Origin of the sequence: Aeromonas sp. CU5 (assembly GCF_002586745.1) — a bacterium.
GTDB lineage: Bacteria > Pseudomonadota > Gammaproteobacteria > Enterobacterales > Aeromonadaceae > Aeromonas > Aeromonas sobria.
The window spans coordinates 4,087,501-4,145,171 of record NZ_CP023817.1 but is presented as its reverse complement, the minus strand read 5'-3'; the positions used below and the strand labels follow the sequence as shown (position 1 = coordinate 4,145,171).

The 57,671-nt window shown below is 60.4% G+C and carries 46 protein-coding genes and 2 rRNA genes (2 of these 48 only partly in view); 17 read left to right on the top strand and 31 right to left on the bottom strand.

Going from position 1 to position 57,671, the window contains the following annotated elements:
• Positions 1-232, bottom strand: the start of a protein-coding gene (locus tag CK911_RS18725) for a GyrI-like domain-containing protein (protein WP_098971840.1). Its footprint begins 623 nt before the window's first position; only the first 232 of its 855 coding nucleotides appear in the window; its start codon is at positions 230-232; the stop codon falls past the left edge of the window.
• Positions 233-236: 4 nt separating this feature from the next.
• Positions 237-734, bottom strand: a complete 498-nt coding sequence (locus tag CK911_RS18720; protein WP_098971837.1) for a GNAT family N-acetyltransferase — start codon at positions 732-734, stop codon at positions 237-239.
• Positions 735-895: 161 nt separating this feature from the next.
• Here CK911_RS18720 and CK911_RS18715 point away from each other — a divergent pair, with 161 nt between their 5' ends.
• The gene (locus CK911_RS18715) at positions 896-2,344 is read left to right on the top strand and encodes a catalase (RefSeq protein ID WP_098971835.1); all 1,449 of its coding nucleotides are present in this window, start codon (positions 896-898) and stop codon (positions 2,342-2,344) included.
• A 479-nt stretch (positions 2,345-2,823) separates the two neighbouring features.
• On the opposite strand, the gene CK911_RS18710 is transcribed toward CK911_RS18715, so the two are convergent.
• The gene (locus CK911_RS18710; RefSeq protein ID WP_098971833.1) at positions 2,824-3,141 is read right to left on the bottom strand and encodes a DUF1496 domain-containing protein; all 318 of its coding nucleotides are present in this window, start codon (positions 3,139-3,141) and stop codon (positions 2,824-2,826) included.
• A gap of 223 nt (positions 3,142-3,364) precedes the next feature.
• Here CK911_RS18710 and CK911_RS18705 point away from each other — a divergent pair, with 223 nt between their 5' ends.
• On the top strand, positions 3,365-4,708 hold the full coding sequence (locus tag CK911_RS18705; protein ID WP_098971831.1) for a hypothetical protein: 1,344 nt from the start codon (positions 3,365-3,367) through the stop codon (positions 4,706-4,708).
• 109 nt (positions 4,709-4,817) lie between these two features.
• Positions 4,818-5,594, top strand: a complete 777-nt coding sequence (locus tag CK911_RS18700; protein WP_098971829.1) for an ABC transporter substrate-binding protein — start codon at positions 4,818-4,820, stop codon at positions 5,592-5,594.
• Between the two features lie 12 nt (positions 5,595-5,606).
• Here CK911_RS18700 and CK911_RS18695 read toward each other — a convergent pair whose 3' ends face one another.
• Positions 5,607-6,455, bottom strand: coding sequence for a helix-turn-helix transcriptional regulator (locus tag CK911_RS18695; RefSeq protein WP_098971827.1), 849 nt, complete (start codon positions 6,453-6,455; stop codon positions 5,607-5,609).
• A gap of 146 nt (positions 6,456-6,601) precedes the next feature.
• Between CK911_RS18695 and tyrS the strand changes: the two genes are divergently transcribed.
• The 3 genes from tyrS to CK911_RS18680 all read left to right on the top strand — a co-directional run bounded on the left by tyrS (position 6,602) and on the right by CK911_RS18680 (position 9,707).
• Complete coding sequence (tyrS, locus tag CK911_RS18690) at positions 6,602-7,867, top strand: tyrosine--tRNA ligase (RefSeq protein WP_098971825.1); 1,266 nt, start codon at positions 6,602-6,604, stop codon at positions 7,865-7,867.
• Between the two features lie 182 nt (positions 7,868-8,049).
• Positions 8,050-8,961, top strand: a complete 912-nt coding sequence (locus tag CK911_RS18685) for a triacylglycerol lipase (protein ID WP_098971823.1) — start codon at positions 8,050-8,052, stop codon at positions 8,959-8,961.
• Positions 8,958-9,707 carry a lipase secretion chaperone gene (locus CK911_RS18680; RefSeq protein WP_098971821.1) on the top strand — a complete coding sequence of 250 codons (750 nt, stop codon included), beginning with the start codon at positions 8,958-8,960 and terminating at the stop codon, positions 9,705-9,707. The genes CK911_RS18685 and CK911_RS18680 overlap by 4 nt, the downstream gene beginning before the upstream one ends.
• 36 nt (positions 9,708-9,743) lie before the next feature.
• On the opposite strand, the gene CK911_RS18675 is transcribed toward CK911_RS18680, so the two are convergent.
• From CK911_RS18675 to sgrR, 4 genes are all read right to left on the bottom strand, one after another.
• The gene (locus CK911_RS18675; RefSeq protein WP_098972795.1) at positions 9,744-10,445 is read right to left on the bottom strand and encodes a hypothetical protein; all 702 of its coding nucleotides are present in this window, start codon (positions 10,443-10,445) and stop codon (positions 9,744-9,746) included.
• 44 nt (positions 10,446-10,489) lie between these two features.
• Positions 10,490-10,885 carry a thioesterase family protein gene (locus CK911_RS18670; RefSeq protein WP_042019823.1) on the bottom strand — a complete coding sequence of 132 codons (396 nt, stop codon included), beginning with the start codon at positions 10,883-10,885 and terminating at the stop codon, positions 10,490-10,492.
• A gap of 265 nt (positions 10,886-11,150) precedes the next feature.
• On the bottom strand, positions 11,151-13,328 hold the full coding sequence (gene katG / locus CK911_RS18665; protein WP_098971819.1) for a catalase/peroxidase HPI: 2,178 nt from the start codon (positions 13,326-13,328) through the stop codon (positions 11,151-11,153).
• 145 nt (positions 13,329-13,473) lie between these two features.
• Positions 13,474-15,177: an HTH-type transcriptional regulator SgrR gene (sgrR, locus tag CK911_RS18660; RefSeq protein ID WP_172954058.1), complete on the bottom strand. Its 1,704-nt coding sequence runs from the start codon at positions 15,175-15,177 to the stop codon at positions 13,474-13,476.
• Positions 15,178-15,277: 100 nt separating this feature from the next.
• Here sgrR and CK911_RS18655 point away from each other — a divergent pair, with 100 nt between their 5' ends.
• The 3 genes from CK911_RS18655 to CK911_RS18645 all read left to right on the top strand — a co-directional run bounded on the left by CK911_RS18655 (position 15,278) and on the right by CK911_RS18645 (position 17,620).
• Positions 15,278-15,454: a hypothetical protein gene (locus tag CK911_RS18655; protein ID WP_098971815.1), complete on the top strand. Its 177-nt coding sequence runs from the start codon at positions 15,278-15,280 to the stop codon at positions 15,452-15,454.
• A gap of 164 nt (positions 15,455-15,618) precedes the next feature.
• Positions 15,619-16,887, top strand: a complete 1,269-nt coding sequence (locus CK911_RS18650) for an O-acetylhomoserine aminocarboxypropyltransferase/cysteine synthase family protein (protein ID WP_098971813.1) — start codon at positions 15,619-15,621, stop codon at positions 16,885-16,887.
• A 106-nt stretch (positions 16,888-16,993) separates the two neighbouring features.
• On the top strand, positions 16,994-17,620 hold the full coding sequence (locus tag CK911_RS18645) for a glutathione S-transferase family protein (protein ID WP_098971811.1): 627 nt from the start codon (positions 16,994-16,996) through the stop codon (positions 17,618-17,620).
• A gap of 67 nt (positions 17,621-17,687) precedes the next feature.
• Here CK911_RS18645 and CK911_RS18640 read toward each other — a convergent pair whose 3' ends face one another.
• Together CK911_RS18640 and CK911_RS18635 are read right to left on the bottom strand one after the other, a co-directional pair.
• Complete coding sequence (locus CK911_RS18640) at positions 17,688-18,587, bottom strand: DMT family transporter (RefSeq protein WP_098971809.1); 900 nt, start codon at positions 18,585-18,587, stop codon at positions 17,688-17,690.
• Positions 18,588-18,706: 119 nt separating this feature from the next.
• Positions 18,707-19,147: a DUF2214 family protein gene (locus CK911_RS18635; RefSeq protein WP_098971807.1), complete on the bottom strand. Its 441-nt coding sequence runs from the start codon at positions 19,145-19,147 to the stop codon at positions 18,707-18,709.
• Positions 19,148-19,230: 83 nt separating this feature from the next.
• Between CK911_RS18635 and CK911_RS18630 the strand changes: the two genes are divergently transcribed.
• The gene (locus CK911_RS18630) at positions 19,231-20,859 is read left to right on the top strand and encodes a sensor domain-containing diguanylate cyclase (protein ID WP_098971805.1); all 1,629 of its coding nucleotides are present in this window, start codon (positions 19,231-19,233) and stop codon (positions 20,857-20,859) included.
• Between the two features lie 110 nt (positions 20,860-20,969).
• On the opposite strand, the gene CK911_RS18625 is transcribed toward CK911_RS18630, so the two are convergent.
• From CK911_RS18625 to CK911_RS18600, 6 genes are read right to left on the bottom strand one after another with little or no spacing between them, the layout of a single operon-like run.
• Positions 20,970-21,623 carry an HAD family phosphatase gene (locus CK911_RS18625; protein WP_098971803.1) on the bottom strand — a complete coding sequence of 218 codons (654 nt, stop codon included), beginning with the start codon at positions 21,621-21,623 and terminating at the stop codon, positions 20,970-20,972.
• Between the two features lie 39 nt (positions 21,624-21,662).
• On the bottom strand, positions 21,663-22,670 hold the full coding sequence (locus CK911_RS18620; protein ID WP_098971801.1) for an ABC transporter ATP-binding protein: 1,008 nt from the start codon (positions 22,668-22,670) through the stop codon (positions 21,663-21,665).
• A 6-nt stretch (positions 22,671-22,676) separates the two neighbouring features.
• On the bottom strand, positions 22,677-23,453 hold the full coding sequence (locus CK911_RS18615; protein WP_042655595.1) for an ABC transporter permease: 777 nt from the start codon (positions 23,451-23,453) through the stop codon (positions 22,677-22,679).
• On the bottom strand, positions 23,446-24,345 hold the full coding sequence (locus tag CK911_RS18610) for an ABC transporter permease subunit (RefSeq protein ID WP_098971799.1): 900 nt from the start codon (positions 24,343-24,345) through the stop codon (positions 23,446-23,448). The genes CK911_RS18615 and CK911_RS18610 overlap by 8 nt, the downstream gene beginning before the upstream one ends.
• On the bottom strand, positions 24,345-25,178 hold the full coding sequence (locus CK911_RS18605) for an alkaline phosphatase family protein (RefSeq protein WP_098971797.1): 834 nt from the start codon (positions 25,176-25,178) through the stop codon (positions 24,345-24,347). The genes CK911_RS18610 and CK911_RS18605 overlap by 1 nt, the downstream gene beginning before the upstream one ends.
• Positions 25,179-25,187: 9 nt before the next feature.
• Entirely contained in the window at positions 25,188-26,234 is a 1,047-nt protein-coding gene (locus CK911_RS18600) for an ABC transporter substrate-binding protein (protein ID WP_098971795.1), read from the bottom strand.
• 219 nt (positions 26,235-26,453) lie between these two features.
• Here CK911_RS18600 and CK911_RS18595 point away from each other — a divergent pair, with 219 nt between their 5' ends.
• Positions 26,454-27,263: a UTRA domain-containing protein gene (locus CK911_RS18595; protein ID WP_172954057.1), complete on the top strand. Its 810-nt coding sequence runs from the start codon at positions 26,454-26,456 to the stop codon at positions 27,261-27,263.
• Between the two features lie 34 nt (positions 27,264-27,297).
• Here CK911_RS18595 and CK911_RS18590 read toward each other — a convergent pair whose 3' ends face one another.
• Positions 27,298-28,062, bottom strand: coding sequence for a helix-turn-helix transcriptional regulator (locus tag CK911_RS18590; protein ID WP_098971793.1), 765 nt, complete (start codon positions 28,060-28,062; stop codon positions 27,298-27,300).
• 1,265 nt (positions 28,063-29,327) lie between these two features.
• Between CK911_RS18590 and CK911_RS18585 the strand changes: the two genes are divergently transcribed.
• Entirely contained in the window at positions 29,328-29,954 is a 627-nt protein-coding gene (locus CK911_RS18585) for a porin family protein (RefSeq protein ID WP_098971791.1), read from the top strand.
• 87 nt (positions 29,955-30,041) lie between these two features.
• Here CK911_RS18585 and CK911_RS18580 read toward each other — a convergent pair whose 3' ends face one another.
• From CK911_RS18580 to CK911_RS18540, 9 genes are all read right to left on the bottom strand, one after another.
• On the bottom strand, positions 30,042-31,040 hold the full coding sequence (locus CK911_RS18580) for a sensor domain-containing diguanylate cyclase (protein ID WP_098971789.1): 999 nt from the start codon (positions 31,038-31,040) through the stop codon (positions 30,042-30,044).
• A 266-nt stretch (positions 31,041-31,306) separates the two neighbouring features.
• Positions 31,307-31,786, bottom strand: a complete 480-nt coding sequence (locus CK911_RS18575; RefSeq protein ID WP_098971787.1) for a GNAT family N-acetyltransferase — start codon at positions 31,784-31,786, stop codon at positions 31,307-31,309.
• 356 nt (positions 31,787-32,142) lie between these two features.
• Positions 32,143-33,258: a DUF4238 domain-containing protein gene (locus CK911_RS18570; protein WP_098971785.1), complete on the bottom strand. Its 1,116-nt coding sequence runs from the start codon at positions 33,256-33,258 to the stop codon at positions 32,143-32,145.
• A 105-nt stretch (positions 33,259-33,363) separates the two neighbouring features.
• Positions 33,364-35,442, bottom strand: coding sequence for an exodeoxyribonuclease V subunit alpha (gene recD / locus CK911_RS18565; protein WP_098971783.1), 2,079 nt, complete (start codon positions 35,440-35,442; stop codon positions 33,364-33,366).
• Positions 35,439-39,047, bottom strand: a complete 3,609-nt coding sequence (gene recB / locus CK911_RS18560) for an exodeoxyribonuclease V subunit beta (RefSeq protein WP_098971781.1) — start codon at positions 39,045-39,047, stop codon at positions 35,439-35,441. The genes recD and recB overlap by 4 nt, the downstream gene beginning before the upstream one ends.
• Positions 39,047-42,424 (bottom strand): exodeoxyribonuclease V subunit gamma, encoded by a 3,378-nt coding sequence (gene recC, locus CK911_RS18555; protein WP_098971779.1) that lies wholly within the window; start codon positions 42,422-42,424, stop codon positions 39,047-39,049. Before recC ends, recB begins: the two co-directional genes overlap by 1 nt.
• A 248-nt stretch (positions 42,425-42,672) precedes the next feature.
• Positions 42,673-43,065: a DoxX family protein gene (locus tag CK911_RS18550; protein WP_042019867.1), complete on the bottom strand. Its 393-nt coding sequence runs from the start codon at positions 43,063-43,065 to the stop codon at positions 42,673-42,675.
• 39 nt (positions 43,066-43,104) lie between these two features.
• Entirely contained in the window at positions 43,105-43,791 is a 687-nt protein-coding gene (locus tag CK911_RS18545; RefSeq protein ID WP_098971777.1) for a pirin family protein, read from the bottom strand.
• A 30-nt stretch (positions 43,792-43,821) separates the two neighbouring features.
• Complete coding sequence (locus CK911_RS18540; RefSeq protein WP_098971775.1) at positions 43,822-44,154, bottom strand: hypothetical protein; 333 nt, start codon at positions 44,152-44,154, stop codon at positions 43,822-43,824.
• A 258-nt stretch (positions 44,155-44,412) separates the two neighbouring features.
• Here CK911_RS18540 and CK911_RS18535 point away from each other — a divergent pair, with 258 nt between their 5' ends.
• Positions 44,413-45,327 carry a LysR family transcriptional regulator gene (locus CK911_RS18535; RefSeq protein ID WP_098971773.1) on the top strand — a complete coding sequence of 305 codons (915 nt, stop codon included), beginning with the start codon at positions 44,413-44,415 and terminating at the stop codon, positions 45,325-45,327.
• 100 nt (positions 45,328-45,427) lie between these two features.
• Positions 45,428-45,847, top strand: a complete 420-nt coding sequence (locus CK911_RS18530; RefSeq protein WP_098971771.1) for a hypothetical protein — start codon at positions 45,428-45,430, stop codon at positions 45,845-45,847.
• 94 nt (positions 45,848-45,941) lie between these two features.
• On the opposite strand, the gene CK911_RS18525 is transcribed toward CK911_RS18530, so the two are convergent.
• Both CK911_RS18525 and CK911_RS18520 read right to left on the bottom strand, forming a co-directional pair.
• Positions 45,942-47,936, bottom strand: a complete 1,995-nt coding sequence (locus CK911_RS18525; RefSeq protein WP_098971769.1) for a methyl-accepting chemotaxis protein — start codon at positions 47,934-47,936, stop codon at positions 45,942-45,944.
• Positions 47,937-48,128: 192 nt separating this feature from the next.
• Positions 48,129-48,479 (bottom strand): hypothetical protein, encoded by a 351-nt coding sequence (locus tag CK911_RS18520; RefSeq protein ID WP_098971767.1) that lies wholly within the window; start codon positions 48,477-48,479, stop codon positions 48,129-48,131.
• Positions 48,480-48,678: 199 nt separating this feature from the next.
• On the opposite strand from CK911_RS18520, the gene CK911_RS18515 reads away from it, so the two are divergent.
• The 3 genes from CK911_RS18515 (at position 48,679) to CK911_RS18505 (ending at position 52,325) form a co-directional block, all read left to right on the top strand.
• Positions 48,679-49,401, top strand: coding sequence for a response regulator (locus tag CK911_RS18515; protein WP_042019874.1), 723 nt, complete (start codon positions 48,679-48,681; stop codon positions 49,399-49,401).
• 33 nt (positions 49,402-49,434) lie between these two features.
• Positions 49,435-50,796, top strand: a complete 1,362-nt coding sequence (locus CK911_RS18510; RefSeq protein WP_172954112.1) for an ATP-binding protein — start codon at positions 49,435-49,437, stop codon at positions 50,794-50,796.
• A 140-nt stretch (positions 50,797-50,936) separates the two neighbouring features.
• Positions 50,937-52,325: a transporter substrate-binding domain-containing protein gene (locus CK911_RS18505; RefSeq protein ID WP_098971763.1), complete on the top strand. Its 1,389-nt coding sequence runs from the start codon at positions 50,937-50,939 to the stop codon at positions 52,323-52,325.
• 67 nt (positions 52,326-52,392) lie between these two features.
• Here CK911_RS18505 and CK911_RS18500 read toward each other — a convergent pair whose 3' ends face one another.
• The 3 genes from CK911_RS18500 to CK911_RS18490 all read right to left on the bottom strand — a co-directional run.
• Positions 52,393-54,345, bottom strand: a complete 1,953-nt coding sequence (locus CK911_RS18500; RefSeq protein WP_172954056.1) for a ligand-gated channel protein — start codon at positions 54,343-54,345, stop codon at positions 52,393-52,395.
• A gap of 423 nt (positions 54,346-54,768) precedes the next feature.
• Positions 54,769-54,883 (bottom strand): 5S ribosomal RNA (gene rrf / locus CK911_RS18495).
• A 122-nt stretch (positions 54,884-55,005) separates the two neighbouring features.
• A 23S ribosomal RNA gene (locus CK911_RS18490) occupies positions 55,006-57,671 on the bottom strand (it continues 224 nt past the right edge of the window).

The following is a 57,671-nucleotide window of genomic DNA, read 5'->3' as shown; positions in this document are numbered from 1 at the left end:
AGAAGGCTATCTCGGTCACCGGATCCCGGCTGTAGCAGAGCGCGCGGGCCGCCCGCTCCAGCCGCAGACGGCGCTGCATCTCGGCCGGGGTTTCGCCGGTGACGGCGGTAAAGACCCGATGAAAGTGATAGCTGGAGAGCGACGCGAGACTGGCCGCCTCGCGAAGGCAGAGCTCGGGGTTCTGCTCCAGCGCCCGGATCACCGGGCGCAATCTGGCCTGATAATCGACCATGCCGTTAGCGACTGGCGCCCCCCGCAACTCTGGCCATGTAGAACACATCCACATAGCGCCCCTGGCGGAAGGCATAGTCACGGGCCCGCCCCTCTGCCACAAAGCCGAACTTGCGATAGAGCGCCTGCGCCGCTTCGTTATCGACGAAAACCGTCAGTTCAATCCGGTGCAGGTTGAGCCAGTTATCGGCCAGCTCCAACGCCGCGGCCATCAGGGCAGAGCCCACCCCTTTGCCAGCCCAGTCATCCCGTACCCCCATGCCAATACCTGCCACATGCTTGCGTCTGGGATTGGGCTCCACATGCAATGAGATCTGGCCCACCAGCAGCCCATCTGCCTCCGCCACCAAGGCGACCACATCACCGCTATCCAACCGCTTCTGCCAGACGCTCAGGGTCGGATACGGCAGTTGCAAGGTGCCCGCCTGGGCATTGGGCAGGGCGTAGAGATCCCGCAAGGCGGGGGCATCGGCGGGTTCGGCATGACGGATAGTAATCTGCATATGAGGCTCCTTCTCGAAGCCTCCATCATGCAATATCCGGCGCGGTTACACATCCCCCACCCGCACCCATTTGTCTTGCCTATCAAAGGGCGAGGAAAGGCCCATTGGCCGATCATTGCGCAGATCCGTAGGCTGGCCCCATATCAACAAGGAGAGAAGCCATGACTGACAAAACCCTGCACAGCGCCAACGGCGCACCCGTCGTCGACAACAACAACAGCCTCACCGCCGGCCCGCGCGGCCCCGTATTGATGCAAGATATCTGGTTGATGGAGAAACTCGCCCACTTCGACCGCGAGCGCATTCCCGAGCGGGTGGTTCACGCTAAGGGCTCCGGCGCCTACGGCACCTTTACCGTGACCCACGACATCAGCCAGTTCAGCAAGGCCGGCCTGTTCAACGCCATCGGCAAGCAGACCCCGGTCTTCCTGCGCTTCTCCACCGTGGCCGGTGAGAAGGGTGCCGCCGATGCCGAACGCGACGTGCGTGGCTTCGCCCTCAAGTTCTATACCGAGCAGGGCAACTGGGATCTGGTGGGCAACAACACCCCGGTCTTTTTCATCCGCGATCCACTGAAATTCCCCGACTTCATCCACACCCAGAAGCGGGATCCGCGCACCAACCTGCGCAGCGCCACCGCCGCCTGGGACTTCTGGTCCCGCCATCCGGAATCCCTGCATCAGGTCACCATACTGTTCAGCGATCGCGGCATTCCCAAGAGCCTGCGGGAGATGAACGGCTACGGCAGCCACACCTTCAGCTTTATCAACGACGCCAACGAACGCTTCTGGGTCAAGTTCCACTTCAAGACCGAGCAGGGCCACAGCTTCTACACCGATGAAGAGGCGGCCAATGTCGTCGGGCAGGATCGGGAGACCAGCCAGGCGGATCTGTTCAATGCCATCGAGCAGGGCGACTTCCCGCGCTGGAAGGTTTATGTGCAGGTGATGCCGGAGGCCGATGCCCAGACTTACAACATCCACCCGTTCGACCTCACCAAGGTGTGGCCGCACAGCGACTACCCGCTGATCCCGGTCGGCGTGCTGGAGCTTAACCAGAACCCGGACAACTACTTCGCCCACGTGGAGCAGGCCGCCTTCACCCCGGCCAACGTGGTGCCCGGTATCGGCTTCTCGCCGGATCGTATGTTGCAAGGGCGGCTCTTCTCCTACGGTGACACCCAGCGCTATCGCCTCGGCGTCAACCACGGTCTGCTGCCGGTCAACGCCCCGCGCTGCCCGTTCCATCACGGCGCCCATCGTGATGGCGCCATGCGAGCGGACAGCAATGGCGGCGCCAGCCCCAACTATCAGCCGAACCGTTTCGGTACCCAGCAACCGAGCGAGCAGCACGAGCCGGCGCTGAGTCTGGAAGGGGCCGCCCTGCATTACGACTTCCGTGACTACGACAGCGATTACTACAGCCAGCCCGGCAACCTGTTCCGCATCATGGACGAGGGACAGCGTTCACGGCTCGCCGCCAACCTGGCGCGCTCCCTCATCAATGTGGAGGATGACGCCATCGTCGCTGCCCAGCTCAAGCACTTCGAGCAGGCCGACCCCGAGTACGCCAAGCGGATCGAACTGGCACTGGCCGCGCTGCAACGCTAGGCCATGATCTGACAGGTAAAAGACAGCAAAACAAAACGGGGGCCTTTCGGCCCCCGTTGTTATGCAGCTAAGGGTAATAAACGCAAAAACGGAGCGCGAGGCTCCGTTTTTCAATGCAGTATCAATCCCTGACGGAACGCGATTCGCGCTCTTCCCGCTCCCTTGCCAACAAGCGTTTGTACCACCCGTTACGGCAACCAAGCTGTGCATTGGAAGAGCACCACCGAGTTCCATCTGCGGTGATAAATACAAAACGGAGCACGAGGCTCCGTTTTTCAATGCAGTATCAATCCCTGACGGAACGCGATTCACGCTCTTCCCGCTCCCTTGCCAACAAGCGTTTGTACCACCAGCTACTGCGACGACGTTGTGCATTGGAAGAGCGACGAGCCATTTCTTAGGTTCCAGCCAAGAGAAGAAAGGAGCTGCATTATGCGACAGGGATCACGTCCATGTCTTTAGCTGGATCAAGAAAAGCCTCACTGCCCCACGGAAATCGTCTTCTGATCTTTCGCCCCTCTGGTGGCAGGCAGCACCATTGCAGGGGATCGCCAGGCCAGCGGGCCATTACTCTCGAGATCATTCAGCGGGCCGCACTCCAGCCAGATATCCCCCTGCAGTATCCGCCCCCCTTCAGAATATTTCTGATCGGCAAACCAGCAGACCCGCTCTGGCAAAGCGCCCAATGGCAGGACCAGCTCGGGGCTGGCAGACTCGCCCGCAACCGTGGTTTTGGGGGTAGCCGATGCAGGCGCCAGCCAGAAGGCGGCCAGCAGGCAGAACAATATATTTCTCATGGGGTAGATCCTGTTTCGTTGCGGGGTGCCCTCGATGGAGCGACCAGTCCCGGGGTTTACTTGACTGACAATCATACTGCCTGCTGGCATTGTGGAACCAATATGGTAGCCTGCCTGCGCCTGCGGGCAGGCTCTCGTTGCCACCCGCAAACTTCCGGTAAATTTGTCACTTCCTGACAAAATATAACCTTATTTATCAAATCGTTATTTGGATATTATCCCAATGCGTATCATGCCGTTGCTTCAGGCGGCCTGCCTGAGCCTGATGTTGTCCGCCTGCGTTGCCCCATTGCTGATGATGAGCCCCACCAGCCAGCTGATGTGGGCCCTGCTCAAGCCGCTGGTCGGCTTTGACCCGAACGAGGTCAATCTGTTCGAACAACCCCTGATCAAGGATCGGATGACCGCCATCCTTGGCCCCAACTACGACAGCACCATGCAGTTGCTCAAGACCGCCGACAAGTTACAGCAGGAGGGGCCGCTTTTCTATGTGCTCTCCGAGTATGCGCCGGTGCCGGATATCGCCAAGCAGGCGGGCATGGTGTGGAACTCGCAAACCAACCAGATGTCGGTGTTGCTGCAAAAAGGGGATGGTACCACCCAGACCTTTGGCGAGAATCTGGCGGGCACGGCACCGACCTGGCCAACCACCATGCAGGGATGGCAGACCCCCGCCAGCCAGCTCACCCCGGCGGCCAATGCCCTGACCGGAACTGCAACTGCAACCGCAACCGCAACCAGTCAGAGCGGCGCCTCCCCCTTCTCCCTTGGTAGCGCCTTGGGCACAGTGACCAGCAGCGTCACCGGCTCGCTGGCCGACAGCGCCAGCCAGGTCATCAGCGGCGCAGCCGCCAACGCCACAGGACAGGCCACCAGACAAGCCACCGGACAGGCCGTCCAAGCGGTGAGCCAGAGCGCGACCAACCTGACCCGCAGTGCAACCACCGCAGTCACTGCGCCTGCCAAACAAGCAGCCAGCAGCGCAGCTGCCACCGTGACGCAGGAAGCTACCAAGGCTGTTGTCACTCCGGCCAAACAGGCAGTCAGCAGCGCCACCTCCACCGTGACACAGGATGCCACCAAGGCTGTTGCCGCTCCCGCCAAACAGGTCGTCAGCAGCACTGCCGCCACCGTGACACAGGAAGCCACCAAGGCCGTTACTGCTCCGGCCAAACAGGCAGTCAGCAGCGCCGCCGCAACCGTAACGCAGGAAGCCACCAAAGCTGTTGCCGTTCCTGCCAAACAGGCGGTAAGCAGCGCCGCCGCAACCGTGACGCAAGAGGCCACCAAAGCCGTTGCCGCTCCAGCCCAACAAGCCGTCAGCAGTGTTGCTGCAACCGTGACGCAAGAAGCGACCAAGGCTGTTGCCGCTCCTGCCCAACAAGCCGTCAGCAGCACTGCCGCCACCGTGACGCAAGAAGCGACCAAGGCCTTGGCAGCACCCGCCAAACAGGCTGTCAGTGCCGCCTCTCATACGGCCGGAGAGAGCATCGCCGATGCCGCCAGAGCGGCGGAAGCCAAGGCCCGCGCCAAGGCAGAGGCGGAGATGGAAGCCCTGCTCAAATAAACCGACAGGCCACCGCGAGGTGGCCTGTTTTTTATCCCGCCACCGGATCATGAAGTTATGGCAAAGGCCACATAGACTGTTAGGTAACTACTCGCACAAGGAGTGCATCATGCGTCATCTGCTCTCTGCTTTCGCCTCTCTCGCTCTGTTTATCGCGCTCCCGGCTCCGGCACTTATCTACTATTCGGAGCAGAACATGCCGCTCAATGGCCAGGATAAAAATGGTCAGCCTGTGGGGCTGGCGGTCGAGTTGCTGCGCCTGATGTGGCGCGAAATGGGGGAGCCGGAGCAACCGATCCACTTTCTGCCCTGGGCCCGCGGTTGGTATCTGCTGACCCAACAGCAAGAGGCCGTGCTCTTTACCACCGCCCATACCAAAGAGCGGGATCCCCACTTCCTCTGGGTCTGCCCCATCAGCCACTCGCGGGTCGCGCTGGTCGGCCGCAAGCAGGATGCCCCCAAAGTGGCTAGCAAAGCGGATCTCGCCAAGCTGCAGATCGGCGTGATGCAGGCGGATGTGGGGGAGCAGTTGTTGCTCAACCGCGGGATCAGCCCGGGCAATATGATGGCGGTGGAGCGGATGGATCAGGTGGTGCGCCAGCTGATCATGGCGCGCACCGATCTGGTGGCGGGCAACGAGGTGATGTTACGCCATCAGGCCAAGGAGCTGGGTTTCCCCAGCGAGGATTTTGTCACCGTCGCGATTCTTGAAGAGCAGGATAACTGCTTCGCCTTCAACCTGAGGGCAGACAAGCAGCAGGTTGCCCGTCTGCAACAGGCGCTGGACAAGGTCAAGCAGGGGGATGAATACAAAAAGCTGATAGCGCGCTACCAGCTGCTCAGCATCCTGCCCGAAACCAGTCCCCCCATCCCGCGCCTCGAGTAACCCCGGCCCGCCCTATGGCGGGCTCGCTTTATCTGCCTCCGATGAGACGGGGGATGCCTCCACCGGCGCTGTAATGAGGTGGTTCAGAAAGAGATTGAACAGCTCGGCCCGCGAGCCGAGCCGCAGCTTGCCATAGAGGTGCTTGCGGTGATTCTTCACCGTGCCGCTGCCAATCCCCAGCGCAGCGGCAATGGCCTCGGTATCCAGCCCCTGCAGCAGCAACTCCGCCACCTGCCGCTCGCGCCGGGTGAGCCTATCGCCCCCCACGCTCGCCATCGCCTGCTCCACCGCACTCTTGAGGCTGGCGCTGTCCGGCTGCGCAGTGCTCTGGGCCAGCAGCGGCGGGCTCTGCTGCCACTGTTGGCGACACAGCGAATGTACCAGCGGGAACAGCTGCTCCAGCCTCGCCAGCTCGCTTTGGCTCAAAGTGCTGCGCTTGTCGAGGCGGCCGAGAAACAGCATCAACGTCAGCCCGTCCCGCACCGGCAGGATCAGCCCCACCTCCTCCTGCCAGCCGGTGGCCTGATAGAAGTGGTGGCGATATTCAGGATCGAGCCGCCCTTGGGAGACCTGTGCCAGCGTCCAGACGCCAGCAGGCAAGCCCTGTTCCAGCGCCTGCATAAAGGGATCCTGACTGAAGTGGCTGGTGAGGTAGCGATCAAACAGCAGGGCCCGCTGATGGTTGAGGTTGTCGTAGAGATAGACGGGCCGCTGCCCCACCCCGAGCAGCAGGGCGCAATCAAACGCCACCTGTTGCTGGATCAGCCGCACCAGCGCCGCCGCAAAGGCGCTGCTGTGCAGGGCATCGACCACCTCGGTCATGCTGCGGGTCAGGGCATCTGTGGTCAATGGCTGGGTCATGGCGGCTCGTTTCCGGTGGCGGGGAGCGATTCCCCGCTATGGCTGGATGCTAGCACGAGAGTGGCAAAACTGTCCCTCAGGGGACATATCCGCCACCGGCCAGAACGGCGAGGATGACGGCTTTTCCCACTGCTATTGGAGCACCCATGATCAACCCCCACCTGCTCGATGAGCTGACCGAGCGCGGCCTTGTGGCCCAGAATTCCGACCCGGCGGCCCTGGCCGACCACCTCGCCACCCCGCGCACCGTCTACTGCGGGTTCGATCCCACCGCTGGCAGCCTGCATATCGGTCATCTGGTGCCACTGTTGATGCTGCGCCGCTTCCAGCTGGCGGGCCACACCCCGGTGGCGCTGGTGGGCGGGGCGACCGGCCTTATCGGCGATCCCAGCTTCAAGGCAACCGAACGCAGTCTCAACAGTGCCGACACCGTGCTGGGCTGGGTCGCCAGCCTGTCGGCCCAGATCAAGGCGCAGCTGCCCGCCGACGACGGCCTGTCAGCCCCGCAACTGGTCAACAATGGCGACTGGATGGGGCAGATGTCCGCCCTCGATTTTCTGCGGGATATCGGCAAGCACTTCTCGGTCAACGCCATGCTGGCGCGGGAGTCGGTGCGCCAGCGGCTGGCCCGTCCGGATCAGGGCATCTCGTTCACCGAGTTCTCCTACGCCCTGCTGCAATCCTACGACTTTGCGGTGCTGCACCAGCGACTCGGCTGCACCCTGCAGATTGGCGGCAACGACCAGTGGGGCAATATCACCAGCGGCATGGATCTCACCCGTCGCCTCCATCAGGCGCAGGTACACGGCATGACCCTGCCCCTTATCACCAAGGCGGACGGCACCAAGTTCGGCAAGACCGAGGGTGGAGCCGTCTGGCTCGATCCGGCGCTCACCTCCCCTTACGCCTTCTACCAGTTCTGGCTCGGCACCGCGGATGAGGATGTCTACCGCTTCCTGCGCTACTACAGCTTTATGTCGCTGACCGAGATTAATGCACTGGAGACGGAAGATGCCCAGAGGCAGGGGCGCAAGCAGGCCCAGCAGGTGTTGGCGAACGAGCTGACCGAGCTGGTGCACGGCAAGGCGGCGCTGGCAGCGGTGCAGCGCATCAGCGAGCTGCTGTTTAGCGGCGACGTGGCCCGCCTCGGCGAGAGCGATCTGGCCCAGCTGGCGCAGGATGGCATGCCGAGCAGCACCATCAGCGGCGAGACCGATCTGGTCACCCTGCTGGTCAGCTGCGGTCTGGCGAACTCCAGGCGCATCGCCCGCGAATTGCTGGCAGCGGGCGCCATCAGCCTCAATGGCACCATCAAGCAGGATGAGCAGCTGAATGCTGCGGATCGACTGTTTGGCCGCTACCTGCTGCTGCGCCGGGGCAAGAAGCAGTATCAACTGGTGGAGTGGCAATAAGCCGCAGGGCGGGGAGGTCAGCCTCCCGGCCCGCGCTGCACACAGGCCGATAACAATCCCTTTTGAATCCTGAGTTGCGATCCCCCTCACAGCCTCTCCCGTCAGCAGCCACCATACTGGCACCGGCGAACATGGAGTACGCCACACAATCTGTTCCTCACGAATCAACAAGGATGCTGATGATGAAGAGATGGCTTCTGGTGCTGCTCTGCACCCTGCCCATGCTGGCACACGCCAGCGGATATACCCAGACCCGCTACCCCATAGTGCTGGTGCACGGCCTGTTCGGCTTCGACAAGCTGCTCGGGGTCGATTACTTCTACGGCATTCCCCAGGCCCTGAGCCGGGATGGTGCCAAAGTCTACGTGGCTCAGGTGTCGGCCACCGCCAGCTCGGAGCAACGGGGCGAACAGCTGCTCGCCCAGGTTGAACTGCTGCTGGCTGCCACCGGCGCCGAGAAGGTCAACCTGATCGGCCACTCCCACGGCGGCCCCACCATCCGCTATGTCGCCTCGGTGGCGCCCGATCTGGTTGCCTCCGCCACCAGCGTCGGCGGGGTCAACTACGGCTCCGAGATTGCCGATCTGGTGCGGGCCAACGCCGCCCCCGGCAGCGCCGCCGAGAAACTGACCGCCGCCGCTGCCCACGCGCTATCTGGCATGATTTCACTGCTCTCGGGCGGGAGCCAGCTACCGCAAGATCCGGTCGCCGCACTCGATGCCCTCACCAGCAAAGGAGCCAGCCAGTTCAACCAGCGCTACCCGGAGGGGCTGCCCAGCCGCTATTGCGGCGAGGGGCCGATGCAGGCAGCCAACGGCGTCTACTACTTCTCCTGGAGCGGACGCGGCAACCTGACCAATCTGCTGGATCCGGTGGATCCTGCGCTGGCGCTGACCGGGGCTTTTTTCAAAGAGCCCAATGACGGGCTGGTCGGAGTCTGCAGCAGCCACCTCGGCAAGGTGATCGGCACCGGCTACCGGATGAACCATCTGGATGAGGTGAACCAGTCTTTCGGTATCCACCATCTGCTCGAGACCGATCCGATCACCCTCTATCGCCAGCACGCCAACCGCCTCAAGGAGCTGGGGTTATGAAGCGCGGCATACTGCTCGCCGTGCCCTGTACCATCACCCTGCTGATCGGCGGGGTGCTACTCTGGCCCACCGCACCGACGGCAGGCTCATCACCCGCTCAAGCCAACCAGCACGCCCAGAGCCAACCACACGATCCCGAGCAGGAGGCCGCCGATGCGCTGCAGGCCCGCTACCGCACCTTTGTCTCCGCCCAGAGCAGCCTGACGGTGCCCACCGAGATCACCCTCGCCAGCCTGCAGATCCTGTTTGACGAGCGGGAGCAGCTGCGCCAGCAGAGCTTTACCCCGGCCGAGCAAGCCCAGCTGTTTGCCGAAGATCGGCTGATGGAGCAGCTGACCCTGCGCCGCAGGGCACTGGCAGAGGCAAGGGATAGCGACAAGTCACAGCTGGCCAGCGAGCTGGATCTCTGGCTGGCGGAGCAGCCGGGCTGGTTTCGCGAGGCGGAGGCCAACAGCCGCCTGCTTAAGGAGTTGCAGGGGCTGGCGCAGATGGACCCGGCCAAACGGGATGCTCTGCTGCTGGAGACGGGAGGGCCGGAGGCGGTGGATCGGATGCGCCAGCTGGAGCAGAACCGGCAAGGGTTCAACGAGCAGCTCACCGGTTATCTGGCAGAGCGAAAACAACTGCCGAACGAGGCCCGGACCGAACAGCAGCAGGAGCTGCTGGCCCGCTGGTTTGAGCCCGGACAGTGGCGCCGGGTCGAGGCGCTCACCCGGCTCAAGCTGGGGGAACCACAGGCCGAATGAGAAGGGGGCCCGCGATGGGCCCCCTTGCTGCTGCGCTTATTGCGGCTTGTTGGCACCCGGCAGCGGCTGCCAGGTGAGGCGGGTTACCTGAGTGCCCTGCACCTCGCACTTGAGGCTCAGCTCCTGCCACCCTTTATCCTGGCGCAGGGAGACCTCCCCCTCGATCCCCTGCTCGCCAATCTTCAGCTTCTCCTGCTCGAATATCACCTTGTCGCCGTGGGCGAGCTCCATCAGTTTGCCGTTGCAGAGCCAGTGAGCGAGCTCCGCCCCCTTCAGCTTGACGCCCCCCTTGGCAGCCTTCTGTTCGGCCGCGCTCACCACAAACAGCTTGCTCAGCTCGGCGGCCCGCTTGGTGAGCCACGCCTGACGCTGCTGCATGCTCATCTTGCTGACGAACTCGGCAGGCTGGCCCTTCTCGTCCAGCCACTGGGTCAGCTTGCCGCTGTCGTCAAAGGCGAACTGGGCGGCGGGCTCTTTGACCCCGAACAGCTTGCCGCCCTTGAAGTAGTAGCGGCTCTCCCCTTCCAGCTTGCCCAGCTCGTTCATGATGGGCACGGCAATGATGACGGGGACGCCATCGATCCAGGCCTTGATATCGACGCCGTCATGGCTGAATTGACGGGTATCGAGGGCGTTCTCCGCCCCCTTATCAATCAGGGTAAACTGCTCGGCAAGAGAAGCGGCCAGAGAAGGGAGGGAGCAGAATCCCAGGGTCAGCGCGATCGCTGTGTTGCGCATTGAGTTGTACATAGCACTCCTGTGATGGGCCATCCGGCCCGTGGTTAACTCTCTGTCAGCCAGGCTCGTAACCCTTCCCGATGAGCATCGCTCAGGGGCAGGGATTGGCGGGCCCGGTAGTCAAAATGGATCAGGGTCGTTTCGGCGGTGACGGCCAGTTCGCCGCCCTGCCAGGCCTCCTGCCAGGCCGTGAAGGAGCTGGTGCCGATGCGGCGCACGCCAGTCTTGATGGTGACCGGCTGGCCGTAGAACAGCTCCCGTTTGAACTGCACCGTGTAGCCCGCAATGATCAGATGCCAGTTATGCACATCCAGCTCGGGGGAGAAGATCCGGAACAGGGGATCCCGCGCCGATTCGAACCAGACCGCCGGCACCGTATTGTTGATATGGCCGAGGGCATCTGTCTCTTGAAAGCGGGGTTGGATCTGCATTTCCAGCATGAGTTGACTCCTTGTCTCTTTGTTTCTGTCCTTGTCCTGTTCATGGGACATAAGTGGCCAATAGGTGGCCGCCAGGCATCATCAGCGGATCAGCATGTTACATGATACTGCTGGCCCAAGCACAGGGATGCCAGCAGCCCTGCGCGACCGGCCAGCGGATGTCGCAGCGCGGCGGATTGTAGGGCTGCACAGAAAAGCGGGCAGTAAAAAGCCCCGCACATCTTGGGTGTGCGGGGCTGGTGCAGATAACCAAACGGCTTGGGGACTAGCCGAGCAGATCGAAGCGATCCGCATTCATCACCTTGTTCCAGGCGGTGATGAAGTCACAGACAAACTTCTCCTTGTTGTCATCCTGGGCATAGACCTCGGCATAAGCGCGCAGCACCGAGTTGGAGCCGAACACCAGATCCACCCGGGTGGCCGTCCACTTCAGGGCGCCGCTGCGGCGATCGCGGATCTCGTAGAGATTGTTCGCTTTCGGCAGCCACTGGTAGCCCATGTCGGTCAGGTTGACGAAGAAGTCGTTGCTGAGTACCCCGACCCGATCGGTAAAGACCCCGTGCCCGGTACCGCCATGGTTGGTGCCGAGCACCCGCATCCCGCCGACCAGCGCCGTCATCTCGCAGGCGGTGAGCCCCATCAGCTGGGCGCGATCCAGCAGCAGCTCCTCCGCCGTCACCACATAGTCCTGCTTGAGCCAGTTGCGGAAGCCGTCGGCCAACGGCTCCAGCACCTCGAACGAGGCCACATCGGTCTGAGCCTGAGTGGCGTCCCCCCGGCCCGACGCAAACGGCACGCTCACCGTCACCCCGGCGGCCTGCGCAGCCTGCTCAATGGCGAGGTTGCCCCCCAGCACGATGAGATCCGCGACGCTGACGCCACACTCGGCCGCCAGCTTGTCATAGACCGCCAGCACCTTCGCCAACTTCGCCGGTTCGTTGCCCGGCCAATCCTTCTGCGGCGCCAGCCGGATGCGGGCGCCGTTGGCACCGCCCCGCTTGTCGGAGCCTCGGAAGGTGCGGGCGCTATCCCAGGCAATACTCACCCGCTCGCTGATGGAGAGGCCGCAGGCGGCAATCCTGGCCTTCACCGCCGCCACGTCATAATCGGCACGTCCGGCAGGCACCGGATCCTGCCAGATCAGATCTTCTGTCGGCACATAAGGGCCGACATAGCAGCTCTTCGGCCCCATATCCCTGTGGGTCAACTTGAACCAGGCGCGGGCGAAGGCGTCGGAGAAGGCCGCCGGATCATCGCGAAAGCGCTCGGCAATCTTGCGGTACTCGGGGTCGAATTTGAGCGCCATGTCGGCATCCGTCATCATCGGCTTGCAGCGAAGCGACGGATCTTCCACATCCACCGGCATATCCTCTTCGGCGATATTGATCGGTTGCCACTGATGGGCCCCTGCCGGAGATTTTTGCAGCCACCAGTCGTACTTGAACAGCAGATCGAAGTAGCCGTTGTCCCATTGGGTCGGGTGGGTGGTCCAGGCCCCCTCGATGCCGCTGGTCACTGTATTGCGGCCGATGCCACGGCTGTGGTGATTGATCCAGCCGAGCCCCTGCTCTTCGAGAGTGGCCCCTTCCGGCTCGGGGCCGAGCTGTTTGGCGTCGCCGTTGCCGTGGGCCTTGCCGACGGTGTGGCCACCGGCGGTCAGCGCTACCGTCTCTTCATCATCCATCGCCATGCGGGCGAAGGTGACCCGCATATCTTGCGCGGTTTTCAGCGGATCGGGCTGGCCATCCACCCCTTCCGGGTTGACGTAGATAAGCCCCATCATCACCGCCGCCAGCGGGTTTTCCAGATCCCGCTCGCCGGAGTAGCGACCACCCGGCTTGCTGCTGGGCGCCAGCCACTCTTGTTCCGAGCCCCAGTAGATATCCTTCTCCGGGTGCCAGATATCCTCGCGGCCAAAAGCGAAGCCGAAGGTCTTGAGCCCCATGGACTCATAGGCCACGGTGCCCGCTAGAATGATCAGGTCGGCCCAGCTGATCTTGTTGCCGTATTTCTTCTTGATGGGCCACAGCAGGCGACGGGCCTTGTCGAGGTTGGCGTTATCCGGCCAGGAGTTGAGCGGGGCGAAACGCTGGTTGCCGCTGCCGCCACCGCCGCGACCATCGGCGATGCGGTAAGTACCGGCCGAGTGCCAGGCCATACGGATCATCAGGCCGCCGTAGTGGCCCCAGTCGGCGGGCCACCAATCCTGACTGTCGGTCATCAGGGCGGTCACATCCTGCTTGAGGGCCGCCATATCGAGCCCCTTCAAGGCTTGCCGATAGTTGAAACCGGCCCCCAGCGGATTGGTCTTGGTATCGTGTTGGTGAAGAATGTCGAGGTTGAGGCTCTTCGGCCACCACGCCATTCTGGACGTCTCGACGGAGGTGGTTCCCCCGTGCATCACCGGGCATTTTCCTGCGGAACTGTCTGAATTGTTGCTCATCGTTTTCCTCATTTGCTCTGCTGTCCATAACCTGAAACAGCATGGCACAGAGGCATGACACAAACTGTGCAGCGGCGGCCGCTTTACGGATCTTTCACGAAAGCGGCCCCGGAATGCACATCAGCCGCGACAGGAATTGGACGAACTATGGCGCCTCTGCGGGCTGATGGGTCGGCTCGGGCCGCAGCCAGGCGCTGCGAAAATCGAACCAGCCGAGCGCGGTCATGCGAACCCCGTGCACGCCGACCCGGCTCTCCAGCTCCAGCCAGTGGTGAAACAGCGGCACAAACCAGCTCTGCTGCTGCACAGTTGCCAACAGGGCGCGAGGGCCGGGCTCCTCTCCGCTGGCGCGCCACTGCATCAACCCCTGCCACAGCTCGTGCTGACTGCCCCACACCTTGCGCAGCAACGGGGTGCCCTGCAACCAGGCGTAAGGGGCAAAGGGGCCGGCATGTTCGAGGTTGAGGGTGCCGAGCCAGAGATCCACATCCTCATCCTCGCCGCTCACCCAGCGACCGTAATCAAGGGTGCGCACCTCAAGCTCAATTCCCTGCGACCCTAGCAGGCTGCTCATGGCGTTGGCGCACTCGTTGAACTCCAGATGCTGATTGAAGCAGGCGAGCACCAGTCTCCTCGGCAGTTGCGCCGGTGTGGGCAACGGCGCGGGCAGCGCTTCGCGCCAGTGGGGCAGCAGGCCGAGGGCACTGGTCCAGCCCCGCTGCAACTCGGGGGCGACCCGCCCCATCAGGGCGACCGGATTAAGCAGCTGGCCGAGCCACTGCCGCAGGGCGGGATCCTGCAAGGATCCGGAACGATCATCCTGCAGCAGGAAGTAGCAGCCCGATTCGAGCTCCGACTCGCCGCGCATGGTGCCGAGCTCCGGGCTGTCGCGCCCCAGCTGCAGGTGGGTCTCCAGCCGCTCCGCCAATTCCGGCAGCATCCAGATGTCGATCTCGTCGAGCAGGGCCCGCAAACCGAAAAAATCGTCGAACGCGGCAAGGCAAAGATGCAGGGGATCGTTGGCGGCGACCCGGTAGGGGCCGGTGCCCACCGGTTGTAGGGCAAAGCCCGCCTCCCCCTTGAGCTCCCGCGGCAAGATGGTCGCCACCGGCTCCGCCAGCAGGTGGGGCAGCCAGGGATCCGGGCTGTCGAGATAGAGATCCAGAGTGCGCGGCCAGGGGCTCTCCAGCCGGTCCAGATGGGCGAACAGCGGGCGATCCCGCAGGGCCAGCAGGCTCTCCATCACATCCTCCACCACCAGCTCGCGACCGTGGTGAAAACGGACCGCCGGACGCAGGTAGAAGCGCCAGTGGCAGGGGCCCAGACACTCCCAGTGGTGGGCGAGATCCCCTTCGATTTCCCCATTTTCCTCATTTCGCCGGGTGAGGCCGTTGAAGATCTGGCGGCTCAGGTGGATTTCGGAGCGGCGCATCGGGCCGGTGGGCAGCAACTGCGGCAGCGGCCGGTAGTAGGGCACTCGCAGGATCTGGCGCCCCTCGCGGGTGGCCTGACCGAGCTGTTCGATCAGCAGCGGAGTGAGCAGATCGAGGCGATCTTCGGCCAACCGCACCGCCTGCGCCAGCTGGCCTTGACTGAGCAGATCCCGCAGCCGGCGCCGGGTCAGGCTCTCCTGACTGTCGAGCAGGGTGAGTCGGGAGCGCCGCCCCCGCCCCGCTTCCGCTGTCCAGCTGAGCCAGCCTTGATCCTGCATCCGCCGCAGCAACAGACGGGCGTTGCGCGGGGTGCAGCAGAGCAGCTCCGCCACCTCAGCGAGGCTGATCTCCCGCTCATCGCTGCCAAGCTGCTGGGCGAGACGTTGAAATTGCTGGTAGAGGCGACCGGTCGGCATAAAAGAGGAAATCCTGTTTCTGTAAGTCATCAGCTTTTACTTCCGCATTTTAGCTCAATACTGCTGATGAACGTGAGAACCAAAGCAGAGGAGCACCATCATGAGCCACGCCAACCCCCTCAAACCGAACCGGATCCAGCAGACCTTGCGCCGTTACTTCAAGCGGATCCTGCCGCGCCCGCTGTCGCTCGTCGAGGATCCCATGCAGCAGCTCAACCGCCTGATGCAGTGGGATATGCTGCATATCGACGACAAGGAGTATCGCCGCCGCCTCTGAGTACGGCAGGCCTACCCGCCATCGGAGCGCCATCCCCTTCGGGCGACATTGCTTTGCCGGATCTTGCTGTTTACATCGGCCACGAGCCTGATAGATTGGACGTCTATCCATCTATAACGGCTCAGTTATAACTGTGCCAAGCAACATCCAACAAGGAGTGTGTGATGAAAGATGCGACCCTGGCCCTGCACCACGGCTTTTCCAGCGACCCCACCACCAAGGCGGTCGCCGTGCCCATCTACCAGACGGTGGCCTACGAGTTCGAGAGCGCCCAGCACGGGGCGGACCTGTTCAATCTGGCGGTGCCGGGCAACATCTACACCCGCATCATGAACCCCACCAACGATGTGCTGGAGCAGCGGATGGCCGCGCTGGAAGGAGGGATCGCCGCGCTGGTGGTCTCGGCAGGTTCCGCCGCCATCACCTACGCCATTCAGGCGCTGACCGCCGCCGGTGACAACATCGTCTCCACCCCCCAGCTCTATGGCGGCACCTACACCTTGTTTGCCCACATGCTGCCGAGCTTCGGGGTCGAGGTGCGCTTCGCCAAGGATGACAGCGCCGAGGCCATCGCCGCCCTTATCGACGACAAGACCAAGGCGGTCTACTGCGAGAGCATCGGCAACCCGGCGGGCAACATCGTCGATCTGGCCGCACTGGCCAAGGCGGCCCACGCCCGTGGCGTGCCGCTCATCGTCGACAACACAGTCGCCACCCCGGTGCTGTGCAAACCCATCGAACACGGCGCCGACATAGTCGTGCACAGCCTGACCAAATATGTCGGCGGCCACGGCAACTCGCTGGGCGGCGTGGTGGTCGACTCGGGCAAGTTCCCCTGGGCGGATCACGCCGAGCGCTTCCCCCAACTGACCAAACCCGAGCCCTCCTACCACGGGGTGGTCTATACCGAGGCCTTTGGCCCGGCCGCCTTTATCGGGCGAGTACGCACAGTGCCGCTGCGCAATACCGGCGCGGCGCTGGCACCGATGAACGCCTTCCTGCTGCTGCAAGGGCTGGAGACCCTGAGCCTGCGCATGGAGCGCCACGTGGATAACGCCCTGCGGGTCGCCAACCACCTCAAGCATCACCCCAAGGTGGCCTGGGTCAGCTATGCCGGTCTGCCGGGTCATCCCCACTATCTGCTGGCGGAGAAGTACATGGCCGGTCGCCCCTCGGCCATCCTCTCGTTCGGTCTGAAGGATGGTTACGAGGCGGGCGTACGCTTCTACGATGCGCTGAAGATCTTCAAGCGGCTGGTCAATATCGGCGATGCCAAGTCGCTGGCCTGCCACCCCGCCTCCACCACCCATCGCCAGTTGAGCGAGGCCGAGCAGGCCAGGGCTGGCGTGAAACCGGAGATGATCCGGCTGTCGGTGGGGATCGAGGCGATCGAAGACATACTGGCGGATCTGGATCAGGCGCTGGAGGCATAAATCAGGCGTTGAGCGAGCGGGCATCAGCCCGCTCTTTTTTAGCTGCCGGTGAACCGCCATCCTCGCCCGTTCGTATACCCCATCCTGCCACCGAATCGAGGTCGTTATGATAGTCCTGCACCACCTGAACAAATCCCGCTCCCAACGCATCATCTGGCTGCTCGAAGAGCTGGGCCAACCCTATGAGATCAAGGCGTATCAGCGCGATGCCACCACCTTTCTGGCACCGCCCGAGCTCAAGGCCATCCACCCTCTCGGCAAGTCGCCTGTCATCGAGCTCAACGGCCGGGTGCTGGCGGAATCCGGCGCCATCACAGAGTACCTGATTGTCCGCCACGCCCCCGAGCGGCTGGCGCCAGCTCAGGATAGCCCCGACTACCCCGAATACCTGCAGTGGATCCACTTTGCTGAGAGCTCCGGTATCCTGCCGCTGCTGCTCGACATGTTCGTGCGCAAGGATGGCAGCCCGATGCGCTTCCTGCCGGACTACGCCAAGGCGGAGTGTGCCAAGGTGCTGGGCTACCTCAACGAGGTGCTGGCGACCCGTCACTATCTGGTGGGGGATCGCCTCTCCGGCGCCGACATCATGAACTCCTTCCTGGTAGATCTGCTGGCGCAAAGCGGCCAGCTGGCCCACTTCCCGCACCTGCAAGCTTACTGGCAGCGCCTCAATACCCATCCGGCCCGCCAGAAGGCAGTGGAGCTGGAGCGCGAGCTGGATCAACGCCCCTGATCCAAACCGCCACCATGCAAAACGCCCCGACAGTCGGGGCGTTTTTGTTATGCAGGCAAAGCGCGGTTTACTTGGTCAGCGGCACCTTGTCCCGACGCGACTTCCACCACCATCTCAAGCGGATCTGGGAGATCAGCATCCCTGCCAGCATCAGGGCGCAACCGGCGATGGCGCGCTCGTCCAGCGTCTCCCCCAGCAGTAACACGCCACCCACGGCGGCAAACACGGTCTCCAGACTGAGGATGATGGCGGCGTGGGCCGGATGGGCACCCCGCTGCCCCACCACCTGCAGGGTATAGCCGACCCCGACCGACACCAGCCCGGCATAGAGCAGCGCCTGCCAACCGGCCACGGCGCCAGCCACAGTCGGGGTTTCGATGACAAAGGCGGTAGCGAGGCTGAGCAGGCCGCAGACCACGAACTGCACCCCGGCCAGCTTGATGGGGGCGACCCGGTTGGAGTAGTGATCCACCAGCAGCAGATGAATGGCCCAGAACAGGGCACCGGCCACCTGCAGCAGATCGCCGTAGCCGATGGTGAACTCGTCGGTGACGCTCAGCACATAGAGGCCACTCAGCGCGATCAGGGCACCAATCCAGGTATTGAGCCCGCTCTTGTGGCGCAGCAGCAGCCCCAGCACGGGCACCAGAATGATGTAGAGCCCAGTGATGAAACCGGCCTTGGCGGCAGTGGTATAGAGCAGTCCCACCTGCTGCAAGGACGCGGCACAAAACAGCACCAGCCCGGCCAGCACGCCACCGATCAGCAGTTGGCGATGGTCGCCCACGACGGCAACAGGTTGTCGGGATTTGAGCCACCAGAGCAGCGGCAGCAGGGAGAGGGCACCGAGCAGAAAGCGCAGGCCATTGAAGGTATAGGGCCCCATGTGATCCATCCCGAGGCGCTGGGCGACAAAGCCCATACCCCAGATGGTGGCAGCCATCAGCAACATCAGATTGGAGCGCATGGCGATTCTTCCTTAAATCGGCGCGTAACGGGTTATCCGATCCAAGATACCCGCCTCCCTATCCTCTTGTCTCCACTCTCTTGCTTCTACTCTCTTCGCTGCAACCCTCTCACCACAGGTCACAGTAGTGGCGGCTTGGTGAGCACGGCCAGCAGGGCGACCAGCACCAGATTGCCCCGCAGGATCCAGACCACCCGGAAGTGCTGCTGGATGGAGATCATCGGCGCCTTGCCCAGACGCAGGGCGCGACGCCAGCGATAGAAGAGTCGGCTGGGGTAGTCGAGGGAGCAGACAATCAGCAGAAAAAGCCCCATTTTTAGGCCGTGAGCAGGATGGGCAAAGATCTCTGCCACCGAGCTGGCATGCTCATGGGCCAGCAGACAACCGGTGGCAAAGATGGAGAAGAGTGCCAGCGCCGCCACCCCATCTGCCAGCAGTAGACGGCGCACCCGCACCATATTTAGACCGCGACGAAAGATCCGATATTCGACACAGAGGGCCAGGATCAGCACAGCTATGCAGCCGTAGTGGGCCATGGAGAGCAGAGTGTGGTTCAGCATCGGAAAAATCTCATTTTCTGCCTTTAGACGAGCAGCACAGCATCATATATGCTGGTGTCACCCGAGCTGAAAAGGATCTGTTCATGTCCCCCGGCAAGCCCAAGAACACTTGGTCTTTAATCACCCGCATGCGGCTTGGCCTCCTCTTGCTCTTTATCCCCGTATTGCTGCTCGGCAGCATCTACTACCTGCATATGGAGCGCACCCTGCGCCACGAGCAGCAACAGAACCTGATTGCTCGCAACACCCAGTATTTCCATACCCTGATCGAACCCTATCTGGCGACCCTCAAACGCCAGTTTACGCTCATTTATCAGCAGGTAAATTATCAGGATTTCAGCGGCCCGGAGATCCGCAACGGCGAGCGCTACCTGCAACAGTGGCAGGCCTATCACAAGGTGATGGAGCTCGATTACGTCTATGTGGGCACCGAGCATCGCAAGATGCTGATCCACCCATCCTGGCAGGCCGACGAGAAGTTCGATCCCAGAACCCGCCCCTGGTATCTACTGGCTGCCAGCCACCCGAACCAGATTGTCTGGACCGATCCTTACTACGACTACACCCTTGGCACCCTCACCATGGCGCTGGCCAAGGTGATTGAAGATCCTGACGGCAAGCGGGTTGGCGTACTCTCGCTGGATACCCAGCTCACCCCACTCGCCAGCTGGCTCAACAGTCGGCACGAGCAGAGCCATTATCTGGGCAATGGCTATCAGATCCTGCTCAATCATGACGGGCTGGTGCTGGCCCATCCGGATCGCGAACGGGTATTCAAACCCCTCGCCCACCCCGACTGGCTGGCTCGGATGCAACAGCAGCAAGGGTTCTTCCTCGATGATGCCAGCGGCATGATGGTCTCCTACGACCGCATCCCGGAGCAGCGCTGGATCCTGCTCAGCGTGATCCCAACCGCAGGCCTCAATCAGATAATCGACAACGTATCCCTCAACGTGCTCGCCATGATAGCGCTCGCCTCCATCCTCTATCTGGTGCTGGCGCTGCGCTGGTCACGTTACTTCCGCCGCATGCTGCAGGAGATAAGTGGCATGATCCGGGCCAGTTTTAATGGTGACCAACGTGTACCTGAACGCCAGATGAGTGAGCTATCGGCTATTTACGCCGAGATGGATGCCGCCAGCAAAGAGGTCGCGGATGTGCGCCTGCAAGCCAATCAGGACAAACTCACCGGCCTCTACAACCGCCGCTTCTTCGACGAGTGCCTGCAAAAGCAGAGCGGCAGTGGCGCACCTTTCGGGGTGGTGATGTTCGATCTGGATGATTTCAAACGGGTCAACGATACCCACGGCCATCAGGCGGGGGACGTGGTGCTCAAACGGGTGAGCAAGCTGGGCATGAATCTGTTCCACGACTGGGGCTGGTTCTGCCGCTACGGCGGTGAAGAGCTGGTGCTGATCTTCCGGCTGGAGATGAAAATGAACGAGGTCGCCTCCCTGCTGGAGACCTTCAGGCTCGCGGTCGAGCAGCTGGAATGGCGCGAACCCGACCTCAGCATCACCATCAGCGGCGGGGCAGCCTTTAGCCACTCGGGCCTCTCGGCCAAAGAGCTGGTGGAGCTGGCCGACAAGGGGGTTTATCAGGCCAAGCGGGAGGGGAAAAACCGCATCTGCTTCCCCCAGAGTCGTGTCCATGACCCGATGGAAGAGGATCCCCCTCCTCACTTTAATCAGACTCGACGGCATGCCCATTAAGTGAAAGGGTGATCACCAGCGGGACACAAAAACCAAGAGAGAGGCAACTGCCTCTCTCTTGGTTTTTATCGCTGTTCTTGCCGCGTTTTAAGCCTGTGTGAGGGCGCGACTCAGCGCTGCCACTCCCACACCGGCCAACCCAGCTCCCCGGCCTGCTGGCGCAGCGCGGGGGCCGGATTGACCGCATGGGGATGGCTCACCGCCCGCAGCATCGGCAGATCGTTGTGGGAGTCGCTGTAGCCGAAACTCCCCTGCCATAGGTTGTCCCTGCCGGCAAACAGCTGGTTGATGCGGGCCACCTTGCCTTCGCGAAAACTGAGGGTGCCGCGGGTCTGGCCGGTCAGCATCCCCTCCTCCTCATCAAGCAGGATGGCGACGCAGTGATCCATCCCCAGCATCTTCGCCATGGGGGCCACCAGATGCTCGCCGGAAGCGGAGATCAGCACCAGATCGTCGCCCCGCTCCCGATGCCATTCGATACGCGCCAGCCCCTCGGGGTAGAGCCGCTCGCGCAGCACCTGCTCGGCAAAGTGGTGGCACTGCTGGCTGAGCCACTGGCGTGACTTGCCCGCCAGCGGCTGCAGGGTGAAAGCCATGTACTGGTGCATATCCATCTTGCCCTGATGGTAGAGGGACATCATCCCCTGCTCCTCAGCGATCATGCCCGCCGGAGCCAGCGATTCGGCCACCATGTACTCCAGCCAAAGGCTGGCGGAATCCCCGGCTATCAGGGTCTCGTCCAGATCAAACAGTGCCAGTGCCATGGGCGCTCCTCGCAGTGAAAATGGAAATGAAATGCGGTGTCATGCTACCTCACAGAGTTGATCCCGGGCCACCGCCAGGGTCACGGCACTGCCGGTGGCCAGCAGATCGCCAGCCGAACGGTTGAGGCAATCCACCGTCAACAGCCCTGCCTCGCACTCCACCTGATAACGGATCACGTTGCCAAGCAGCTGTTGCTGGCGAATGATGCCGGGCAGGCTGGGATCGCTGCTGGTCGCCCCTGCGGGCAGCAGGGTGATGGATTCTGGCCGCAGCGCCAGCTTGCCCTGAAAACGGGGGCCGAACAGCGACTTGCCCTGCTCTGCGCCAAGCAGGTTGTAGTTGCCGATAAAGCTCGCCACAAACTCGCTGGCGGGGCGGGTGTAGATCTGCTCCGGCGTACCGCTCTGGACGATGGATCCCTTGTTCATCAGGAAGATCCGATCCGACATGGTGAGCGCCTCCTCCTGATCGTGGGTCACGAAGATAGTGGTAAGTTCGAGCCGCTGCTGGATCTCGCGGATCTGCTGGCGCAGGCTGCGGCGGATGCGGGCATCCAGCGCCGAGAGCGGCTCGTCCAGCAACAGGATCCTTGGCCGTACCACCAGGGCGCGCGCCAGTGCCACCCGCTGGCGCTGACCGCCGGAGAGCTCACCCGGATAGCGGCGCTCGAAGCCGGTCAGCTCCACCAGCTCCAGCGCCTCTTTCACACTGGCTGCCAGCTCGCGCCCCGGCTGGGGTTTCATCTTGAGGCCGAAGGCGACGTTGTCCCACACCGTCATATTGGGGAACAGCGCATAGCTCTGGAACACCATGCCGATGCCCCGCTTCTGGGGCGCCTGCCAGGTGATGTCCTCACCGGCCACCCGCACCTGACCGCCATCCACCGGGGTAAGCCCGGCCAGCGCCCGCAGCAGGGTCGATTTGCCGCAGCCGGAGGGGCCGAGCAGGGTCACCAACTCCCCCTTGCGGATGCCGAATTCGATCCCCTCGAACACCGGGGTCTCGCCATAGGATTTGTGCAACTGATTGACTTCTAAATGAAACATCTTGGATCACCGATGAAATCTGTTGGCTGCCCAGGTGAGCAGCAGGGTCAGCAGGAAGTAGCTCATCACCAGCGCACTGGTGAAGTGGCCCGAGGTGGCGCGCATGTTGTAGAGGTAGACCTGCAGGGTCTCGTAGCGGGTGCCCACCAGCATGTTGGCAAACACGAACTCACCGAGCAGGAAGGAGAGGGAGAGAAACAGCGCCGCCAGCAGCCCCTTGCGCAGGCAAGGGATCACCACCAGCAGAAAGGCGCGCCGACTACTTGCCCCCAGCAGATGGGCGGCATCCATCAGATCCTTGAGCGGCACCCCTTGCAGGCTGTTGGCCAGCGCCCGGTACATAAAGGGGAGCACCACGGTGAACCAGGTGCCGATCAGGATCCACGGCGTGCCGATAATCGGCAGCGGGCCGTCGGCGTAGATCTGCAGCAGCCCCACCGAGGAGACCACCGGCGGCACCGCAAAGGGGAGCAGGATCAGCAGGTTCATCCAGGGATCCAGCTTGGGGAAGTAGTAGGCCACCACCAGCACGGTCGGCACCAGCACCAGGGTCCCCAGCAGCAGGGTGGCGAAGCAGACCAAGAGGCTTCGGCCAAACGCCGCCAGAAAGCGCGGGTCGCCCCACAGCTTGAGATACCAGTCAAGGGTGAAGCCATCCGGCAGCAGGGTCGCCCCCCAGCGGGTGGATATGGAGTAGAGAAACGTGGCCAGCAGCGGCAGCAACAGGGTGGCGACCAGCCCACCCAACACCCACTTGGGCCAGCGCGGCGTCAAATCATGCATGGGATTGCCCCCTGTTCACATAGCTCTTTTTCAGCAGCCACTGGTTGGCGGCCGTCACCACCCCCAGCAGCACCATCAGGATCACCGCCAGCGCCGCCGCCATATTGGGCTCGAGGAAGATGTCGCCGGAGACCAGACTGGCCACCCGGATGGTCACCAGATTGAAGTTGCCGGTAGTGAGGGCGTAGGCGGAGGCATAGGCCCCCACAGCATTGGCAAACAGGATGATCAGGGTGCCGAGCAGGGCAGGTGTGAGCACCGGCAGCGCCACGTGCCACACATACTGACGCTTGCTCGCGCCCAGCAGCGCCGCAGCCTGCGGCCACTCATCCTGCAAGGCATCGAACGCCGGATAGAGCAGCAGCAGGGCGAGCGGGATCTGGAAATAGGTGTAGATAAGGATCAGGCCCGACCCCGAGTAGAGGTTGAAGCCGTCGATCAATCCCCAGGATTTCAGCAGCAGGGTCACTGCGCCGTTGATACCGAGAATGATGATGAAAGCGAACGCCAGCGGCACCCCGCTGAAGTTGCCGGTCATGGTGACAAAGGCCAGCAGCAGCCGCTTGACCCGCTCGCCGCTGTGACGCAGCGCCGCCGCACCAAGGGTGCCGATGGCAAGCCCCGCCAGACTGGCGATACCGGCGATGCGCAACGAGTTGGCGAACGATTGCAGATAGAAGGGGGAGCTCAAAATCTCCCGGTAGTAGTCGAGGCCCCAGCCATCGGGGGTCTGAAAGCTGCCCACCAGCACCCACACCATGGGGGCGAGCTGGAACAGGATCATCAACAGGACAAACGGCAGCAGCACCAGCGCGGGCAGCCAGTGGCGGCTAGCCTTGCGCCGGGTGGCCACGGGTTGATCCAGCAGGATCTCGGTGGTTGCAGGCATCATCAGTGCACCTCGCGCATAAAGGCCGCCTTGAGCAGCGGGGGGGCTGCCGGCTTGTCGTGGGGGATGCCCAGCAGATCCGCCATCAGGGCGCAGAGCTGGGTCTGGGCGATCACCACCCCATCCGGCCAGTGCTCGATAAAGGCATCGCCAAACAACCAGAGCGGCACAGTGCGCTCTTCGGGCAGAGTGCCGCCGTGGCTCAAGTCGTTGTTCATGCCGTGATCCGAGGTGATCACCACCTGATACCCCTCCGCCAGCCACTGGGGCAGCAGATCGGCCAGCAGGCTGTCCATCCGGCGCGCCTGATTGCGGTACTGGCGCGAATCGAGGCCAAACTTGTGGCCGGCGTCATCCACCCCCATCGGGTGGATCAGCAGAAAATCGGGATCGTACTGGCTGCGCAGCCACTCGCCATCCATCAGCAGATGGCTGTCGGGGTAGTTGTCATCCCAGTAGAAGCAGCCGTGCTGGATAGGCAGTTGCTCGTCGTGAGTAAAGCGATCACGGGCAGCCAGCCAGGGGCTGCGGTTGTAGAGTTCGCTCACCCAGTAATAGGCCGCCGCTGCGGTGCGTTTGCCCGCGGCGCGGGCCAGATGGAAGATGGCTTCGTGCTGGCTCAAGCGGCTCACCCCGTTGTGGGTGATGCCGCTCGCCACCGGCGGCACGCCGGTCAGGATGCACTCGTAGAGGGGTCGGGAGAGAGACGGTAGGGCACAGCTCAGGGTCGTATGCAGGCCGCGCCCCGCCTCCACCATGCCACCGAGGTAGCCCATGGTGTGGGCTACCTCGGCTGCCAGACCATCCACAAGTACCACTATCACCTTGTGTTGCACTGGATTTCCTTACTGCATGTTGATCATGACGGTTTCTTGCCACTGACGCGGCAGGGCTTTGGAGCTCTGCTCCCAGGCGGCATGGTCGCTGACCGGCTTGGCATTGGCATACTGCTCGGCCGGCAGCAGCTTGGCCTTGACGTCATCCGGCAGGGTCACGTTGCTGCGGATGGGGCGGGCGTAGCCACGGGCCAGGTTGATTTGACCGGCATCGGAGAGGATGTATTCCCGCGCCAGCTTGGCGGCGTTGGGGTTCTTGGCCCACTTGTTGATGATGGTGGTGTAACCGGCGATGACGGAGCCGTCGCTCGGGATCACCACCTCAAACTTCTTGGGGTCGATCTGGTCGCGGTAGTTCAGCGCGTTGAAGTCCCACAGCACCCCCACTTCCACCTCGCCCTTCTCGATGTTGGCGATGGTCGGGTCATTCAGCGACAGACGACCCTGCTTGGCCAGCTGGCCGAACAGATCCAGTGCAGGCTTGAGGTTCTTCTCGCTGCCGCCGGTGGCATAAGCTGCCGCCAGCACGCCGTTGTTGGCCTGAGAAGCTACGCCCACATCACCCAGGGTCACCTTGTAGTCGCCACCCAGCAGGGATTGCCAGCTGGTGGGGGCGGCCTTGACCAGATCTTTGTTTATCAGGAAGGCGATGGTGCCGGTATAGGCCAGCATCCAGTGACCGTCGGCATCCTTGGCCCAGTTTGGAATGTCGGCCCAGCTGGAAGGTTTGTATGGCTGGGTAACCCCCTGCTTGACCGCCACCGGACCGAAGGCGCCACCCACGTCACCGATATCGGCGGTGGCATTGGCCTTCTCGGCGGCGAACTTGGCGATCTCCTGCGCCGAGCTCATGTCGGTATCCTGATGCTTGATGCCGTAGATGCTGCCCAGCTGCTGCCAGGTATCCTTCCAGTTGGCCCAGCTGTCGGGCATGCCGATACTGCTGAGTTGCCCTTCGCCACGGGCGGCCTTCTCAAGATCCGCAATATTCTCGGCGGCAAAAAGTGGTTGGCTGATGGCCACCAGGGCCAGTGCACTTGCGATCACGCTTTTCATCATCCCATCCCTCTGGACTAGGTCAGTTAAGGTTCGAGAGGGATGCTAGAGGGGAAATATGACGGTGGCGGGGCGCTTTGATGGCAGTTTGATGACAATCACCCTGTCACGCCGCTGTCATCCAGCGCGGTTACAACTCTGAACCCGAGTGAGGCTGGACTACTCCAACGAGGGATTGGCCAGCCATCCGCCTTCTGAATAAGCAACAGGGATAAGAGTGTGACCGAGCCGAGATTGAGCGAGCAGATACTGAACGAACCGAGCATGGCCGATGGCCGCTCCTCCTCCAAGTGCGAACAGATTTGCCAGACCCTGCGCCGCTATATCGGCAGCGGCCAATTGGGGGCCGGGCAGCAGTTGCCCGCCGAACGGGCCCTGAGCGAGCGCTTCGCCACCACCCGCATCACCATCAAGGAGGCACTCTCCAGCCTCGAAGCGGATGGCCTTATCTACCGGGCCGAGCGGCGCGGCTGGTTCGTGGCGCCGCCCCGGCTCACCTACGATCCCGCCATCCACACCCACTTTCACCAGTGGATCGGCGAACAGCAACGCACCGCCGAAACCCGGGTGCTGGCCCACGGCAGCGAACTTGCCAGCAGCGAACTGTGCCGCTGGATGGGACTGGATCCTTTTACACCGCTCTACGAGATCCGCCGCCAGCGGCTGATCGATGGCCGCCCGGTGCTGCACGTCAGCCATCACCTGCTGGCCAGCCGCTTTCCCGATATCGCCAGTGCACCGCTGGCGAGCTCCCTCACCGAGCTCTATCAGCAGCGCTATGGCATAGGCCAGGGTGGTGCCAGCCTCGAGATCACCCCCTCGGCGGCGCGAGGCGCCATCGCCCGCGCCCTCAATCTGGCGGAGGGGAGCGCCGTGCTGCGGCTGGTGCGGGTCAACTACGATGAGCGGGGCGGTCTGGTGGATTGCGATATTGAACACTGGCGACCGGATGCCATCCGTATCTGTCTCGATACACGGGCGCTGCAACCGATGGCAGCAAGATGGTCTGACTTGCCGATATCGAGCTAACCAAGGCAGGCGGATCCCGCAGGATCCGCCGGGATCAGTTGTCGATATTAGGGATCATGTCGTCGAAGCTCTGGTAGCCGCAGTCGGCCAGTTGCAGCGACATGGTGTAGGTCTTGGCATGCTCCCGCTGGCCGATGGCGGGGCGGTTGAGCTTGAGCTCCTGATGCCAGTACTCCTTCATCCGGTCGATCAGCGCCATTGCCTCCCCCTCGTTGAGGTGCAGCTGACAGAGCGCCATATAGTTGTTCGACTTGTGCATGTTCTCCACCAGATACTCCCCCAGCACCGACATCGCTTGGCGCGCCTGCTGGCGGGCGAAACGGCTGTGCTGCTCGAAGCTGATCCGCTCGCTGATCAGGAAGTGGTAACTGTTGTCGATACCGAGCTGCAAAATGCCGAGCTTCTCCAGCTTGCGCAGATAGAGGTAGCAGGAGGCATCGGTCAGGCCGTACTCCCGCTTGAGATCGATCAGCGTCTTGTCGCGCCAGAAGATATTGGCGAGAAAGGCGTAGAGCCCCGGCTCGTTGTGAAACGCCTCGTCCTGCTCCTGAGTGAAGACGGCGCGGCGGCTCTGGGCGTCCTGAGTGCGATCCAGCAACTCCTCGAACGAGAGCCCCACCAGATGGCAGATCTCCAGCAGAGTATCGAACGGCAGCGAGGGCTTGTTCATCATCCGTTTCACGGTCGCGATGGAGACGCCCATCGCCTCCGCCAGCGTCTGATAGCGGATCCCCTTGTCGGTCAGGGTCTTCTTCAGGGTGTCGAGAATATTGTTGGCCAGGGTCTGGCTGTAAGTCATGCCACTATTCCTTGTTATCGCACTTTCATTGCATGGTTATGCCGAGTCAGCTTCTGACCTGTTTTTACCTTCAAGGCTCAGATATTGACACCGAAAAAATACCCCAGAGAAAAAACCGCTTAGAACGCACATCAGGACAGACCAGTTAAGCAGCGAGGTCGCAAAATCTGACACCAGACAGTGCATATCTTTCAACCCGCAAACATTTTGCTAGTGCTGCATAGAACATCGCGCATAATCGAAACGTATCGAATTCAAGACCCTTCCTAGTTGAGAAATCGATTGTTTGCTTCCAAATTTTTGTTTTTAAACCGCAAGGTTTTTTCTCTTTCCTGGCATTGGGCGGCGCTGATAGCACCGCCTTTTTCTTTTCCCTGAATTCGCGGGTCAGGTCAAGAGCCCCGGCAAGGGAAGTGTCACCGGCCACACGCAGCCCACCGATGAACCAGCCACAACGACCTCTCTGGCAAGGTATCCTAAACGGCCATCAATACCCTTTTATTGGCATCCAATATATTTAAAGCGGGGCATAACAAATCTTTATTTAATATAAAAACCAATATCAACCCTTCTTTTAAAATACCAAAAAATCATTTTTAAATAGTTGATATAAATATTCCAATAAAATTAATCACCCAGCTCTACCAATATCTGCTCATCACACCCCGCACCCACCCCAACAAGTGCAGCCAGGTGAAGAGAAAAGAAACCCATAAGAGCGCATCTGATGGCAACATCAACACCTGCCAAAACAGCCTCAAAAGACCACCAAAAATCACAATGGGAACAATCCCAAACCACGAAAAGAGCAAAAAACAGGCAAAAAGATAGATTTTTTTCTCACCGTTTCATCTTGTGGCGTGCTCAAAAAACAACCGCAAAGAGACTCGCGCCTATGAATGGCATCTGAGATGCCCATCTTTGGTCTCCTAGACATACCTCCGCTCTAAGATAAAACTATACCGATAAAAATCAATCACATAGACTCTAAATTGAACACGCCGACAGCCATTCAACTCGCCACTTAATTATTTCAAGCTCAATAAAGCTAAAACTCTAATAACGCCATTTATTAAACAAAATAGCCCTGCTTGCAGCCAGCGTTATTTAGATTCATGGAGAGATCACACTCTTGTTATTCAGAAATTCGCTGACTATACTGCGGCCCCTCTGTGGAAACAGAGATGTGACGGAAATATAAAAAGCTTCATGGATTGAGCAATATAAATCACACACAGTTCACGCAACATAAGGTTTATTTATCCATGAACAAGTTTAATAAAATTGCCGCTTTCTCTCTGCTTGCCCTGACCATGAATGGCGGCGCCCATGCCGAAGGCTGGTACGCAGGTCTGGATCTGACCACCTCCAAGATGGATCTCGACGGTGCTGCCCAGCGCGTCTATGACGCCAAAGTGATCGACGACCAGCTAGACGGCGGCAGCCTGATCGTCGGCTACGATCTCAACCACTGGTTGGCCATCGAAGGGGGCCTGCACGCCCAACAGATGGATCAGCTGACCTGGGTTACCTCCCAGGGTGCGACCGGCTTTGCCGACACCACCATCGAAACTCGCAGCATCAGCCTAGCCGCCAAGCTGAGCCAGCCGCTGGCTTGGGGCTTCAGCGCCTATGCCAAACCGGGTATCGCCTACACTCGCACCGAAGTGGAATTTGTCGGCAACGCCACCATCCTCGGTATCAGCGGTCAGTTAACTGGCAACGAAACCAAGAGCAAGGTACACCCCAATCTGGAAGTAGGTCTGGACTACGCCTTCAACGACCACTTCTCTGCCGGTATCGGTTACGAGCGCCAGTTCAACGCCCTGAGCCTGGGTGACGAGCACTACTCTCTGGATACCTTCAAGCTGGGCCTGCGCTACCACTTCTAAGTCGCACCGCGTCAGTAACAATGCAAAAGGGCCGCAGGATCTTATCCTGCGGCCCTTTTTACTGGCGAGTTACTGGCGAGAGCGCCGTTAGCAGATCTGATTCTTGCCCAGCTGCTTGGCCTGATAGAGCGCCCGATCGGCACGCACCATCAAACTCTCCTTCTGCTCATCCCGCTGATACTCCGCCAGCCCGAAGCTCATGGTAGTGAGACCGTAGGGGCAGATGGGCTCGCTCACCATCCATGCTTGAAGCTTGCTCGCCACCACCAGCGCATCCTCACGGCCGGTGTTGGGCAACAGCACCATAAACTCGTCGCCGCCCCAGCGGGCCAGCAGATCGATCTCGCGGATATGGCTACGCACCCGCGCCACTGCATTGATCAGGGTCTGATCCCCGATGTGATGCCCATAGCTGTCATTGATCTGCTTGAAGTTGTCCACATCCATAGCGATCACCGTAAAGGGCTGATGAAAACGGCGGGCCCGTTCGCACTCCAGCTGCAACGCCCGCTCCAGCCGATAGCGGCTGGCGGCGCCGGTCAGAGCATCGGTCTCCGCCAGCTGGCGATTCTCCTCCGCCTTCTGTTGCAGCGCCTCATTCAGCCGCACCAGCTCGGCGGTACGCTCAGCCACCAGCTGCGCCAGCGAATGATTGCGCAGCTCCAGCTGATCCAGCAGCAACTTGCTGGCGTGGATATTGTGATGAGCGCCGATCATGCGCGCCACAGAACCATCGGGGTTGCGCTCTATGATCCGACCGCAATCTTCAATCCAGATATAACTGCCATCCCGGCAGCGGCAACGATACTCGGCGCGATATTCAGGAATATTGCCGCTCAGACAGAGATCAAAATTCGCCATCACAGCGGCCAGATCATCGGGGTGGATCACCTGCTCCCAGGTAAAGACGGTATTGCCAAGGGTGTGAGCCTCATAGCCCAGCATCCGATACCAGCCGGAATTGCGATAGACGAAACCGGTATTGGCATTCCAGTCCCAGATGCCATCGCTGATCACCTCCAGAATGCCGTGCACCACGGCCTCGCTGACATCAGAGATCCTGACCCTGTCACTGTCCTGCACCATAGCGGTTACCCTTATTCTTCTGCCCCGCGCCACCACGGGGAATCGCTGTTTTGTCGTGAGGCGCTACCTTGGCATATCGCCATAAATCTGTCAGCCAGAACCCCACCGCACCACCGTTTCCCCGGTTATCGGCCACTCACGACACAGGCTGAACCAAGGGAGCCATAAGTGTGGTTCAAGTGCGCCCCATTTACCGGATTTAACTCACAATTCAGTCATTTGGGGGATGGGATAGATGAGGGGATCCCCAGAGGCACCCACAGAGGTCAATCGGCCAGAGTCAGCCGATAAAAATCCGTCTCCTGATGTTTCGGATTGGGGCGCAGAAATACCCAGCCAGATCGCCGGTAATGGTTCAACGCCCGCACATTGGTACGACTCACGGAGAGAATCGCCCATTTACAGCCCGCCCCCAGCAACTGCTGGCGGATATAGGCCTGCAACCCGGCGGCCAGACCGCGGCCACGATATTCGGGGAACAGATAGATCAGCTGCACATAGCCGGTCTCGGGTTCATCGGAAAAGCTGCGAAATTCCAGCTGCCCCACCAGTTGTTCACCCGCCCAGACATGGAGGTAGTGCCATTGCGCCTTCCCCAGCCTTTCGCGGATCCGCTCCCGATAGCCGTCGATAAAGTCGGCAAAACCGTCATGGGTATGAAAGCTGCAAAAATAGGCATCCCTGCGCGCCTGCACACAGAGCTCGTAATCCCGATCCAGATCGATGGTGTTAAATTCAAGTCTCAAGCAATGACATCCTGTCGTGTGTGGATTGGATGTAGGGTGTAATAAGCGCAGCGCATTACACCTTGTGGCAGATAAATAGCAGCGGTGCAATTCACTTCGTTCTTTGCACCCTACCCACCCTCACCCGGCCCTCTCCCAAAGGGAGAGGGGATAAAGCAGCACCGGTAATATGATCGTCAGCCGTGTAGGTTCGATTAGCGAAGCGTAATCGGACTGCGGTAACGGTATTACCCCTTCCCCCCTTACGGGAGAAGGGCTGGTGATGAGGGGAAAGAGATTACGCGGTGAGTGTTTGGTTTCGCGACAAGAAATATTCAGGTAGTGCAAAAATTAATATAAAGCAGCAAGCATTGTTATTAATACTTCACGAGTACAAGCTCAGGATGCTCTGGTGTATAGTGACTATCATAATTATCACTTTGCAGCTTCAAATAACGTTCAATATCTTTTAACTCATAGGGTGTATACATTGTATTTGTTTGACATACACCTATCATGCTAACCCATCCAGTTATCCCATCGATATAATCATGAGAAACTTTAAATATGCGAATGTTTTCACTACTCTTGCATTTTAATTTCTTTGGTTCAACGCTAAATATATCAAGATATGAGTTGTAGTAACTATGCTGATGTAGAGAAAAGCCAATCGCTAAATTGTGAGCCAAAGGTAATAAATTGAAGTCGTTATCTGGATTGAGAATGATTACATTGGGGCTAATTGTGAAAACAGGTCTAGTTTCAGTACTATCAAAATCATAACCTGTATGATAAACCCCTGTGATATTTATTTTTGAAAAAATAGTCTTCCTGAAACTGTCCAGATGACCAAATAAAGTAGGCACATTATTGACCTCAGCCAACATAAACAAGAAAAACAATGCCTTACACTTATCAAAAGTTTCAGAGGCGGAATTAACAACTCTCAATGCCTTCCTGAAAATATCGTGAGTGAAATATGGCTTTACTTCGGGCGGCGGATTAAGTAGCTGTTCCTTTATTTCTTGAAAACCATTCGTCATCCTTTCCAATACTTGGTTCAAAACTTCGTCCTTGCCCTCCATTCTATTTTGTGGATTTAGAAGACCTAAGAACATCTGTATAATCATAAAGTTAACCATTTTTTCCAAATGGTTTCCTTCCTTGTTAACATTTAATAGTTTACTGAACTCATGCTCGTGGACAAGTTCATTAAAGATAATCGATGTGTCCTTTTCATAGTTTGAAAGTTCTTTTTCTATATCAAACTTTTCCCCAGTCTCACCGTCAATCAACATGAAGCAATCTTTTCTTATCGCAACTGAAGATATTGGCAATGGTATTTCCTTGATATCATTTTCATTATTCTCATTAGGATATACTGTATGGCACCAAACCCTTTGCTTATCTTTAGGCTGTAACGCTGTATCATCGCTGCGAAAATTTCTCAATACCCATTGGGATAGCATATGCTGATTCTTTGTGTATTTCATAATTCATAATCCAATATTTATAAAAGAAGAAACCTGTTAAATATTTACAATTTGGTTTGGTAAAAAATAAAACGGCGGCAACTCCCTTTACCGCCGTCCAATCAATCACTCCCCCAACCTCTCCGCCAATCCGGAATAACGCTCGGTCTTTTTCCGTACGGCTTGGGCCAGCAGGGCGCGATCGCCGTAGAGATCGAGCCGGGCCTTGGCGCGGGTGATGCCGGTATAGACCAGCTCGCGGGTCAACAGCGGGCTGGAGCTATCGGGCAGCACCAGCACGGTATGGGCGAACTCCGAACCCTGGGATTTGTGGATGGTCATGGCGTAGACCGTCTCATGGGGCGGCAAGCGGCTTGGCAGAAGGGCGCGCAGGGTGCCATCCGGCTGCTCAAACCAGACCTTGAGGCGGCCAGTTTCATCGGGCAGGCAGAGCCCCATATCGCCGTTGTAGAGGCCGACGCCGTGATCGTTGCGCACCACCATCACCGGGCGACCGGCATACCAGTCGCCATCGTGGGCAATCAGGCCAGCCCGTGACAGGGCCAGTTCGAGCCGCTCGTTTAGCCCCAGCACCCCGAACGGGCCGTCGCGCAAAGCGCAGAGGATCTGGAAGCTGTTAAATGCCTTGAACACGGCGGCGGGATCTTCCCCCGCGCGGGCTGCCTTCAGATAGCTGCCGTAACCGGCGACCCCCTGGGCAATCAGGGCATCGTAGGCCTCCCCGGCCCAGGGGTGCAGGCTGATATCGGCGAATCCTGCGCCCCAGACTGATTCCACCGCCGTGACATCGCCGCTGTTGCAGGCGCGCGCCAGCTGGCCGATGCCCGAATGCTGATCAAAGCGCCAGCTCTTGGCCAGCAAACAGAGGCTGTCGCGCACCGGGGCACCGGCGGGCGAGCCCTGCAAGCGGTAGCCGGTCTGGCGGGAGAGCCAATCCGCCTGCGCCGAGCTGATGCCCTGTTCGATAAAGCTGCAGATATCGCCGAGCACGGCCCCCGCCTCCACCGAGGCGAGCTGATCCTTGTCGCCGAGCAGGATCAGGCGGGCGTGGCTGGGCAGCGCATCAAGCAGGCGCGCCATCATCGGCAAATCGACCATGGAGGCCTCATCCACCACCAGCAAGTCGAGGTGCAGCGGGTTGCCCGCGTGGTGGCGGAACTGGCTGCGCCCCGGAATCACCCCGAGCAGCCGGTGCAAGGTGCCCGCTTCGGTGGGGATCGCCTCGACCCACTCGGGGGGCAGATCGAGGGCCTGCAGTGCGGAGCCGATACTCTCGGTCAGGCGCGCCGCCGCCTTGCCGGTGGGGGCCACCAGCCGGATCGCCGGGGCCTTGCCCGCTTGCAGGCCAGTCTCCACCAGAATGGCGAGCAGTTTGGCGACCGTGGTGGTCTTGCCGGTGCCGGGGCCACCGGAGATCACCGCGAAGGGGCGCGCCGCCGCCGTGGCCGCCGCCAGCTTCTGGCCGTTGCAGCAGAGCGCGTCGGGCACCAGCGCATCCAGCTTGCCAAGATCACTTGCCGCCTGGACGCTGGTCAGCAGCCCTTCGATGGCGGGCCAATCCACTTCGTTCGGGAACACCAGATCCAGATACTTCTCGATAAAGTGGCGGGCCGAGAAGTCGGGGGCTAGACGGGCTTTCAGCAGCGCCCCGAACACCAGCCCGTAGTCGCGGGCAAACAGCCGCGACAGGGCCGGGGCAATCTCCGGCCATTCGGCGCGCTCGCTCAGGGCGCGCAGATGGCGGGCTACTCCCTGCTCATGATCGTGGTAGCGAGTGAGGTAGAGCCGCCCGTGCCACAGCCGCAGCGGCCAGCGCGGGGCGTTGCCTTCATCCTGTTCCGTACCAACGAGCGGGCTGGCCGCAAACAGGGCGGGCCAGCGGGCAGGATCCGCCAGATCAGCCAACAGATCCCGGCTCTGCTGGGGATCCAGCCCGAACGGGCGCAGAGATGGCTTTTCGTTACCAGAATGCGCGAGCATCTCCAGCGGCAGGCAGACATGGCCGCGCCCCAGCTCGAAGCAGGTGAGCGCCGCCCCCAGCACCAGCTCGGGGCTGCCTCCCAGATCAGCCACCAGCTTGGCAAATTGCAGATCCAGCTGGCGGATACGGCCGGCCAGCGCCAGTGTTTTCAACCGTTCAACCATCATTGCGCTGGTCGCAGTGCTGATCATGGTGCCGCTCATGCCTCTACCTCGTTTAATTCTGTTGATGACACACCGCCAGAGCGATCACCGTTTCTAAACAACTCATCCAGCCCCAGCACCAGTTCACGGCTCGGGCGGGTATGGAAGATGCCCCCCTGCGGCATGCCACGCAGGAACAGATAGAAAACGCCGCCAAAGTGCTGCTCGAAGTCGTAGCCCGGCAGGCGCAGGGTGAGCAGCCGGTGCAGCGCCAGCGAGTAGAGCTGGTATTGCAGGTCGTAGCGATGCTCCGCCATCGCCCGCTCCAACGCAGGACGGCTGTAATCGGCGGGGCTCATGCCGAGATGGTTCGATTTGTAGTCGAGCAGATACCAGCGCCCCTGCCACTCGAACACCAGATCGATAAAGCCCTTGAGCATCCCCTGCACGGTGGCAAAGCTCAGCGGCTTGTTGCCCCGCGACAACGGGTCATGCTGCTGGCAGAGCGCGGTCAGCGCCGGTGCCGTCACCCGCCCCATGGGCAGGAAGAACTCCAGCTCCACCTGCTTGCGGTCGGCACTCAAGTCCCGCAGCCGCACCGGCTCGCCAAAGCCCGTTTCCAACGGGGTATCGAGCACCGCCTCCACCTGCTGTTGCAGCACTTGGGCCCAGCTTTCGTCGAAGCCATCCTGCGCCAGCAGGGTGGCGATATGCTCTGCCAGCGGCTCGCCAGCGGCACTCTGAAAGTCGATGGTCTCGAACAGGCTGTGCAGCAAGGTGCCGGGGCGTGCCCCTTTCGGGAAGGTGAAGATGGAGGGCTGGGGCGCCTCTTCCGGTTGCTCGGCAGCCAGCGTGGCCGCTTCGGTCACCACCTCGTCATCGAAGCCGGGATTGGCCAAGACACCCTTGCTGTGACCGTGCCCCTGCGCCGCCAGCCCGGAGTAGGAGCTGATCCACCAGTCCCGCTCAAGGGAACCGGTAAAGTGGCGCACCTGCGGCTCGCCCAGCTGCTCCTCCTCTGGCGGCAGCGGGGCCGGACGGGTGAGCGAGGGCTCACCGACGGCCACCCCGGGCAATGCCTGAGCCAGCTCGGTGAGAGCGGTCGCCAGCGTCTGCGCATCCCCCTCTTCGCCCTTTTGCAGCAGGTAGCCGATGGCGGTGTGGTGCAGGTCGGTCTTCTCCAACTTGCCCGCCCCCGCCCGCACCGGCGCCAGCCCGAGCCAGGTGGCGTAGACGCCCCGGGTCAGTGCCACATAGAGCAGCCGCAAATCTTCGGCAAGGCGCTCCCTGTCCGCTTCGGCGAGCGACGAGTCGGCGCCGGTCAGGTCGAGAATGGTGCGATTGCCCGCCTCATCCGCCTCGTGATAGAGCGGGGTCTCGGCGGTTCTGTGGCTGCAGATAAAGGGCAGGAACACCAGCGGGTACTCCAGCCCCTTGGATTTGTGGATGGTGACGATCTGCACCAATTTCCGCTCGGATTCGAGCCGTAGTACCTGCTCCGCATCCTGCCCGTTGGGGCGACTCACCGCCTCCCCCAGCCAGCGCAGCAGGGCGTACTCCCCGTCCAGCTCGCTGCTCACCTGTTGCAGCAGCTCGCCAAGATGGAGGAAGTTGGTCAGCCGCCGCTCGCCATAGGGGCTCGCCAGCAGGAAGGAGGCGAGATTGCGCCGGTGCAGCAGGGCCCGCAGCATGGCCAGCACGCCACGGCGATGCCAGATCTTGCGGTACTCCATAAACTCCTGCACCGCGCTCTCCCACGCCCGCTCGTCGCTGGCCAGCCCATCGAGCGCCTTGGCATCCAGATCAAACAGGCCGGTGGCGAGCGCCGCCCGCAGGCTGCGCTCTTCGCTCGGGTTCTGGCAGGCGTGCAGGATAAGCAAGATCTCCCGCGCCTCCGTCTGCTCCAGCACGCTCTCGCGGTTCGACAGATAAACGGAGGCGATGGCGAGCCGCGCCAGCTCCTGCTGCACCAGCTTGCCCTCGGCGCCGGTGCGTACCAGCACGGCGATATCCCCGGCCTTCACCGCCTTGTCGCCTATCAGCGCCTTGCCCTCGCGGGCCAGGGTCAGCAGGCGGTGGATCTCGGCGGCGGTGGCGCGGGCCATCTTGCTCTGGTAACCCCCCCGGTTGAAGGTGGGCTGGCCGGTCAGCTGCCAGCAGTGGAGCACAGGTGCAGTTGCGCCATCGAGCAGCAGCGCCTTGCTCTTACCCTGCGCCTCCACCGGCAGGAAGGGGATATCCGCTTCGTAGATAAAGGGATCTTTTGCCCGCTCGAACAGGCCGTTGACCGCCCCCACCAGCGCACTGCTGGAGCGCCAGTTGCGCCCGAGGGTGTAGTGGGCGCTCACATTTCGCCGCGCCTGAATGTAGGTAAAGATGTCGGCGCCGCGAAAGCCGTAGATGGCCTGCTTGGGGTCACCGATCATCAACAGCGCCGTATTCTGATGACCGCCGTAAAGCCGGTGGAAGATGCGGTACTGCTGGGGGTCGGTATCCTGAAATTCATCGATCATCGCCACCCGATAGGTGGTGCGAATACGATCGCAGAGCCGCTCGCCCAGGCTGGAGCCGAGCGCGCCATCGAGGTCTTTGAGCAGGTCATCGAACGAGAGCTGATGGGCTTGGCGCTTGCTCGCCTGCATCCGGCTGCGCACCACTTTGGCGGCCCGTTGCAGGATAAGATCCGTAATACCGGGACGGCTCGCCAACAGTTCATCGATTTGGCTGAACAGCGGCAGGGTCGGCACTGCGCCCCCCTTCTTGAGGTTCTCCTCCAGCACCGTCTGGCCGAAGCGCTCCAGCTCCTTGGGAATGGCGTAGCCACTGCTCTCTTCCTGTGCCCAATCGCCGATCTTGGCAAGCCACCCTTCGTAGTTCTTGCCGGTGTAGCGGCTTACTTGCCCATCCGTCTGGCGGCGGATCTCGTCCATCTGCGCCAGCCATTCGCCCTTCACCGCAGCAATGCGGGCCATAGCTGCCTGATGGCGAGCGGCAAGGGTTTCGTCCCCCAGCGCGGGGTGGATCTCCAGCTCGCTGTTGTCGAGCCAGCCGTTCATCTCCCGCAGCAGGGCGGCGGGGCTCGGCCAGAGCGCGCGCACCGAACTGGCGAGGGTTTTATCCACCGGATAGAACTCGGCACGCCAGTAGTCGCTCACCGCCTGCAGCCTGAGCTGGCTGTCGTCGGTGAGAAATTCGGTTTCAAAAAGGGCGCCCGACTCGAAGGCGTTCTGCTTGAGCATCCGCTGGCAGAAGCCGTGGATGGTAAAGACCGCCGCCTCGTCCATCTGCCGCTCGGCGGCCAGCAGGCGGCGGGCCGCCAGCTCATGATCCTCCACCTCTGCCAGCAGTTGGGCCAGCAGGGTGTCACTGCTGTGGCCGCGCATAAAGGCGAGCCGCGCCTCGTGGATGCGACCACGGATCCGCCCGCGCAGCTCGGCGGTGGCCGCTTCGGTAAAGGTCACCACCAGAATCTCGGTCACCGAGAGCGGCCGTTCGTGGGCGCTCGGCTGACCGGCATCGGCCCCCTCTTCAATGAGCGGGCCGTGGCCCAGCAGCAGGCGCAGGTAGAGACCGGCGATGGTGTAGGTCTTGCCGGTACCGGCAGAGGCTTCGATCAGTCGTTCACCATGGAGGGGAAAACGCAGGGTATTGAGCGGGTTAGCCATTATTTCAGCTCCTCCAGGGTCTTGAGCAGCGGGGTCAAATGTTCGCGGGCCAGCGCCTGCAACTGCCCCAGCACCTCGTCATCGAGTTCGGGGAAGCAGCGGGCGACGTAAACGTCCTGCCCTTCCCCATTGATCATCCAGCCGCCATTGAAACGGGTGAGGGCCGCCTTGTCGGCCGCCTCCGGCTTGTCCGGATCCTTCTCGATCGCCTTGAGCCAATCCCAGGCGGTGTTGGGGAAAAACGGCAGCGGCCGCTTCATCCCCTGCGCCCAGCACGCCACCAGCGCTGCCAGCTTGGGCCGCGCCTCGTCGGCAGCGAGCTTGGCTAACCGCAGGCTCTGTTTGGCATCGAACAGCAGGGTGTCGCCGGGGGCGTCACTCAGGGAGAGGCAGAGGTGCTGGATCCAGCCCAGCAGCAGATCCTTGCCGTTGAAGCTGCCGGGTTTGACCACCAGCAAGCGTCCCTTCTGGGTGTCGATCCACCCTTGCAGCTGGCCCTGAGTGAGGGAGATATCGATCTCCACCGCCTGCTTTTCTGACTCATTGGCAGCAACCCATGGCCGCAGCCGATCCGCCAGCTTGCCCATCTCGGCATCCAGATCGTCCAGCAGCAGGCTGCCGAACCACCCTTGCGGCAGCAGGCCGGTGAGCTGCAACCGTTCGCGACGCTCGGTACTATCTCCTTCCGCCAGATGGGCATCGAGCAGCAGATCTTTCAGCTGATAATGTTGCAGGCCGTCCAGCTCGAACGGCTCGCTATCCTCGATGTTGGCTTCGTTCAGCTCAAACCACACCTTGAGACGGCGGTTGAGGAAATATTTGGTGGGCTGGCGATAGAAGCGCAGCAGCTCCGCCAGCTCCAGCCCCTGCTCCTTGCCCCCCCCTCTGTTCCAATCTGGCGGCAGCGGCAGCTCGCCGCTCTGGAAGTTGGCCGCGCCGCGCTCTGGGTTAAGGGCGGGCAGCCAGTCGGCGGCATAGGTAAAGAGCCGCGAAACCGCCTCTGGGTAGAAGTAGTTGCGGCTGTAGGGGGTGAGCGGGTGCGCCACCATCAGGTGCTTGAGCAGCCGCTTGCCGGAGGTTTCGTCATCGAGGCTCTCATCCCCCGCCAGCACGAAGCCCTGCCGCACATAGTCGATCAGCTCCGCCAGCAGCACGGAGGGCACCTTGTCGCTGTTGTCCTGCGCGCTGAAGCCCTGATAGCTGATGTAGAGCCCCTGCTGGGCGCTGAGCAGTGCCTCGAGGAAGAGGTAGCGGTCATCATCACGGCGGGAGCGATCCCCGCGCCGCGACGCCACCGCCATCAGATCGAACCCCATGGGGGCCAGGGTGCGCGGGTAGACGCCGTCGTTCATGCCGAGCAGGCAGACCTGCTTGAAAGGGATGGAGCGCATCGGCATCAGGGTGCAGAAGTTGACCTGACCGGCGAGGAAGCGCTGGCTGGAGCGGGACTCCCCCAACACGCTGCCGAGGTAATCCTGCAACAGGGAGGCCGAGATGGGCTGCTCGAAGCGAGCCTCGCCGAGCCGGGTCTGCCACTCGACCAGCTGACTGCGAATAAGCTGAAGCTGACGCTCTTCATCTTCGTCGGCCAGATAGAAGCGCTCCAGCAGCGCCAGCAGGCAGGCGTTCCACTCGGCCAGCGGCTGCGCCTGTTGCAGCCGGGGCAAAAACTCGGCCAGCGAATCGACAAACCAGGCCAGCTTGCCGAGTGCCAGCCCCTGCTGACCCTCGATATCGGCATAGGGCAGGATGCCCGCCACCGGCTCGCCGTCGCCCATGGCAAAGCCGAGCAGCATGCGCCGCAGGCCGAACAGCCAGCTGTTGCCGGACATGGGCGGCAGATCGAAACGGACGGGATAGCCGTCGTCCAGCCCCCAGCGGATGCCGGTCTCTTGCACCCAGACCCGCAGCTGGTTGAACTCATCGTCATCCAGCTCGAAGCGACGCAGCACTGCGGGAACCTCGAGAATGGCGAGCAGCTCACCCGCCCCCAAGCGGGCGTTGGGCAGCCTGAGCAGGGCGAGGAAGCTTTGCAGCAGCGGGCTCTCCTGACTCGCCGCCCGATCCGATACCGCGAACGGGATCTGGCCCCGCGCGCCACTCTTTTCTTTACCAAACACGGCCTGAATATAGGGGCCGTAGCTGTTCACGTCCGGCATCATCACCACCACATCTTTCGGGGTGAGGGACGGGTCCTGCTCGAACAGCGCCAGCAGTCGGTCGTGCAGCACTTCAAGTTCCCGCATCGGGCCATGGCAGGCGTGGATCTGCAAGGATCCATCCGCCGGATCGATCGGGCTCTTGTGATGGCTGCTGTCGAGATCAAATTGCCCCTCGCCCCGTGAACCTAGCTCCAGCACATCCTTCTGGATGGCGCGCAGCAGGCTGACATTGCCCTTGGCGTCTACCTCGTCGATATCGACGAAAGCCTCGATTTGCGGCACCTCCAGCTCCATCAGCTGATGCAGATAGTCGCGCCCCAGCTTGCCCATGGAGGCGAGCAGCGGGTTGGCGGGGCCCTGCAACGTCTCGATATCGGTGCCGGGTTTGAGCTTGTTTTCGAGCCGAGCCAGGGTTTTGCGATCGAGCAGATCCCCCCAGTAGTAGCGGCAGGGGTTGGTGACGAACAGATGCACTTCCACCTCAGGCCGACTGCCGAGGGCCAGCAATGCCTCCACATAGCGCGGCGGCAACGCCGAGATGCCGAACACAAAGACCCGCTGCGGCAGCTTGCCCGGCAGATCCAAGGTGCGTTGCAGCTCGTGGATAAACTCCTCGTAGAGGTTGGCACGGTGGTAGCCGCTCGGGGAGAGCGCAAGGATGCGGGCCACCAGCTCGCGCCACAGCTCGGGCTGCCAATCCTGACCGCTCACCCCGGCCAGCTCCTGACTCAATCCTTCCCCCTCTTCCCAACGGGCGATCCAGTCCGGCCGGTAGACCAGATACTGGTCAAAGAGATCCGCTACCTTCTGGCAGAGCTGCCACAGCCTGACTTGCTCGGGATCCTTGGCAGGATCCTCCTCATCCCCGCCCAGATAGGCGGCGAGCGGGGCAAAGGCGGGCCTGCCCAGCAGGGCGGGCAGAATGGTCATCAGCTGCCAACTCATGGATCCCTTGTTGTAGGGGCTCTGGCGCGGCACATCCGCCAGCACCCGGGTGAACATCTCCCAGATAAAACTGGCGGGCAGCGGAAAGTCGATATTGGCGGCGATGCCGAAGGCTTTGGCCAGCTCCAGCTTGAGCCACTGGGCCATGCCCGGACTCTGCACCAGGATCTGCTCCCGATCGAAGGGGTGAGAGAGAGGGGCCTGCCGGATATGGTTGACCAGCAGCTCCTTGAGCAGATCCAGCTGATTAGAGTGGTAGAGGGTAAACATGGACGACTCCCGCCAATTCACAAGAGGGGATGAACGCCGGAAAAGAGGAGCCATTTCCGTCACTTCACAAGAGAGGGAATTGTCAGGGATCGGGGGGGAAGATGCAAAAGGCGCTTGCGGCCAGCGGCAGGCAAGAGGCGGAATCATGAGGGGCGCCGCAGATTTGGCTCTCTCTTTCTCACAGACAGAAAAAAGCCGGTGCAGTTGCACCGGCCAAAAGGCATTGGAAACCTCAAACTGACTGGCTGTTACCAGTTTTTGCCGAGACGGGCATCCACACTGAATGCACCCGCACCAGCCGCCGCCAGGGCCAGGAAACCACCGGCCACTGAAACGTTCTTCATAAACATCAGCATCTGCATCTGTTCGGCAGGCTGATAGTGGAAAATAAAGGCAGCCATCAGGGTGAAACCGGCCAGCAGCACGGAGAGGCTGCGGGTAAAGAGACCGAGCACGATGGCAAGGCCACCGCCCAGCTCAAGCAGGATCACCAGCGGCAACATAAAGCCGGGCACCCCCATCGCTTCCATATAACCCTGAGTACCAGCGTAACCACCGATCTTGCTCCAGCCCGCCATCACGAACATCAGCGCCAGCAGTACACGACCCGCCAGCAGTGCCAAATCTTTCATCTTGTCCATTTTATCTTCCTCGTTTGTGTCACATCACCGCTGACTGCTTCAGGGTAGGTCAAATAACAGGGCTTGAGTGGCACTGGTTGCGACCAACTCCCACCGGTATTCATCACGACTGAGAACCCCGTCGCCGGGTCGGGCAGCCAGACCGTTGGCGGTCAGCTCCCCTGAAATCATCTGCAGGTAACCGTGTCGGCCAGCCAGTGCCCATTCGAGCGTCTCGCCCGGGGCCAGTTCCAGCCGCCATACGCGGGCCTGTTGGCGGATCCTGAAGGATCCCGCCTCGCCATCCGGTGACGCCACCAGCGTCATGCCCGGTCTGGACTCGATCTTCTTCTGCTGATATCCGGGTGGCGTGCCGAACTCGTTCGGCTCGATCCAGATCTGCAACAGGGAGAGGGGTTCCGTCTGCGAGGGGTTGTACTCGCTGTGGCGGATCCCGCTGCCTGCGCTCATCAGCTGGAAATCCCCTGCCGGGATCTGCTCGGCATGGCCGAGGCTGTCCTTGTGCTCAATGGTGCCTTGCAGCACGCAAGTGAGGATCTCCATATTGGCGTGAGGGTGGGTGGCGAATCCGCCACCCGGCGCAACCAGATCCTGATTGATCACCCGCAGCACCGAGTGTCCCATCCACTCCGGGTCATAGTAGTGACCGAAGGAGAAACTGTGGCGCGCGTCCAGCCAGCCGAAGTTGGCCTTGCCCCGCGCTTCTGCGGCTCTCAATTGCATCATGGTCTGCTCCTCATCTATCCGGGGTTCGACTTAGCGCGGGTTGCCACCACCGATGCCGAACGGAATACGGTATTCGCTGCTCTGGCCAGCCAGGCTGACGGTCAGGTTGCCCTGGGTACGGCTCGGGATCCGCACCTGCTGGGTGCCACTCAGGTTGGCGTGGACTGATGCCAGCAGATCGCCAGACTCGTCACGTACTTCCAGCATCGGATTGGCTTTGCCATCCACTGCGGCAGTGGCATTCCAGTTCACAAACAGCACGCCCGGGGCAGCGTTGATGTCAGCCGGTACGGAAGCCTGGGCGAAACCTGTGGTCATCAGGCCTGCAACGGCCAGCATCTTGATTACGTTTTTCATGTTCATTGACTCTCTTGTTTTATATGTCATTGCCAAGGCCTTTTCGGCCAGAATCAATGCATCCATGCAAGAGGTTATTCAAATAGTGTGTTGTTCTTTCACCGACATCAGACAGACCGATTTGGTGTGTCACAGTGCGGAACTTCCCGCATATTTGGCCGCTCGGCGTTCCTGCCTAAGCGTTGATTGCATATTAAAGACACTTGGCCTAACTTGTTAGCGAGATAAACTGGCAAACATGTTCAAAAAAATTGAAGGTATGAAATGGCCAAGGAATCGAACAAGGAGCGGGCGCTGACCCTAGAGGCAATCCGGGTGCTGGACGCCATCGACCGCCGTGGCAGCTTCGCGGCGGCGGCCGACGAGCTGGGCAAGGTGCCCTCGGCATTGAGCTATACGGTGCAGAAACTGGAGGACGAACTGGATGCCATGCTGTTTGACCGCAGCGGCCACCGCACCAAGTTCACCCCGGCGGGACGCATGCTGCTGGAGCGCGGCCGGGTGCTACTGGAAGCGGCCGAACATCTGGTGGGCGAAACCCGGGCGCTGGCCCGTGGCTGGGAGACCGACATCACCATCGCCGTTGATGCGCTGGTCCCGCTGCAGGCCCTCTACCCCTTGGTGGAAAAGCTGGCCGAGCAGACCGATACCCGACTGCGGCTGCGGGCCGAGGTGCTGGCGGGCAGCTGGGAATGTCTGGAAGATGGCCGCGCCGACCTGCTTATCTCCTCGATCAATCCCGATATCATGATGACCGGCATCAAGCATCAGGTGATCAAAGAAGAGGTGATGCTCTACGTCGCCCATCCCGATCATTCGCTACATCAGGAGCCGGAGCCCTTGGCAGACGAGACCCTGCGCCGTTACCGCGCCATCGCGGTGGCTGACTCGGCGCTGCGCAAACCGGTACTCACCTATCGCCTGCTGGACAAGCAGCCACGCCTCACCGTCAGTACCATGGCGGAGAAACGTGACGCCCTGCTCGCAGGGATCGGCGTCGGCACCATGCCGCAAAGCTGGATCGATGAGGACATCAAGGCCGGGCGGCTCAAGGTGATCAGCCCCGAATATCGCCATCAGTTGCAAGTAGTACTGGCCTGGCGGCGGGACACCATGGGCAAGGCCAAGAGCTGGCTGGTGCGGGAGATACCAAAGCTATTTGTGGCCGGTGAGAAGTGAGATCCAGTTAACAGAACACTCAATTATATGCCTCACTTGACACCCGAGGCTTTTATTGGTTCCATAGCCGCCTCATTTGAACCAATGGAATCTGTAAAAAATGAAAAAGACTTTGCTGGTAGCCCTCACCTCCCTGCCCCTGTTTGCCAATGCTGGCCTGATGGACTCTCTGACCGACAGCGTCACCAGCAGCGTAAAAGATGCGGCCAATACCGCCGTATCCGGTGCTGTGGACAGCGCATCCAACGAAGCCATCAAGCAGGCGCTGGATATCAAGGAAGGCGGCTCCAACAAGCAGGCTATCAAAGAGAAGCTGGGCGCACCGGCCTCCACCAAGACCGAATCCGGCCTGGAAGTGTGGACCTATGATCTGGATGCCCTGAACAAGGCCTCTCCGCTGCTGGCAGAAACCACCAAGACCCTGCTGAAAGATACTGACGCCGCCAAGAAGAACGTAGTTATCAAGTTCGAAGGCGAAACCGTCAAGAAAGTAGACCTGACCGACAAGGCTCAGGGCTAAGTTCGCTCTTCCAGTGGACAAGGGTGACAAGCCCGCACCGGCACAGATAGCAAGAGGGGGAGCACCGGGCTCCCCCTCTTTCATTATCTGTTTGTTACACCTTGAAGCGATGCACCAGCGCCACCAGCTGGCGATTGGACTCCAGCAGAGTGGCCGAACTCTGTTCGGTATTCTGCCCGTTATCCACCAGCAGATTGACCATGTCGCGGATAGTGACCATGTTGCGGTTGATCTCTTCGGTCACCCGGCTCTGCTCCTCTGCCGCAGTCGCAATCTGGGTGCCCAGATCGTTGATCTGCACTACGGCATCCGCCATCTTGTCGAGCCCGCCGGTCACCTGCTCGGTATTTTCGGTCGCCGCCTGACAGCTCTGCTTGGTGTGCTCCATGGCCACTACGGCTTCGGCCACCCCCTGCGTCAACCGGGAGAGCATGCTCCCCACCTCGGCGGTGCTATTCTGGGTTCTCGCCGCCAGCGCTCGCACCTCATCAGCCACCACGGCAAAACCACGCCCCTGCTCACCGGCCCGCGCCGCCTCGATGGCAGCGTTGAGTGCCAACAGGTTGGTCTGGGCGGCAATATCGCCGATCACACTGAGTACACTGCTGATCTGGCGGGCATCTTCCTGCATCCCCAATACCTTGGTCGCAGCAAGATCGACTTCATCGATCAGCGCCGCCACACTGGCAGAGGCCTGACCCACCACCTTGCGGGACTGAATCGCCTGACCATTGGCAGACTCGGTAAAGCTGGCAGAATCGCTCGCGTGGTGTGCCACGCTATCGGCAGTGGAGCTGAGCTCGGTCAGTGCTGTCACTATCTGATCGGTCTCGGCGGCATGCTCACCGAGAATACGTCTGGCCTGTCCCGTCTGCTGGTCCAGCTGGGCCAATTCACGGGTAATCAGCTCTGTGGTCTCGGTCACCTGCAACATCATCTGCTGCAGATAGGCGATAAAGCGATTCACCGATTGGGCGATATGGTCCAGCTCATCGTGTCCCTTGACCCGGATCCGGGCAGTCAGGTCAGCATCTCCGGCCGAGAGCGCATCGATGTTCAGCTTGAGAGTGTCGAGTCGACTGCCCAGTTGCTTGATGGCCATCAACATCAGCGCAAACAGCAGCACCACCATCGGTAGCTGGATCGCTGCCAGCGTCTTGAGCACCTCCTGACTGTCGTGGGTCAGGGTGCTGGTCGGCAGCGCCGCCGCCAACAGCCAGGGGGTTCCTTCGATGGGTTGCATCAGCAATGTCTGCTCTTCACCCAGATCCTGAAAAGTGGTGCGCTGCAACGCGGCGCCATTACCCAGCCCCAGCAGGCTGGCGATTGCGCTGGCAAAGGGATAGTCCCCGTGAGATGAGAGATTGCCCAGCACCACATCCCCGTTCAAACGGCCATTCTTGCTGAGGATCTTGCCATCGGCTTCGACGATCATCACCTGACCACCGATCTCCTGCTCTTTTTTGGCGACCAGATCATTGAAGAAACCCAGCGTCACATCGATGGTGGACACCCCGTAGAGGGAGCCATCACGGTAGATCCCCATGGCGCAGTTGGTTCGCGGTTGCTGACTGGCACCGTCCTTGTAAGCCGCCGCCCAGACACACATGCCTTTCGCCGCCTGCTGCCCGGCTCTGTGCCAGGGCTGCTCGAAATAGTTGGGTGCCTCGGCCGAGTTCCAGTAGGTGTTGGGGATCAGCTGGTTGGCACCATCCCGATGAAAGAAGGTACTGAACTTGATGCGACCAGCTTCCCGCTGATCCGGCATCGGCCAGATGCCGCCACCAAACACCATGGCATTGCCATATTGATCGATCAGAGCAGGGAGAACGGCATCGATTTGCTCGCTCGGCAGCTGGGCAACCAGCTGGGTGATACTGCGTGACTGGCTCTGCACCCCGTTGAGCTGGTCGCGAATGTCGGTCGCAATCTCGCTGACCCGCAGCACCAGATTCTGCTCACCCGCCCGTTGCAGCTCGGGCTTGACCCATAACTGGATGCCGATAACGGTCAGCACACAGACCGCCACCATGAATCCCAAAAAAACGGCGGTATATCGCCCCTTGATCGTCCCCAGATCCCAACCCATACCCTCTCCTGTTTACGGCCACTGCTAACTGCAGCTTGTTATATGAGCGAGCATTATCTTGCAATTCGCTCATGGCGCGTTTGCCATCGCTCACATAAGCGATAGCAAGATAAGGATTCGAGCAAAAATGGATCGATGGGATCACAAAAAGGGTGGCCTCGGCCACCCTTTGGTTTATAACAGCAGGCGCTGTTACTGGTTCGCCTCGGCGAACTGTTTCATCGCTTCGGCGTGCTTGGTCATGCCGGCGGCACGCTCGTTGAGGTTCTTGATGAACTCCGCCTTCTTGGCCGGATCTTCAATGCGGTCATAACGTTGTTGCAGGTTGGCCTGGATCTGCTCCGGGGTCATGTTCTGCATGCGGGCCATCTTGTCGTGGCGGCCACCGTGGTGTTTGCCACCTTTCATACCACTGCCATCCATCGGGCAGTCCATCATGGCACCGGGCTGACCGGTGGGGGCGGCTTCACTGGCGGCATAGGCGCCCAGCGGCAGGCCAAGGATCAGGGTGGCGGTCAGTAGGGTTTTGGTCAGCTTTTTCATGGTCTATCTCCGTTAGGGATGATTCTGGTTCGGCGCTCTTGCCTTGCCCTCAAGTAAACACCCGTCAAGTGTCTGAACTTTGCCAGCATCGCCCTTTTTTGTAGCAGAGTGTGGCATCGTGCGGATCTGGCACACTTTGACACAAACCGCAGGGCGGATTTTCGTATACTCGTGCCAACGTCAAGCAGGAGCCCTTCCCATGAATCAAGGCAACACCCACATTCTGGTGGTCGACGACCACAGCGAGATCCGCGATCTCTTGAAGCGCTTTCTGGAACAGCACGGCCTGCGGGTCAGCTGCGCCCGGGATGGCAAAGAGATGAAGCGACTGCTGGAGGAGCGGGAGTTCGATCTGCTGGTGCTGGATCTGATGATGCCGGGTGAAGATGGCCTGACCCTCTGCCGCGAGCTGCGAGTCAAATCGAGCCTGCCCATCATCATGCTGACCGCCATGGGAGAAGAGACCGACCGCATCATAGGGCTGGAGATGGGGGCCGACGACTATCTGGCCAAGCCCTTCAATCCGCGCGAGCTGTTGGCGCGCATCAAGGCGGTGATGCGCCGTACCCAGGCCGAGACCCAGCCCGCCGCCGAGACCCTGACCCGGGATCTGCGTTTCGATCGCTGGTTGCTCGACATCAATCGCCGGGAGCTGGTCGATGAGGATGGGGTGGGCTTGAGCCTCTCCACCGCCGAGTTCGATCTGCTCAAGGTGTTTCTCGAGCGCCCGCAGCGGGTGCTGAGTCGGGATCAACTGCTGGATCTGGCCCGTGGCCGCGAGGCGGTGGCCTTCGATCGCGCCATCGATACCCTGGTGAGCCGACTGCGCCGCAAGCTGGAGCGGGATCCCAAGAATCCGGAGCTGATCAAGACCATCTGGGGTGGCGGCTATATGTTCTCCGCCGACGTGACGCAGGTTTAAGCAGTGGGCGCCTTGCGAAGACTGTGGGCACGGATGTGGCCCAAGGGACTGACCGGCCAGATCATTCTGGTGGCGCTGGCTGGGTTGATCCTGATCCAGCTGCTCAGCATCCAGATCTACCGCTCGGATCGGGAGGAAGCGCTCGGCTTCGTCAACAGCCGCAACGCCATGCAGCGGATCATCTCGGTGGTGCGGTTGCTCTCCCTCTCCCCTCCCTCTCTTTATGACGAGATCCTCAAGGCCAGTCGCAACGAGACCCTGCTGCTGCGCCTCTCCGATGAGCCGCTGCAACCGGATAACCGCAGCCCGCGCTTCGAGCAGTTGGTGCGCTCGCGCCTCAACTATCCTCCCGGCCTTACTGTCGAGATCAGCGCCGAGTTGAAAGAGAACTCCCAGCGCAGCAAAGCGTGGGAGCACCACGCCCGCATGATGCGGGATCGTAAGGGGCAGCCCCCGCCGCGGGATATGCGGCTCTATGGCTCCATTGAGTTGCCGCAGGGTGGCTGGCTGCAGTTCAGCTCACTGGTAGACAAAGAGGCGGGCAGCTGGTCGTGGCAGACCACCCTCAACCTGATGCTGGTCGCCAGTCTGGTGATCGGGCTCATGGTGCTGCTGTTTCGCCGTGCCACCCGCCCTCTCAAGCAGCTGGCGGGCAATGCCGAGCGGCTGGGACGGGGCGAAGATATCGAGCCGCTGCAAGAGGTGGGGCCGACCGAGATCCGCGAATCGATTCAGGCCTTCAACCGGATGCACACCCGACTCGACCGTTTCGTGCAGGACAGAACCCGGATGCTGGCGGCCATCTCTCACGACCTGCGTACCCCCATCACCAGCCTGCGGCTGCGCACCGAGTTTCTGGCCGATGGCGAGGACAAGGAGCGCATCCAGCAGACTCTGCAGCAGATGGAACAGATGCTGGCGGCGACCCTCAGCTTTGCCCGCGAGGAGGGGCAACAGGAGGCCACTCGCGAACTTGATCTGGTCAGCCTGCTGGTCAGCCTGTGCGATGACTATGCCGATACCGGCCAGCCGGTCACCTGTCTGGCGGAGGGCAAAGAGGTCTATGCTTGCCGAGCCAACACCTTGCGCCGGGTGCTGCAGAACCTGATCGGCAATGCCATCAAATATGCCGGCAGTGCCGAGGTATCGCTGGAGCGAACCCGGGAGGCACTATTGATTCGAGTCTGTGACCACGGCCCCGGGATAGACCCGGCGCGACTGGAGGATGTGTTCAAACCCTTTGTGCGCCTTGATGAGGCGCGCAACACCGAGTCGGGTAGCGTGGGGTTGGGGCTCTCTATCGCCCGCACCCTGGTTCATCAACACGGTGGCGAACTGGTTCTGCTCAATCGGCCACAAGGGGGACTGGAGGCGAGGATCAGCCTGCCGTTGTAAGCAGTCACTCTAACTGCCAGCCTCCTTATGACGCCGTTTGCATCATGCAAACTTCATCATGTGAGCGCTTGTTCTTCGATGAGAAAGGCGGTGATAATCGGTGACCACGGGACGGTATACGGCAACAGATTGGAGCAAGGATGGCCTCTTCCAGGACGGGAGTCATAGTCAGTATCGGATGGGGGCTCCTGCTGCTCGCCCTTGCCCTGCCTGCCTGGGCCAAAGCCCCGGAAGAGCCGATCATCATTACCAACTCCAAAGCCTGGCAGCCCTTCTCCTATATCAATGAGTCGGGCCAGCCGGATGGCCTGCTGATCGACCTGTGGCGTGAATATGCCCGGGTAACCGGTCAGAAGATCGAGTTCAGGCTGGTCGACTGGCAGCAATCTCTCGATCAGCTCAATGAGGGTCAGGCGGATGTTCATGCCGGACTGCTCTGGTCCCCGGAGCGGGACAAGCTGTTCAACTATGGTCAGTCCCTCGCCCAACTCGACTCCCAGCTCTTCTTCTCGAGCGAGCTGCGCGGCACCGATGTGCACTACACCCTGAGCCATGAAACGGTCGGGGTGGTGGCCGGTGGCTACGAGGAGTATTACGCCAAGCGCTACTTCCCTAGCACCAGACTACAGACCTTCGATGACAATGACGCCATGCTGGCCGCGGTTTTCAAGGGGGAGCTGAAGGCCTTTATCGCCGATCTGCAGGTCGCCAATTTCTATCTCTATACCTCGGAAGATCCCACCCGCTTTATTCCGGTTCGCCACCTCTATACCGACCAGCTCCGCTTTGCGGTGAAAAAGGGTGACCTTGCCCTGTTAAGCAAGCTGGAAGAGGGGTTTGCCAAGATCAAAGAGAGCGATCGGGAGCGGATCATCCGAAAATGGATGCATGTCGAGACCATCTACCCCATCCATCTTGGCCCCTGGCTGCTGCTGGCAGGAGTGCTGATCACGGTGGCCTACATAGTGCAACTGCGCCGCGCAGTCGCCAGCCGCACCGCCGAGCTAAGTCGGGCCAACGCCAGACTGGAGAAACTGGCCAGTACCGACCCCCTGACCGGCCTGCTCAATCGACGGGCATTCATGCCTGCCATGGAGCAACGGCTGGCAAACGGCACGCCCTGTGCCCTGCTGCTGTTCGATGTGGATCACTTCAAGGAGACCAACGACCGCTTTGGTCATGGCATCGGGGATCTGTTGCTGGAAAAGCTGGCCACCACGGTGACCAACCTGTTGCCCGAAGAGGCTCTGCTGGCCCGCATCGGCGGGGAGGAGTTTTGCCTGCTGCTGCCGCTGGCCACGCTGGCTGAGACAGAGCAGTGGGCCGAGCGCATTTGTCTGGAGAGCAACCAGCAAACCCTGCACACCAGCGGCGGCGAGGTGACGCTCTCCATCAGCACCGGGGCAATCTGGGTAGCAGCAAACAGAGAGGCTGATGCCGACCAGCTACTGCGGCAGGCTGACGCCCTCATGTATCAGGCCAAGGGGCTGGGGCGCAATACCTGGCAAGCCGCCCCCTATCAGGCGTAGCCCCCTGACGGAGGCGCAATAAAAACGGCCGCCATCGGAAGATGGCGGCCGTATAACATGATCCCTATCAGAAGTTGTAAGTCACGCCCAGGTTGTAGCGGCGACCATCCAGCACAGTGCCATAGCTGCTGTAATCCACCGCCTTGTCGAACAGGTTGTAGACCCCGGCGGTCAGATCCAGATGCTTGTTGGCCTTGTAGACCAGGCCCATGTCAAAGAAGGTATAGGAAGGGGTCCCCTCCGCCATCTTGACCCGGCTCAGGTACTCGGAGGTCTCGCCACGGAAGTTGACTCGTGACCAGAGGCTGAGATCCTCGGTAGTCTGCCAGTCTACGCTGCCGTTGAACATGTGGCGGGGCATCTGGTTGAGGGCATGACCCGCCAGCGGGCCGCTCTTCTGTTCGGACTGGGTAAAGGTGTAGCTGGAACTGACCGACCAATCCTCATTGATGGCCCAATCCATCATCCCCTCGACCCCGCGCATGTTCGCCTTGTCGACGTTGACCCGGTCACTGATGAAGTCATAGCTGTGACCATTGAGGGTACAGGCAGGATCGCTCTTGCTGGTGCAACGACGTACTTCTGAGATCTTGTTCTTGAAGTCGGTATTGAACAGGGTCACCCCGGCGTTGAAGCCCTGATGACCGTTCCACAGCAGACCGATCTCTTCACTCACGCTGGTCTCGGGTTTGAGATCCGGGTTGCCGACCAGCATGCCATCCAGGCTGCCACCACCGGTGACCTGACCCCAGTTGGCCGCCGACATCCGCAAGTCAGGGGAACGGTAACCGGTCGAGACGCCCCCTTTCAACGTCCAGCTCTGGTCCAGATGCCAGACGCCGTAGAGGCGCGGGCTCCAGTGAGAGCCGTAGTTCTGGTCCCGATCCATGCGGGCGCCACCGGTCAGGGCAAAGCTGTCAGTGAGTGACCACTCATCCTCGACAAACATCGCCCAGCTCCAGCGGGTCAGCTGCTCGGCAGGGTTGGCTACTTTCAGGGTATTGCCCTGATCGTGCAGGTCTTCATAGCGGTACTGACCACCGACACTCAGGTAGTGATCCCCCAGAATGAACTGGGTATGAGTGTCGGCGATGGTGTTGGTGAGCTCCATCTTGCGACCGGGGTTAGTGTTGGTCTCCTGCTGCAGATAGCTGCTGGACGAGCCGAAATCATACTGACCATCATGGGTCAGCGCATAGTTGGTGCGCTCGTAGCGGTTAAGGCTATCTTTCGCCTTGGCATCCAGTGAATTGCCGGCCGTACGATCCCGATCCTGCAGGCTGCGACTGGCCTCCAGATCGAAGCTGTTATGGTCGTCAGGCTTGAAGCTAAGCACCGCCGTGCCACTGCGAGTCTCCTGCTCGGCAAAGCCCTGGGTAAATTTGTCTTCGCCACGATGCGCCAGCTGACCATTGAAACGCAGCCCCAACACGCCATCGATCAGTGAACCTGCGGTATAGGCATCGGTCTGGAAGCTGTTGCCGGCATCTTTGTTCTCTTGGAAGGTCGAATCAGCGTGAACCGACCCCTGCCAGGCCAGTCCGGTGGTCTTGCGGGTAATCACGTTAATCACGCCGCCCATGGCATCCGAACCATAACGGGATGACATGGGGCCACGGACGACCTCAATCCGCTCGATCGCCTGCAATGGCGGCAACCAACCCTGTTCGATACCCGGGCCATCGCTATTGGGGCGAGTACCGCGGCTATCCACCTTCTTGCCATCAACCAGCATCAGGGTGTATTTCGAGCCCATACCGCGAATGCTGATATCACTGCTGCTGCCACCACCCGTCACCACGACACCGGGCACATCCTTCAGAGCATCGGTCACATCGCGATATGCCCGCTTCTCCAGCTGTTCACGGGTAATCACGGAGATGGAGGCGGCAGAATCTTCGATCTTCTGCTGGAAGCCGGATGCGGTGACGACCATCACCTCCTGCTCGGCAGCATAGGCTTGAGTCGCAAGAAGGGAGCAGATCAGCAAGGCAAGCTTGTTCGGTTTCACTGTTGTCATGTTTTGGCCTGAACGTTTTTAGTAGGAAAGTGGCGTATTCCCTTACTTCACTCGTTACAACGCCCTGGCATCCGGCCAGGAGCAGCATTAGCAAAGGCTCATTTGAAAAGCACTTTATTAATCAGCCCGCATTGTAACGACCTCACTCAGATCATTCAAACAATAATCATTATCATTTGCGAGTTTAAGCATTGTCCTGCAGAACAGACCGCCATACCTCATAGAGATCGGTGTTAAATTAACAAATAGATAAATATCATATAGTTACAAAAATTGGGGTTTATGGCAGAACCGAAGAAAATCGAGGAGGAAAAATAGAGAAAATGGCAGGGAAGAGGGAATAAAAGGTCAACATTTGGGCGATTTGCTAAATTTCAGCCAATAAAAAACCCCGCTCATCGAGCGGGGTTTCTTGTATTGGGTGCCTGGCAGTGTCCTACTCTCGCATGGCGAATGCCACACTACCATCGGCGCTACCGCGTTTCACTTCTGAGTTCGGCATGGGATCAGGTGGTTCCACGGCGCTATGGCCGCCAGGCAAATTAATTCAATCTGAGAAAGCTGACGTAAATAACGATTTGCCTGTTGGCTTCGCTATCACTGAATTTTTAAGTAGTTCATGCACTTGCTACAAGGCCAGAAACACTTCTTGGGTGTTGTATGGTTAAGCCTCACGGGTAATTAGTATGGGTTAGCTCAACACGTCGCCGCGCTTACACACCCCACCTATCAACGTTGTGGTCTCCAACGGCCCTTTAGGACCCTCAAGGGGTCAGGGATGACTCATCTCAGGGCTCGCTTCCCGCTTAGATGCTTTCAGCGGTTATCGATTCCGAACTTAGCTACCGGGCAGTGCCACTGGCGTGACAACCCGAACACCAGAGGTTCGTTCACTCCGGTCCTCTCGTACTAGGAGCAACTCCCTTCAATCATCCAACGCCCACGGCAGATAGGGACCGAACTGTCTCACGACGTTCTGAACCCAGCTCGCGTACCACTTTAAATGGCGAACAGCCATACCCTTGGGACCGACTTCAGCCCCAGGATGTGATGAGCCGACATCGAGGTGCCAAACACCGCCGTCGATATGAACTCTTGGGCGGTATCAGCCTGTTATCCCCGGAGTACCTTTTATCCGTTGAGCGATGGCCCTTCCATTCAGAACCACCGGATCACTATGACCTACTTTCGTACCTGCTCGACCTGTCCGTCTCGCAGTTAAGCTGGCTTATGCCATTGCACTAACCTCCTGATGTCCGACCAGGATTAGCCAACCTTCGTGCTCCTCCGTTACTCTTTGGGAGGAGACCGCCCCAGTCAAACTACCCACCAGGCACTGTCCGCGAGCCCGATTCAGGGCCCTGCGTTAGAACATCAAACATACAAGGGTGGTATTTCAAGGACGGCTCCACGACAACTAGCGTTATCGCTTCAAAGCCTCCCACCTATCCTACACATGTAGGTTCAATGTTCAGTGCCAAGCTGTAGTAAAGGTTCACGGGGTCTTTCCGTCTAGCCGCGGGTACACCGCATCTTCACGGCGAATTCGATTTCACTGAGTCTCGGGTGGAGACAGCATGGCCATGGTTACACCATTCGTGCAGGTCGGAACTTACCCGACAAGGAATTTCGCTACCTTAGGACCGTTATAGTTACGGCCGCCGTTTACCGGGGCTTCGATCAAGAGCTTCGCTTGCGCTAACCCCATCAATTAACCTTCCGGCACCGGGCAGGTGTCACACCCTATACGTCCACTTTCGTGTTTGCAGAGTGCTGTGTTTTTGATAAACAGTCCCAGCCATCTGGTCACTGCGACTCCCAACTGCTCCATCCGCAAGGGACTTCACTGTCAAGAGCGAACCTTCTCCCGAAGTTACGGTTCTATTTTGCCTAGTTCCTTCACCCGAGTTCTCTCAAGCGCCTTGGTATTCTCTACCCGACCACCTGTGTCGGTTTGGGGTACGATGACTTGTAATCTGAAGCTTAGAGGCTTTTCCTGGAAGCATGGCATCAATGGCTTCCGCACCGTAGTGCGTTCGTCTCGTGTCTCAGCGTTGTATCTCCGGATTTGCCTAGAAATACCGCCTACGCACTTTCACCAGGACAACCGTCGCCTGGCCCACCTAGCCTTCTCCGTCCCCCCATCGCAATTACAAGTCGTGCAGGAATATTAACCTGCTTCCCATCGATTACGCCTTTCGGCCTCACCTTAGGGGTCGACTCACCCTGCCCCGATTAACGTTGGACAGGAACCCTTGGTCTTCCGGCGAGGAGGTTTTTCACCCCCTTTATCGTTACTTACGTCAGCATTCGCACTTCTGATATCTCCAGCATACCTCTCGATACACCTTCGCAGACTTACAGAACGCTCCCCTACCACTCAATCATAAGATTGAATCCGCAGCTTCGGTGCCTGGTTTGAGCCCCGTTACATCTTCCGCGCAGGCCGACTCGACTAGTGAGCTATTACGCTTTCTTTAAATGATGGCTGCTTCTAAGCCAACATCCTAGCTGTCTGAGCCTTCCCACATCGTTTCCCACTTAACCAGAACTTTGGGACCTTAGCTGGCGGTCTGGGTTGTTTCCCTCTTCACGACGGACGTTAGCACCCGCCGTGTGTCTCCCGGATATTACTTACTGGTATTCGGAGTTTGCATGGAGTTGGTAAGTCGGGATGACCCCCTAGTCCAAACAGTGCTCTACCCCCAGTAGTATTCGTCCGAGGCGCTACCTAAATAGCTTTCGGGGAGAACCAGCTATCTCCGAGTTTGATTGGCCTTTCACCCCCAGCCACAGGTCATCCCCTAACTTTGCAACGTTAGTGGGTTCGGTCCTCCAGTTGATGTTACTCAACCTTCAACCTGCCCATGGCTAGATCACCCGGTTTCGGGTCTACACCTTGCAACTAGACGCCCAGTTAAGACTCGGTTTCCCTACGGCTCCCCTATACGGTTAACCTCGCTACAAAATGTAAGTCGCTGACCCATTATACAAAAGGTACGCAGTCACCCCGAAGGGCTCCCACTGCTTGTACGTACACGGTTTCAGGTTCTATTTCACTCCCCTCACAGGGGTTCTTTTCGCCTTTCCCTCACGGTACTGGTTCACTATCGGTCAGTCAGGAGTATTTAGCCTTGGAGGATGGTCCCCCCATATTCAGACAGGATGTCACGTGTCCCGCCCTACTCGATTTCACTTCAAGGTCGTTTTCATGTACGGGGCTATCACCCTGTATCGCTGGCCTTTCCAGGACCATTCCACTAACTTCCAAGAAACTTAAGGGCTAATCCCCGTTCGCTCGCCGCTACTAAGGGAATCTCGGTTGA

Bases quoted from the DNA above. Each gene is read 5' to 3' on its own strand.
- CK911_RS18720 (WP_098971837.1), bottom strand. From the start codon at position 734: ATGCAGATTACTATCCGTCATGCCGAACCCGCCGATGCCCCCGCCTTG.
- CK911_RS18715 (WP_098971835.1), top strand. From the start codon at position 896: ATGACTGACAAAACCCTGCACAGCGCCAACGGCGCACCCGTCGTCGAC.
- CK911_RS18710 (WP_098971833.1), bottom strand. From the start codon at position 3,141: ATGAGAAATATATTGTTCTGCCTGCTGGCCGCCTTCTGGCTGGCGCCT.
- CK911_RS18705 (WP_098971831.1), top strand. From the start codon at position 3,365: ATGCGTATCATGCCGTTGCTTCAGGCGGCCTGCCTGAGCCTGATGTTG.
- CK911_RS18700 (WP_098971829.1), top strand. From the start codon at position 4,818: ATGCGTCATCTGCTCTCTGCTTTCGCCTCTCTCGCTCTGTTTATCGCG.
- CK911_RS18695 (WP_098971827.1), bottom strand. From the start codon at position 6,455: ATGACCCAGCCATTGACCACAGATGCCCTGACCCGCAGCATGACCGAG.
- tyrS (WP_098971825.1), top strand. From the start codon at position 6,602: ATGATCAACCCCCACCTGCTCGATGAGCTGACCGAGCGCGGCCTTGTG.
- CK911_RS18685 (WP_098971823.1), top strand. From the start codon at position 8,050: ATGAAGAGATGGCTTCTGGTGCTGCTCTGCACCCTGCCCATGCTGGCA.
- CK911_RS18680 (WP_098971821.1), top strand. From the start codon at position 8,958: ATGAAGCGCGGCATACTGCTCGCCGTGCCCTGTACCATCACCCTGCTG.
- CK911_RS18675 (WP_098972795.1), bottom strand. From the start codon at position 10,445: ATGCGCAACACAGCGATCGCGCTGACCCTGGGATTCTGCTCCCTCCCT.
- CK911_RS18670 (WP_042019823.1), bottom strand. From the start codon at position 10,885: ATGCTGGAAATGCAGATCCAACCCCGCTTTCAAGAGACAGATGCCCTC.
- katG (WP_098971819.1), bottom strand. From the start codon at position 13,328: ATGAGCAACAATTCAGACAGTTCCGCAGGAAAATGCCCGGTGATGCAC.
- sgrR (WP_172954058.1), bottom strand. From the start codon at position 15,177: ATGCCGACCGGTCGCCTCTACCAGCAATTTCAACGTCTCGCCCAGCAG.
- CK911_RS18655 (WP_098971815.1), top strand. From the start codon at position 15,278: ATGAGCCACGCCAACCCCCTCAAACCGAACCGGATCCAGCAGACCTTG.
- CK911_RS18650 (WP_098971813.1), top strand. From the start codon at position 15,619: ATGAAAGATGCGACCCTGGCCCTGCACCACGGCTTTTCCAGCGACCCC.
- CK911_RS18645 (WP_098971811.1), top strand. From the start codon at position 16,994: ATGATAGTCCTGCACCACCTGAACAAATCCCGCTCCCAACGCATCATC.
- CK911_RS18640 (WP_098971809.1), bottom strand. From the start codon at position 18,587: ATGCGCTCCAATCTGATGTTGCTGATGGCTGCCACCATCTGGGGTATG.
- CK911_RS18635 (WP_098971807.1), bottom strand. From the start codon at position 19,147: ATGCTGAACCACACTCTGCTCTCCATGGCCCACTACGGCTGCATAGCT.
- CK911_RS18630 (WP_098971805.1), top strand. From the start codon at position 19,231: ATGTCCCCCGGCAAGCCCAAGAACACTTGGTCTTTAATCACCCGCATG.
- CK911_RS18625 (WP_098971803.1), bottom strand. From the start codon at position 21,623: ATGGCACTGGCACTGTTTGATCTGGACGAGACCCTGATAGCCGGGGAT.
- CK911_RS18620 (WP_098971801.1), bottom strand. From the start codon at position 22,670: ATGTTTCATTTAGAAGTCAATCAGTTGCACAAATCCTATGGCGAGACC.
- CK911_RS18615 (WP_042655595.1), bottom strand. From the start codon at position 23,453: ATGCATGATTTGACGCCGCGCTGGCCCAAGTGGGTGTTGGGTGGGCTG.
- CK911_RS18610 (WP_098971799.1), bottom strand. From the start codon at position 24,345: ATGATGCCTGCAACCACCGAGATCCTGCTGGATCAACCCGTGGCCACC.
- CK911_RS18600 (WP_098971795.1), bottom strand. From the start codon at position 26,234: ATGAAAAGCGTGATCGCAAGTGCACTGGCCCTGGTGGCCATCAGCCAA.
- CK911_RS18590 (WP_098971793.1), bottom strand. From the start codon at position 28,062: ATGACTTACAGCCAGACCCTGGCCAACAATATTCTCGACACCCTGAAG.
- CK911_RS18585 (WP_098971791.1), top strand. From the start codon at position 29,328: ATGAACAAGTTTAATAAAATTGCCGCTTTCTCTCTGCTTGCCCTGACC.
- CK911_RS18580 (WP_098971789.1), bottom strand. From the start codon at position 31,040: ATGGTGCAGGACAGTGACAGGGTCAGGATCTCTGATGTCAGCGAGGCC.
- CK911_RS18570 (WP_098971785.1), bottom strand. From the start codon at position 33,258: ATGAAATACACAAAGAATCAGCATATGCTATCCCAATGGGTATTGAGA.
- recD (WP_098971783.1), bottom strand. From the start codon at position 35,442: ATGAGCGGCACCATGATCAGCACTGCGACCAGCGCAATGATGGTTGAA.
- recB (WP_098971781.1), bottom strand. From the start codon at position 39,047: ATGGCTAACCCGCTCAATACCCTGCGTTTTCCCCTCCATGGTGAACGA.
- recC (WP_098971779.1), bottom strand. From the start codon at position 42,424: ATGTTTACCCTCTACCACTCTAATCAGCTGGATCTGCTCAAGGAGCTG.
- CK911_RS18550 (WP_042019867.1), bottom strand. From the start codon at position 43,065: ATGGACAAGATGAAAGATTTGGCACTGCTGGCGGGTCGTGTACTGCTG.
- CK911_RS18545 (WP_098971777.1), bottom strand. From the start codon at position 43,791: ATGATGCAATTGAGAGCCGCAGAAGCGCGGGGCAAGGCCAACTTCGGC.
- CK911_RS18540 (WP_098971775.1), bottom strand. From the start codon at position 44,154: ATGAACATGAAAAACGTAATCAAGATGCTGGCCGTTGCAGGCCTGATG.
- CK911_RS18535 (WP_098971773.1), top strand. From the start codon at position 44,413: ATGGCCAAGGAATCGAACAAGGAGCGGGCGCTGACCCTAGAGGCAATC.
- CK911_RS18530 (WP_098971771.1), top strand. From the start codon at position 45,428: ATGAAAAAGACTTTGCTGGTAGCCCTCACCTCCCTGCCCCTGTTTGCC.
- CK911_RS18525 (WP_098971769.1), bottom strand. From the start codon at position 47,936: ATGGGTTGGGATCTGGGGACGATCAAGGGGCGATATACCGCCGTTTTT.
- CK911_RS18520 (WP_098971767.1), bottom strand. From the start codon at position 48,479: ATGAAAAAGCTGACCAAAACCCTACTGACCGCCACCCTGATCCTTGGC.
- CK911_RS18515 (WP_042019874.1), top strand. From the start codon at position 48,679: ATGAATCAAGGCAACACCCACATTCTGGTGGTCGACGACCACAGCGAG.
- CK911_RS18510 (WP_172954112.1), top strand. From the start codon at position 49,435: ATGTGGCCCAAGGGACTGACCGGCCAGATCATTCTGGTGGCGCTGGCT.
- CK911_RS18505 (WP_098971763.1), top strand. From the start codon at position 50,937: ATGGCCTCTTCCAGGACGGGAGTCATAGTCAGTATCGGATGGGGGCTC.
- CK911_RS18500 (WP_172954056.1), bottom strand. From the start codon at position 54,345: ATGACAACAGTGAAACCGAACAAGCTTGCCTTGCTGATCTGCTCCCTT.